Annotated in this window: 52 protein-coding genes, 1 tRNA gene and 1 pseudogene (2 of these 54 cut by a window edge); 36 read left to right on the top strand and 18 right to left on the bottom strand. The window is 48.4% G+C overall.

The window, feature by feature from the left end; genetic code table 11:
• Positions 1-1,802 carry the 5' portion of a S8 family serine peptidase gene (locus ELR70_RS21505; protein ID WP_054016012.1) on the bottom strand. 700 nt of this gene lie to the left of the window's left edge, so 1,802 of the gene's 2,502 nt are visible here — the first part of the coding sequence; its start codon is at positions 1,800-1,802; its stop codon lies beyond the left edge, outside the window.
• 709 nt (positions 1,803-2,511) lie between these two features.
• Here ELR70_RS21505 and ELR70_RS21500 point away from each other — a divergent pair.
• From ELR70_RS21500 to ELR70_RS21485, 4 genes are read left to right on the top strand one after another with little or no spacing between them, the layout of a single operon-like run.
• The gene (locus tag ELR70_RS21500; RefSeq protein WP_054016011.1) at positions 2,512-4,032 is read left to right on the top strand and encodes a curlin; all 1,521 of its coding nucleotides are present in this window, start codon (positions 2,512-2,514) and stop codon (positions 4,030-4,032) included.
• A gap of 5 nt (positions 4,033-4,037) precedes the next feature.
• Positions 4,038-4,472 (top strand): CsgE family curli-type amyloid fiber assembly protein, encoded by a 435-nt coding sequence (locus tag ELR70_RS21495; RefSeq protein WP_082353229.1) that lies wholly within the window; start codon positions 4,038-4,040, stop codon positions 4,470-4,472.
• A 2-nt stretch (positions 4,473-4,474) separates the two neighbouring features.
• Positions 4,475-4,891, top strand: a complete 417-nt coding sequence (locus tag ELR70_RS21490) for a curli assembly protein CsgF (RefSeq protein WP_054016010.1) — start codon at positions 4,475-4,477, stop codon at positions 4,889-4,891.
• Positions 4,891-5,676 carry a CsgG/HfaB family protein gene (locus ELR70_RS21485; protein ID WP_054016009.1) on the top strand — a complete coding sequence of 262 codons (786 nt, stop codon included), beginning with the start codon at positions 4,891-4,893 and terminating at the stop codon, positions 5,674-5,676. Before ELR70_RS21490 ends, ELR70_RS21485 begins: the two co-directional genes overlap by 1 nt.
• Here ELR70_RS21485 and ELR70_RS21480 read toward each other — a convergent pair.
• The 8 genes from ELR70_RS21480 to yegQ all read right to left on the bottom strand — a co-directional run bounded on the left by ELR70_RS21480 (position 5,673) and on the right by yegQ (position 14,693).
• A complete protein-coding gene (locus tag ELR70_RS21480; RefSeq protein WP_054016008.1) occupies positions 5,673-6,371 on the bottom strand; it encodes a response regulator transcription factor in 699 nt (232 codons plus the stop codon). The two genes, ELR70_RS21485 and ELR70_RS21480, sit on opposite strands and share 4 nt — an antisense overlap.
• 257 nt (positions 6,372-6,628) lie before the next feature.
• Positions 6,629-7,801, bottom strand: coding sequence for a M23 family metallopeptidase (locus tag ELR70_RS21475; protein ID WP_054016007.1), 1,173 nt, complete (start codon positions 7,799-7,801; stop codon positions 6,629-6,631).
• Between the two features lie 276 nt (positions 7,802-8,077).
• The gene (locus tag ELR70_RS21470) at positions 8,078-9,007 is read right to left on the bottom strand and encodes a GGDEF domain-containing response regulator (RefSeq protein WP_054016006.1); all 930 of its coding nucleotides are present in this window, start codon (positions 9,005-9,007) and stop codon (positions 8,078-8,080) included.
• A gap of 3 nt (positions 9,008-9,010) precedes the next feature.
• Positions 9,011-9,418, bottom strand: coding sequence for a response regulator (locus ELR70_RS21465; RefSeq protein ID WP_082353228.1), 408 nt, complete (start codon positions 9,416-9,418; stop codon positions 9,011-9,013).
• Positions 9,415-12,099, bottom strand: coding sequence for a PAS domain S-box protein (locus ELR70_RS21460; RefSeq protein WP_054016004.1), 2,685 nt, complete (start codon positions 12,097-12,099; stop codon positions 9,415-9,417). The genes ELR70_RS21465 and ELR70_RS21460 overlap by 4 nt, the downstream gene beginning before the upstream one ends.
• A 13-nt stretch (positions 12,100-12,112) precedes the next feature.
• Entirely contained in the window at positions 12,113-12,871 is a 759-nt protein-coding gene (locus ELR70_RS21455) for an EAL domain-containing protein (protein WP_054016003.1), read from the bottom strand.
• A 187-nt stretch (positions 12,872-13,058) separates the two neighbouring features.
• Positions 13,059-13,310, bottom strand: a complete 252-nt coding sequence (locus tag ELR70_RS21450) for a YfhL family 4Fe-4S dicluster ferredoxin (RefSeq protein WP_054016002.1) — start codon at positions 13,308-13,310, stop codon at positions 13,059-13,061.
• Between the two features lie 24 nt (positions 13,311-13,334).
• On the bottom strand, positions 13,335-14,693 hold the full coding sequence (gene yegQ / locus ELR70_RS21445) for a tRNA 5-hydroxyuridine modification protein YegQ (protein ID WP_054016060.1): 1,359 nt from the start codon (positions 14,691-14,693) through the stop codon (positions 13,335-13,337).
• 313 nt (positions 14,694-15,006) lie between these two features.
• On the opposite strand from yegQ, the gene ndk reads away from it, so the two are divergent.
• The 10 genes and pseudogenes from ndk (at position 15,007) to ELR70_RS21395 (ending at position 25,973) form a co-directional block, all read left to right on the top strand.
• A complete protein-coding gene (gene ndk / locus ELR70_RS21440; protein ID WP_010383936.1) occupies positions 15,007-15,438 on the top strand; it encodes a nucleoside-diphosphate kinase in 432 nt (143 codons plus the stop codon).
• Positions 15,439-15,626: 188 nt separating this feature from the next.
• Positions 15,627-16,756 (top strand): annotated as a pseudogene (locus tag ELR70_RS21435) (bifunctional tRNA (adenosine(37)-C2)-methyltransferase TrmG/ribosomal RNA large subunit methyltransferase RlmN).
• A gap of 183 nt (positions 16,757-16,939) precedes the next feature.
• Positions 16,940-18,523: a type IV pilus biogenesis/stability protein PilW gene (gene pilW / locus ELR70_RS21430; protein WP_241566344.1), complete on the top strand. Its 1,584-nt coding sequence runs from the start codon at positions 16,940-16,942 to the stop codon at positions 18,521-18,523.
• The gene (locus ELR70_RS21425; protein WP_054015999.1) at positions 18,520-19,506 is read left to right on the top strand and encodes a RodZ domain-containing protein; all 987 of its coding nucleotides are present in this window, start codon (positions 18,520-18,522) and stop codon (positions 19,504-19,506) included. The genes pilW and ELR70_RS21425 overlap by 4 nt, the downstream gene beginning before the upstream one ends.
• Before the next feature lie 5 nt (positions 19,507-19,511).
• Positions 19,512-20,630, top strand: coding sequence for a flavodoxin-dependent (E)-4-hydroxy-3-methylbut-2-enyl-diphosphate synthase (ispG, locus tag ELR70_RS21420; RefSeq protein WP_054015998.1), 1,119 nt, complete (start codon positions 19,512-19,514; stop codon positions 20,628-20,630).
• A 132-nt stretch (positions 20,631-20,762) separates the two neighbouring features.
• Positions 20,763-22,040, top strand: coding sequence for a histidine--tRNA ligase (gene hisS, locus ELR70_RS21415; RefSeq protein ID WP_054015997.1), 1,278 nt, complete (start codon positions 20,763-20,765; stop codon positions 22,038-22,040).
• A gap of 73 nt (positions 22,041-22,113) precedes the next feature.
• Positions 22,114-22,731, top strand: coding sequence for a tetratricopeptide repeat protein (locus ELR70_RS21410; protein WP_054015996.1), 618 nt, complete (start codon positions 22,114-22,116; stop codon positions 22,729-22,731).
• A gap of 9 nt (positions 22,732-22,740) precedes the next feature.
• Entirely contained in the window at positions 22,741-23,916 is a 1,176-nt protein-coding gene (gene bamB / locus ELR70_RS21405) for an outer membrane protein assembly factor BamB (RefSeq protein WP_054015995.1), read from the top strand.
• Positions 23,917-23,990: 74 nt separating this feature from the next.
• Positions 23,991-25,463: a ribosome biogenesis GTPase Der gene (gene der / locus ELR70_RS21400; RefSeq protein ID WP_054015994.1), complete on the top strand. Its 1,473-nt coding sequence runs from the start codon at positions 23,991-23,993 to the stop codon at positions 25,461-25,463.
• A gap of 126 nt (positions 25,464-25,589) precedes the next feature.
• Positions 25,590-25,973: a VOC family protein gene (locus ELR70_RS21395; RefSeq protein WP_054015993.1), complete on the top strand. Its 384-nt coding sequence runs from the start codon at positions 25,590-25,592 to the stop codon at positions 25,971-25,973.
• Positions 25,974-25,979: 6 nt separating this feature from the next.
• Here the strand turns inward: ELR70_RS21395 and ELR70_RS21390 are convergent, their stop codons facing one another.
• The 4 genes from ELR70_RS21390 to ELR70_RS21370 form a co-directional block, all read right to left on the bottom strand.
• Positions 25,980-26,330 carry a DUF2750 domain-containing protein gene (locus ELR70_RS21390; RefSeq protein ID WP_054015992.1) on the bottom strand — a complete coding sequence of 117 codons (351 nt, stop codon included), beginning with the start codon at positions 26,328-26,330 and terminating at the stop codon, positions 25,980-25,982.
• Positions 26,331-26,517: 187 nt separating this feature from the next.
• Positions 26,518-27,096 carry a glutathione S-transferase family protein gene (locus ELR70_RS21380; RefSeq protein ID WP_054015991.1) on the bottom strand — a complete coding sequence of 193 codons (579 nt, stop codon included), beginning with the start codon at positions 27,094-27,096 and terminating at the stop codon, positions 26,518-26,520.
• Between the two features lie 145 nt (positions 27,097-27,241).
• Positions 27,242-27,523, bottom strand: a complete 282-nt coding sequence (locus tag ELR70_RS21375) for a peptidylprolyl isomerase (RefSeq protein ID WP_054015990.1) — start codon at positions 27,521-27,523, stop codon at positions 27,242-27,244.
• A 65-nt stretch (positions 27,524-27,588) separates the two neighbouring features.
• The gene (locus ELR70_RS21370; RefSeq protein ID WP_054015989.1) at positions 27,589-28,155 is read right to left on the bottom strand and encodes a glutathione peroxidase; all 567 of its coding nucleotides are present in this window, start codon (positions 28,153-28,155) and stop codon (positions 27,589-27,591) included.
• 193 nt (positions 28,156-28,348) lie between these two features.
• Between ELR70_RS21370 and ELR70_RS21365 the strand changes: the two genes are divergently transcribed.
• Both ELR70_RS21365 and ELR70_RS21360 read left to right on the top strand, forming a co-directional pair.
• Entirely contained in the window at positions 28,349-30,304 is a 1,956-nt protein-coding gene (locus ELR70_RS21365; protein ID WP_054015988.1) for an ATP-binding protein, read from the top strand.
• Between the two features lie 112 nt (positions 30,305-30,416).
• Positions 30,417-31,559 (top strand): response regulator, encoded by a 1,143-nt coding sequence (locus tag ELR70_RS21360; protein ID WP_054015987.1) that lies wholly within the window; start codon positions 30,417-30,419, stop codon positions 31,557-31,559.
• 168 nt (positions 31,560-31,727) lie between these two features.
• On the opposite strand, the gene queG is transcribed toward ELR70_RS21360, so the two are convergent.
• Positions 31,728-32,876 carry a tRNA epoxyqueuosine(34) reductase QueG gene (gene queG, locus ELR70_RS21355; RefSeq protein ID WP_054015986.1) on the bottom strand — a complete coding sequence of 383 codons (1,149 nt, stop codon included), beginning with the start codon at positions 32,874-32,876 and terminating at the stop codon, positions 31,728-31,730.
• A gap of 9 nt (positions 32,877-32,885) precedes the next feature.
• On the opposite strand from queG, the gene ELR70_RS21350 reads away from it, so the two are divergent.
• The 11 genes from ELR70_RS21350 (at position 32,886) to ELR70_RS21300 (ending at position 45,194) form a co-directional block, all read left to right on the top strand.
• Positions 32,886-34,385: an NAD(P)H-hydrate dehydratase gene (locus tag ELR70_RS21350; protein WP_235577111.1), complete on the top strand. Its 1,500-nt coding sequence runs from the start codon at positions 32,886-32,888 to the stop codon at positions 34,383-34,385.
• On the top strand, positions 34,382-34,858 hold the full coding sequence (tsaE, locus tag ELR70_RS21345) for a tRNA (adenosine(37)-N6)-threonylcarbamoyltransferase complex ATPase subunit type 1 TsaE (protein ID WP_054015984.1): 477 nt from the start codon (positions 34,382-34,384) through the stop codon (positions 34,856-34,858). The genes ELR70_RS21350 and tsaE overlap by 4 nt, the downstream gene beginning before the upstream one ends.
• Complete coding sequence (locus ELR70_RS21340; RefSeq protein WP_054015983.1) at positions 34,851-36,197, top strand: N-acetylmuramoyl-L-alanine amidase; 1,347 nt, start codon at positions 34,851-34,853, stop codon at positions 36,195-36,197. Before tsaE ends, ELR70_RS21340 begins: the two co-directional genes overlap by 8 nt.
• A 3-nt stretch (positions 36,198-36,200) precedes the next feature.
• The gene (gene mutL / locus ELR70_RS21335; protein ID WP_054015982.1) at positions 36,201-38,093 is read left to right on the top strand and encodes a DNA mismatch repair endonuclease MutL; all 1,893 of its coding nucleotides are present in this window, start codon (positions 36,201-36,203) and stop codon (positions 38,091-38,093) included.
• 58 nt (positions 38,094-38,151) lie between these two features.
• Positions 38,152-39,069 (top strand): tRNA (adenosine(37)-N6)-dimethylallyltransferase MiaA, encoded by a 918-nt coding sequence (gene miaA / locus ELR70_RS21330; RefSeq protein ID WP_082353226.1) that lies wholly within the window; start codon positions 38,152-38,154, stop codon positions 39,067-39,069.
• Positions 39,070-39,147: 78 nt separating this feature from the next.
• Positions 39,148-39,411 carry an RNA chaperone Hfq gene (hfq, locus tag ELR70_RS21325; RefSeq protein ID WP_054015980.1) on the top strand — a complete coding sequence of 88 codons (264 nt, stop codon included), beginning with the start codon at positions 39,148-39,150 and terminating at the stop codon, positions 39,409-39,411.
• Between the two features lie 31 nt (positions 39,412-39,442).
• Positions 39,443-40,732 carry a ribosome rescue GTPase HflX gene (gene hflX / locus ELR70_RS21320; protein WP_054015979.1) on the top strand — a complete coding sequence of 430 codons (1,290 nt, stop codon included), beginning with the start codon at positions 39,443-39,445 and terminating at the stop codon, positions 40,730-40,732.
• Between the two features lie 91 nt (positions 40,733-40,823).
• Entirely contained in the window at positions 40,824-41,987 is a 1,164-nt protein-coding gene (hflK, locus tag ELR70_RS21315; RefSeq protein ID WP_054015978.1) for an FtsH protease activity modulator HflK, read from the top strand.
• 5 nt (positions 41,988-41,992) lie between these two features.
• Complete coding sequence (hflC, locus tag ELR70_RS21310) at positions 41,993-42,871, top strand: protease modulator HflC (RefSeq protein WP_054015977.1); 879 nt, start codon at positions 41,993-41,995, stop codon at positions 42,869-42,871.
• 249 nt (positions 42,872-43,120) lie between these two features.
• Positions 43,121-44,437: an adenylosuccinate synthase gene (locus ELR70_RS21305; protein ID WP_054015976.1), complete on the top strand. Its 1,317-nt coding sequence runs from the start codon at positions 43,121-43,123 to the stop codon at positions 44,435-44,437.
• A gap of 124 nt (positions 44,438-44,561) precedes the next feature.
• Positions 44,562-45,194 (top strand): tetratricopeptide repeat protein, encoded by a 633-nt coding sequence (locus ELR70_RS21300; RefSeq protein WP_054015975.1) that lies wholly within the window; start codon positions 44,562-44,564, stop codon positions 45,192-45,194.
• 6 nt (positions 45,195-45,200) lie between these two features.
• Here ELR70_RS21300 and ELR70_RS21295 read toward each other — a convergent pair whose 3' ends face one another.
• Complete coding sequence (locus ELR70_RS21295; protein WP_054015974.1) at positions 45,201-47,057, bottom strand: sodium:proton antiporter; 1,857 nt, start codon at positions 47,055-47,057, stop codon at positions 45,201-45,203.
• Positions 47,058-47,697: 640 nt separating this feature from the next.
• Here ELR70_RS21295 and proB point away from each other — a divergent pair.
• Positions 47,698-48,789: a glutamate 5-kinase gene (gene proB / locus ELR70_RS21290; RefSeq protein ID WP_054015973.1), complete on the top strand. Its 1,092-nt coding sequence runs from the start codon at positions 47,698-47,700 to the stop codon at positions 48,787-48,789.
• Entirely contained in the window at positions 48,786-50,033 is a 1,248-nt protein-coding gene (locus tag ELR70_RS21285; protein ID WP_054015972.1) for a glutamate-5-semialdehyde dehydrogenase, read from the top strand. The genes proB and ELR70_RS21285 overlap by 4 nt, the downstream gene beginning before the upstream one ends.
• Before the next feature lie 322 nt (positions 50,034-50,355).
• On the opposite strand, the gene ELR70_RS21280 is transcribed toward ELR70_RS21285, so the two are convergent.
• A tRNA-Ala gene (locus ELR70_RS21280) sits at positions 50,356-50,431 on the bottom strand.
• Positions 50,432-50,559: 128 nt separating this feature from the next.
• Here ELR70_RS21280 and ELR70_RS21275 point away from each other — a divergent pair.
• Positions 50,560-50,952: a hypothetical protein gene (locus ELR70_RS21275; protein WP_054016059.1), complete on the top strand. Its 393-nt coding sequence runs from the start codon at positions 50,560-50,562 to the stop codon at positions 50,950-50,952.
• Entirely contained in the window at positions 50,949-51,458 is a 510-nt protein-coding gene (locus ELR70_RS21270; RefSeq protein ID WP_054015971.1) for a prolyl-tRNA synthetase associated domain-containing protein, read from the top strand. The genes ELR70_RS21275 and ELR70_RS21270 overlap by 4 nt, the downstream gene beginning before the upstream one ends.
• 12 nt (positions 51,459-51,470) lie before the next feature.
• On the opposite strand, the gene ELR70_RS21265 is transcribed toward ELR70_RS21270, so the two are convergent.
• The gene (locus ELR70_RS21265) at positions 51,471-52,625 is read right to left on the bottom strand and encodes an MFS transporter (RefSeq protein ID WP_054015970.1); all 1,155 of its coding nucleotides are present in this window, start codon (positions 52,623-52,625) and stop codon (positions 51,471-51,473) included.
• A gap of 217 nt (positions 52,626-52,842) precedes the next feature.
• Here ELR70_RS21265 and ELR70_RS21260 point away from each other — a divergent pair, with 217 nt between their 5' ends.
• The 4 genes from ELR70_RS21260 to ELR70_RS21245 all read left to right on the top strand — a co-directional run bounded on the left by ELR70_RS21260 (position 52,843) and on the right by ELR70_RS21245 (position 55,921).
• Positions 52,843-53,385 carry a DUF2058 domain-containing protein gene (locus ELR70_RS21260; RefSeq protein WP_054015969.1) on the top strand — a complete coding sequence of 181 codons (543 nt, stop codon included), beginning with the start codon at positions 52,843-52,845 and terminating at the stop codon, positions 53,383-53,385.
• Positions 53,386-53,486: 101 nt separating this feature from the next.
• The gene (locus ELR70_RS21255) at positions 53,487-53,810 is read left to right on the top strand and encodes a c-type cytochrome (protein ID WP_054015968.1); all 324 of its coding nucleotides are present in this window, start codon (positions 53,487-53,489) and stop codon (positions 53,808-53,810) included.
• Between the two features lie 159 nt (positions 53,811-53,969).
• A complete protein-coding gene (locus ELR70_RS21250) occupies positions 53,970-54,737 on the top strand; it encodes a class II aldolase/adducin family protein (protein ID WP_054015967.1) in 768 nt (255 codons plus the stop codon).
• Positions 54,738-54,745: 8 nt separating this feature from the next.
• Entirely contained in the window at positions 54,746-55,921 is a 1,176-nt protein-coding gene (locus ELR70_RS21245) for a mandelate racemase/muconate lactonizing enzyme family protein (protein ID WP_054015966.1), read from the top strand.
• Between the two features lie 224 nt (positions 55,922-56,145).
• Here the strand turns inward: ELR70_RS21245 and suhB are convergent, their stop codons facing one another.
• Positions 56,146-56,949: an inositol-1-monophosphatase gene (gene suhB, locus ELR70_RS21240; RefSeq protein ID WP_054015965.1), complete on the bottom strand. Its 804-nt coding sequence runs from the start codon at positions 56,947-56,949 to the stop codon at positions 56,146-56,148.
• A gap of 283 nt (positions 56,950-57,232) precedes the next feature.
• On the opposite strand from suhB, the gene trmJ reads away from it, so the two are divergent.
• Positions 57,233-57,671, top strand: partial view of a tRNA (cytosine(32)/uridine(32)-2'-O)-methyltransferase TrmJ gene (trmJ, locus tag ELR70_RS21235; protein WP_054015964.1) — the 5' portion only. It continues 284 nt past the right edge of the window; 439 of the gene's 723 nt are visible here — the first part of the coding sequence; it begins with the start codon at positions 57,233-57,235; the stop codon falls past the right edge of the window.

Genomic DNA, 57,671 nt, shown 5'->3' with positions numbered 1-57,671 from the left:
AGGGTGACCAGTAGATCGCCAATATAAGTGTGAGTGATGTTTACCAGCGTGTTGCTGTCGAAAATGGTGATGTCATCAGCAACGGTGATCACTGAGCTGATCCCTGCACCATCATTGTCCGGAATATCCACCGCTGTTGTATTATCATAGCTGAAGTCGCTCAGACCTTGAGGCAGCACAGACAGGCTAACGGTTTTACTTTCTGCCAGGTCACCAGACGTAGCGTTAACAGTGAAGCTGTAGTCACCCCACTGAGTATCTGCTGTGGTGGGAACCGTCAGAGTCACTGTGTTACCCGGAGTAACGGTGCTTTGTGATAGAACAGCACCAGGCAATGCGCTGTCGAGCGTCAATGCGATGTCACCCTGCCAGTCGGCAACTGAGGTGAAGTTGAACTCATAGCTGGCCGTTTCACCTGCCGTGATTTCCTGGGTGCCAGGTGTGACACCGACTCTGAAGCCAGGAGCAGGATCGGCATCCAGAAGTGCCTGGTGTGCATTCAGACGCGTGCCAGCAACGGTTTTGCCATCCAGTGCAGCATTTGCATCACCGCTTTGCATCAACAGGTTTTTCAGCGACAAAGTATCCAGTGTCGGGTCAATCGACAATACCAGCGCCGCGGCACCAGCCACATGCGGAGTTGCCATCGAAGTACCAGAGAAGCTGCTGTAGCCACCGCCCGGCACCGTTGACAGAATCGCGCTACCCGGTGCACCCATGTCCACTGATGTCAGTCCCCATTGCGAGAAAGAAGACATAGTGTCATTGTCTGTGGTTGAGGCGATAGAAAATACGCTGTCATGCTCATAGCTTGAAGGGTAATGTGGGTTGCTGTCGTTGTCGACCGCGCCGTTACCGGCTGCCGCAACAAACAGAATATCTGCATTTTCACTGGCTGTGATTGCATCAGACAGCGCCTGGCTGAAACCGCCGCCACCCCAACTGTTATTCAGAACGCGAACGTTATGGCCAGCCTGTTTCAGAGATACCATGTAATCAATACACTCGATGGCATCTGCGGTTGAACCACTGCCTGAAGAGTCTAAGAACTTACAGCCTACAATCGATACTTCATGGTTTACGCCCACTACACCGGTGGCATCGTTACCCGTTGCGCCTATGGTGCCTGATACGTGCGTACCATGGCCCTGATCATCCATAGGATCACCTGACCCTGTGATGGTATTGACACCGTAAACATCATCAACAAAACCGTTGTTATCATTGTCGATGCCATCGCCTGCGATCTCACCCGGGTTTTGCCACATGTTTGCCACCAGGTCCGGGTGCGTGTAGTCCACACCGGTGTCGATAACCCCAACAATCACATCTCGTGAGCCGATGCTGATATCCCAGGCTTCAGGTGCATCGATGTCGGCATCGTCCACACCGCCAGTTTGTCCTGTGTTATGCAAACCCCATAGTTCGCCAAAGCGCGCATCGTCAGGAATACCCAGTGCTTTTACCTGATAGTCTGGCTCGACATATTCTACTGCTGGGTGTTTAGCCAGTTTGGCAATGGCCTCTTTGCTGCTGATCCCATCCAGTTTGAAGTTGGCAAGACGGCCTGACAGAACATGCTTATAACGATCATCTATTTCGTCGGCATTGTTATCTGAGATACGCGCCTTAACCAGACTCCGAGCCTGAGCACGCAACGCACTGGATGCCTCTTTTTTGAATACCACGATGACGCTGTTGTCATTGGTTTTTTCTGTAGCTGTGATCTGTACAGCAGCTTGAGCTGCACCGCTGAAAAGTGGCAGTAATGCCAGTGTTAAGGCAGAAAATTTTAATTTCATCATTTGTCCTAGATAGTAAGTTGGTTTGTTAACCATGACGCCATGGTGTGCTCGACTAAGTGGGCATGATGTGTGATCCGCCAAGCCCTCAGGCCGACGGTCGATAACTCGGTTTGGCAACTCAGCTCACGCTAAAACAGCCTGAATTGCGGATGCAATTTTAAAATGTAAAAAAGTCGTTAAAATACTGCTTTTTTAGCATTTGGATGGTTTTTATAGGGAATTATTCATGCTTTTTTGTGAGTTTTACGGTCCTGAACTGATTATTCTTTGACTCATACTATTTTGTGAGATTGTCCCGTACTAATATCGGTAAATTGAGTGTTTTTATTTTAACTGTATGAATTATATAAAGTTAATAGAATCCAAATTATTTCTAATTTCCCTCACTAACACAGCACTCTAGAGTGACTACATGAGTTCGAAAAAACGTGCAAACACAGCTCAGCCAGATGCTGAGTACCGGACTCAGGCTTTGATGACTAAGCGAGTATGAACGCGGCCCCGCTCCGCGACGGTATCCGGTGACGGACGGCGGTCGTGGCGAGCGAAGCTGAAGATAACCCGGGTTAAACATTGTATTGCGTCTGTCTTGCGTACGTTAGGAGCCGGCAACCTCCGTTATGACGATACGTCTTATACCAGCAGGCAAGCAATGCGAGTTGAAGGAAATTGCAAAATAACGATTAATAACTCTAAGGAGAACCAGGTGAAATTTTCAAAATCACTGACCTGCTGTGCAATTGCATTGGCATTATCTGGTGTCAGCGCAGCACAGGCTGCCGACACAGAAGCAAAAGCAGCTTCAACGTCTGAGTTGGCACAGCTGATCCAGATTGATAATACGGGAAATACGCTGACGGTGACCCAGCGTTCTAATAATGGTGCAGGCAATGTCCTCACCAGCTCGCAAGAAGGCGAGTCGAATGTCAGCGAAGTGTCGATTGCGGGTGATGGGAATACCACCACAGTTGCACAAGCCGGTACTGGCAATCTGACCAAAGTCACTGCGGCAGGCGATGGTAATACGCAAGAATACAGCCAGGACGGTGAACAAAACGGTGCACTCACTGAGCTCAATGGTAACGACAACAATCTGAATATCACTCAGCGTGGCGTTGGTTACCTGGGGATTAACAACGAAGTGACCAATAATATCACAGGTGACGGTAACCGTATTCATGTTGAACAAAGCAGTGGCGGCCATTGGTTCTATAATACCGATATGCAGGGTAACAATAACCAGGTGACGGCAGTCCAGCAAGGAACCTGGGGTGAAGTGAATATTGACCGTGTACAGGGCGACCAGAACAGCATCGAGGTTGACCAAAATGGGACCTACAACGAGCTAAACCTGGCGAGCCTGCAGGGTAATGATAATGATCTGAGCTTGTCTCAGGAAGGTAACTACAACAAGTTCACCATTGATACGTTAGCCGGCAATGACAACGAGTTGCAGGTAGAGCAAAGTGCAGGCAATGGTAACCGAGTTGAAATGGCCGAACTGCAAGGTGAGAGTAACCGGGTTGATTTGGAGCAAGAAGGTAATGACAACCGTATGACTTCGACCCTGTTTGGTGGTGATAGCAACTATGTCACAGTGGCACAGTTGGGTGATAACAACCAGACAACGTTCGATGTAGTTGGTAATGACAACGACTTTGATGCACAGCAGCGTGGTAACGATAACCAGGCATATCTGGGCGCGGCAGGCAATGACAATGAATACAGTACCTTGCAACTAGGTGACAACAACCAGCTACACATTGCGAAATTTAACAGCAATGGTAGTGAAGTAGGTGTTATCCAAAATGGTGATAACAACGAGGTTGTGCTGCAGTCATCGCATCCGGATAACACTCTGACCAGCAACAATAATATGCTGAATGTTGCGCAAACCGGTGACAGCAATGGCGTGTCAGTTACGCTGGCATCTGTGACTGAAAGCGGGTTGAATCAGCTTGATCTGGTACAAAACGGTGAACTTAATGCTATCGACTTGATGCTTGAGGGCAATGGTAACGACATTGCGATTGAGCAAACTGGCGGGGCTAACTTTGTTGCCGGTGTTGGCACGGGTGCATTTGTTGTCAATGGCAGCGATAACAACATCCAGATTAATCAGGACGGCTTTGGTAACCTGGTTGAGGGTGGCGTTAACGGCAGTGGCCAGACCATCAATATCACTCAGGTCGGTGACTATAATGTCGCGACTGTAACTCAGCAGTAACCATCATGGCCACAAAGCCGAATGGTTTTGTGGCCAAGTTTAACACCATGAAGATTTACCTATTTATTTTGGGTGTATGGCTTTTGAGCTTTACACCGTATAGCCAGGGGGCCGACGAAGAGGTCGAACTGGGTGGGCTGGTCATTGATCAGAGCATTAGCCGTTTTGGCTACCAGTTTTATTTTGACTTTTCACAGCTGTGGCGCGATGTACCAGCGACAGCAGGTGTGAATATCACCATTAAAGAAACCGTGCTACCGCGCGCTGGCACTCGGTTACAGGTATTTATGAATAGTCAGCTGGTGTATGCCACAGCCATGGGGCGTCGTGGAGGACCACTTAAGTCGCGCGTTGAGGCGGCCTTGTTTGCCATTATGGACGCCATGGCCAGTGCACAGCATCAGCAACACTCTCCAGATTTAGCAACAAGCGGGTGGTAACAATGAAAACAACAATAATATGCTGCTTTGGGGCGTTATGCAGTCTGTCACTGTATGCCACTGAATTGGTCTACAAGCCGATTAATCCGTCATTTGGCGGTAATCCTCTCAATGCCAACATGCTGTTAAACAAAGCACAGGCACAAAATAAGCATCGTGCGCCTGTGATAGAAAAGTCCTACGGCGATCGCTTTCAGGAATCGCTGGAGCGGACCTACCTGAATCGCATGGTGCGGGAAATCACATCCACCGCATTTGGCGATGAGGTCGAGGACAGTATTTTTGATAAAGATTCGACCTTTATGAGTGGTGATTACGAAATTCAGGTGATCACCAGTACGCCTGATTCTATTACGGTGCAGATCACAAATACCCTTACGGGAGACATTACGACGCTGGAAGTACCGAGGTTTGGTTAATGAAGTATCTGAGTATTACCTGTGTGATATTACTGCTGAGCGCCTGTAGCGCTCTGCCCGTACTGCCGCCGCCTATGACTAAGGCCGAGCCGCTGGCAGCCACTGAAGTGTTTAGTGAATTGAAGGCATTGCCTGCGCCGCGTGGGCCTATCCCTGTGTCTGTTTATTCGTTTCGCGACCAAACAGGGCAATATAAGCCCCAGGAAAATGTCAGCTCATTTTCAACGGCGGTGACTCAGGGGGCCAACTCGATCCTGATGCAGGCGCTGCACGAAACTGACTGGTTTATTCCCATTGAGCGTGAGGGACTGCAAAACCTGCTGACTGAGCGTAAGATCACCCGAGCCGCGATGCAGGATAAAGATAATGCCAACAGCTTGCCGCCGTTAACCCACGCTAAGCTGATCTTTGAAGGCGGGATTATTAGCTACGACGCCAACATTAAAACAGGTGGAATGGGGATGGAATACTTCGGTATTGGTGCCTCCGAATTGTATCGCGAAGACACCATCAGTATTTATCTTCGCGCGGTCGATGTTCGCACCGGGCAAGTCTTATTGTCGGTAGCCACCAGTAAGAAAGTATTGTCTAAAGAAATGCGTGCGGGGTTTTTCCGCTACGTGAGTTATAAACGGCTCGCAGAAGCCGAGGCCGGATACAGCGAAAATGAGCCTATGCACATATGTGTTACTCAGGCGATAGAAAAAGCCCTGACGTTACTGGTTCATCAGGGCCTCGAAAAAGGGGTCTGGGCGGCAAAATCTTCCTCTGAGCAGGCTGGTTAATTGGCCAGTCCGCCAAAAGGAATATGTTGCTGGGCCCAGTTAGCCAACTCAATTCGGTTACGAGAGTTGGTCTTTTTAAATGCACTGTAAATGTGGGTTTTGACGGTATGGCTGCTGATATTCAGAGAATCGGCAATATCGTCGTTTTTGGCGCCATCGGCCAGTAGTCGAATCACGGATTTTTCGCGCTTGGTGAGCGAGGCCAGTGTGATATCACGCTGCTCATCCGACAGCGCCGGCAGAGTCTGCGGCAGGCGCTGCATCAGAGCACTGAATGCCAGAGAAATCGCGCCTCTGCCGAACCATAGTTCACCACCGAGCACGCGCTGGATGCCTTTGAACTGACTTTCTGGAGAGGCCCCCTGATAGAGCACGCCTTTGACATTCGCGAGCAAGGCGGTTTGTTCGTTCAGGGTATCCGGGCAGGCATTGAATAGCAAGACGCTGTGATGTTGTGCCAACGCCCTGAGCTGTGCGCTGAGTAAATCGCGACATTCACGATGACTGACATCGACCAGAAACAGCTGGTACTGTGATCGTTGCTCAGTGACGGGCAGGCGGGTATCGACCTTGATATTGTTACCGCAAGCCTCAAGCATTTTGACAAACATGAGGAAATCCTGACTCAGCGTGTTGGTCTTTTGGTCTGTCAGGACGAACAGAGCACCACGCGTTTGGTTGTCTGAATACATCATTTTCTCGACTGTCCTTTTGTTGTTCCATTAACTTAAATATACATATTTTTTACAGGATGTTTAGTACTTATTTTCAATTTTTGGAACTGACCGCAGTTGTATCTCGTATTGGAACATTCCATCTGATCGCAGGCAAGGATGGTGACTTGATCAGGTAATGCGTAACAACTGGCGTGGCTGCATTACGCAGCGCTTGCAGGTATGGGGGAGGGCAGGTGGCCAGCTTACTGGCGTGACCACCTCAATTGCTTAAATATTTATCGGTAAAGTGCCCGCCATGCGCAGGTGCGATAGCCATTGCGTTCAAAGTAAAAGCGACTGCAGTTGTCATCGTAATTGTAGTTGCCGACATCCACCCGGTAGCCGCTGATATAAGTGTTGTGAAGAGACACGAAGCGACCGTTATAAAGCAATGAAAAATGCAGATGTGGCCCACTGGATTGGCCACCCTGACACAAGGCTGTATTGTAGTCATTGGCATAGCGACCCAGCCAGGCACCTGCATCAATAACGTCACCTGTCTGATATTGTAAGGCGTCCATATGATAGTACTGAGTGGCGTAACCGCTGGGATGCGTAACGCGGATATTACAGCGTGAGTAGCGGGTCACAGTCCCGCCATGGGCTGCCTGAACCCAGGGCGTATTCGAGCCCCAACCGCCTGAGTTGTTGTTGAAATCAAGCGATGAGTATGGATAACCAGAGCCAGTATTTGAATGTGCACCGCCACTGTACCAGGCATAACCAGAGGGCCAGGGGAAGTTAAGATAAAAATTATTGCTCACTGTCGCAGACTCTGTACTGGGGGTCTGTACGCGTACTTGTGGATTAAGCAGAGCATCGCCGAACAACTGCTGGAAGTGCCTGGCTACTTTGGCAACGTCACTTTGATCACCCAGTAATGCGTTGAGCGCAAACGTTGCCGGGCTGATTGAGCGCTCTGTACTGAGTGTCTGATGTAACGCTTCTGATTGTTGACCCTGTTGCTGCTCAAAAGCGTAATAGCGCTGCGACAAGGCTGTGGTAATTGCCTCCAGTTGCGCTGAAAACCCAGATTGCGGGACTAATGAGCCAAATGGCTGTGCTAACGATTTTGCAGAGGGCGCGGTAAGCAGCTGACTTTGTTGCTCCATTAGTGCCAACAACAGCTTAGGGTTAATACTGGCGTGACCTGCCCAGTGTAGCAGGGTTTCAAGCTGAGGTAACAGGTGAGGGGCATGACTTGCCAGTATAGCTTCCCAGTCTGTTTGCTGTAACTGGTTACTGAACAAAAAATGTTGTGGGTCTATGTTGAGTAACGGAGAAAGTGCATGCTGTGCCAGCGCCTCATCAGGTAGCTGGTAAGCCGCGGCATCATGGTGCTGGCCCTGTGCATGTAGTTGTGCGCTGCTAAGCCCTAGTGCCAGTACAGCGTAGTGTAGTGTTTTCATGTTGTATCCTCATTAGGTTGAGTTCACGAACAGGTATATCCTCTTGTTGAATAAATGTACAATTTGAGCTTTTACTCTGTTATTGGCTTTTGTTTCTTAATGTTTACATTTTTGTTTCATTTAATTCTGCAATTAGGCAGGCTGGCAACAGGTAGATAAGTAAAAGCAGGCGTTGAACCGGGTTTAGACTGGACGAGTGTCAGGCGCTCCAGAAGGGCGAGTGAGTCATATGATTGTAGGCAGGCCTGATGAGAAACTGGTTTTCAGTCCCTGAGGTTATACTGAGTTGTTAGTGGGTTGCGCCAGCAGAAAGGGTAGTGACTGAGTTTTAGCCTGATACATAGCTTTATCTGCGCAACTCAATAATTCTGTTGGCCCATCACCATGATCCGGAAACAGCACGGCACCGATGCTGAGCTCCAGTGTGACTTCGTGCATATTGCCTTGCTGATCTTGCAGGCAGTAATTGTCGGCCAGCAGGTTATGCTTGTAGCGGGTAAACAGTTCCAGTTGAGCTGGATTATCTATATTGGGGGCAATCACCACAAATTCATCACCGCCATAGCGCGCCACAAAGTCTGAGCTGCGCTTGTACATTTTGAGCTTGGAGGCAAGCAGCCTGAGCAGCTGGTCGCCCGCCTGATGGCCTAACTCATCGTTAATGGTTTTAAAGTTATCAAGGTCGATAAACAACATGGCGAACTGCTTGCCATAACGTCGGGCATCCTGCACCTGGGTGTGTAAGTGCTTATCCAGTGCTCCGCGGTTGTTGAGCATGGTAAGTCTGTCCAGACTGATCAGGTTTTCGAGGTTACGCTGCATGTCAAAGCGCTCTTTAGAAAACACTATGGTGCGTCTGAGCAAGTGAGCGCTGAGTTCGTGCTTGGGTATATAATCCTGTGCCCCAAGTTGAATGGCTTTCTCGCCAAACATTTCATCTGACATGCCCGTCAGTACTATGATGGGGATATGTGCGGCAAAGTCTTTTACACGCAGCAAGGTTTCCAGTCCCCGGCTTTGTGGCAGGTTAAGGTCCATCAAAATGGCTTCGGGATTAAGCTGGGCGACTGCATCACGCAGCGATTCTATGGTTTCAAAGGCATTGACGGCATACTGGTGTTTTCCATTGTGCTGGCTCAGTAGTTCTTTCACCAGATAGATGTCATCCTGATTGTCTTCAAGCAAATAAATTAGCCGCGCGTTCATACCTTATCCTTCGCGTTTTTGGTTGTATTGAAACCAATATTTAATGAGTGTCTGGACCAGCTCAGTCAGCTCTGTCAGGCGGTTCGGTTTGGTTAAATAGGATTTGGCACCCAGGTGATAGGCTTTTGCGATATCTTTGGGGCTGTCCGACGTGGTGTAGCAGATCACCAACAAGGAGTTTACCAAACCCAGCTGTTGCAGCTCTTCCAGTGCTTCCAGCCCGCCCTTGTGTGGCATGTTTAAGTCCAGCAGGTAAACGGGCGTTTGGTTATCGTTTTGCTGCACATGAGAGATAAACTCAATGCCGTTGTTTAACACGGTGACTTTGGGCTCCCGGGGAAGTTTTGCGCAGGCTTGCTGAAAGAAATAAATGTCATCCGGGTCGTCTTCAACCAATACAATTTCCATCATCGCTCCCCTTGTTTAAGCGTGATCACAAAGTGTGCTCCGGTTTGTTCGCCGTCGGTGCAGGTAATTTGCCCACCATGCAGGTCAACTATCTTCTTACATAAGGATAGACCAATCCCGCTGCCTTTGTGGCTGTCGCCATGTAAACGCCTGAAGGGTTCAAAAATCTGTTGCCTGAACTGCTCTGGTACGCCAATGCCGTTGTCTTGATAGTGCAACATTAGCGTCGTGCCCTCTCGCTGGGTAGTGATCCGCACGCAGGGGGCCTTGTCGTCAGCGCAGAACTTAATACTGTTGGCAATCAGGTTTTGCCAGATTTGAATAAACAAAGAAGCATCCACTTCCAGCTCGCAATCCGGGTGTCCACAGGTTACTTGTGCCTGGCTTTCCTCTATTTTAAAGCTCAGCTGATCGCAGGCTTCTGTGATCAGGCTATTGAGAGAGACCCGGGTTAGTTTTAGTTGGTGCGCATTTAGCCTGGATAGCTTGAGTAAGTCTTGGATCATGGTACGCATGCGCTGTGTGGCATCCAGTAGCCTGTCCATTTCAAAACAGGCTTTGTCGTCCTCTTTCAGGGCCGGTGCCAGCCGCTGTGACAAGCTGTCGGAAAAGGCCGAGATTTTACGCAGTGGCTCTTGTAAGTCATGAGAGGCAATAAAAGCAAAGTGCTCAAGGCTGGCATTCGATTCCTGTAATTCACGTAGCAGGTTGGTTTGTTCTGTGATGTCGACAAATGTCCCCAACATCAGCTCTGGTTTACCCTGTTCATCGCGGGTGACTATCGTATCCAGCGAATAACACCAGACCCAGTGTCCTTGCTTGTGCTTAAAACGGTACTTTAATGGGATCAAATCACCGCTCTGACTCTCAATGACTTCTTTCATATGGGCATCCAGCAAAGGGCGTTCTTGTGGATGAAACAGCGCCATGATGTTGCAGTTTTCCAGCTCCTGGAGTGTATACCCGAGCAGATGTGTGTATCTGCGGTTTATTTTTACATTGGTCTGTTGTGTCAAATCAAAAAGGTACAAGCCACAGACGGCAGAATCTATGATACGTTGCAAAAATTGCTGGCTGTCCCGTAACTCAGCCTCTGCGTATTTACGTGCCGTGATGTCAATGGCGGTACCAACCAGTTGTTTAACGTTACCCTGACTATCGAGTAATGGGTATAACGTTGTTTGATACCATAACTCCTGCTCATGGGTTGGTAACATCTCGATATATTCCAGTGGCTTTTTGAGCTCACAGCAGGTCTGGTAATTATCCTGAATGTGATTGAGAATTTGGTCGTCAAACATTTTTCCGCGTAGCTCAGATAAGCGTTTGAACTGAATGTCTTCAAGCTTAATAGAGGCACGCTGGCAGGCAGTTGGATTAAATTCCAGAAATGTAAAGTCGCCGTCTTCTTCTACCTGTAACAGCCAGATGGCCTGACTGGCACCATTATAGATTGCGTTTAAAATGTTGGTTTTTTCACTGACTTTACGCTCCAGTATTTTGCTGGAGTCGATATTACGCAGTGCGCCAGACATCAGCTGTGGTTTGCCCTGCTCATCAAACTGGCTATTTCCCACTGCCATAAACCAACTGTACTCACCGCGCTCGTTACGGCCCTGGTATTCTACCTGATACTGTTCTCTGCTTTGAAAGTGTTGCTCAATAGCCAATTCTACACGCTGGCGGTGATCCGGATGAATATGCTCAAACCAGTCGTCATAGGTTGGGTGTTCAATGCTGGCTTTACCTATCATCGCCATCAGACGAGGTGAGTAACTGACCTCGCCGGTCACCACATTCCACTCCCAAATACCATCGGCAGTAGCATTGATGGCCCGGCGCATTTTTTTGTCTGACTCTTTGAGCGCTCGCTCGGTGTTTTTAAGGGAGCTCAGGTTATTAAACAGGGCCAGCACCATGCTTTGCCCTTCGAACTGGGCCTTAACCAGTTTCATTTCCATCGGAATGGTGGACTTAGCCTGTGTCGTAACATGGCATAAGGTCGACAGTTCCGCCGATTCTGCACTGCTCAGTTTATGAGCCAGTGTGTCTATGGTGGTAAAGGGATCGCTGAATTCAATCAAATCATTGAGAGACTGGCCGTCTAGTTGGCCACTATTTGCACCCAGGGTATTCAAAAAGTGCGGGTTACACTGAGTAATTTTAAAGCTGTCATCGAGTACCACGATACTGGCAGGCAGGGTATTGAGAATAAAGTGGGTTAACTCGTGCTCGGCCAGTTTTGAATCCAGTTGATGTTTTTCCTGTGTGACCTTGTCTAGTTTGCGCGATACCCCCTGAAATTGATTCGGGGTGGGAATGGCGATGGCGCTGGGGATCAGGCGGAACATGTACACAGCTGTGGTGATAGACACCAATGCGGTGGCCATTTTGGCCAGAGCATGCATACCATAGGCACCTTGCCAGACAGTATAAATCCCAATCAAATGAGTCAGTCCACACAGCAGAATAAAGCTTGAAAACAACACAAACAGCCAGTGCCCACCGACATCGGGCCGTTTTTTGGCGAATATCATAATGGCAATGGGGATCGAGAAGTAAGCGGTGGCAATCAGTAAATCTGAGATAACATTGCCCCACAACAGATGGGGTTGCCATAAATAACAGTGCCCGTGTGGCATATAGGCATCATGAAAAAATGACTCTAAACTATTGGCTTCCATGGGTCGGTCGTCCTTACTCGCAGTGTTCGGTTGGCTCCGTGGGAAAGCTGGGGGTGGGCAAAGTTGCAATGACAGGCTTGGCAAATAGGTAGCCCTGCATTAAATAAACGCCTAAATCACATATGCACTGATAATCAGCGAATGTTTCAACGCCTTCAACCACCAGGTCGATATTTAGTCGGCGCGCCATCAGGCAAACGCCGTCTACAATAGCTTGTTTGACCGGGTCCCGTGCAATGCCGCTTACCAGTGAAATATCGAGTTTGATGATGTCGGGTTGAAAACGGTGCAGCACTTCAATGCCAGCATAGCCTGCGCCAAAATCGTCCAGCGCAACCTTAAAGCCGTTTTTGTTATACGTATTGGCGATGTCGATGAGTTTGTCCGGGTCGGTGAGATGCTCCTGCTCAGAGACTTCAAAGATAATGCGCTCCTTTGCGAGATTGAATTTATCCGCGGCTTCGAGCGTTTTGCGCAAGCAGGTTTGGGGGTCGTAAATCGCATTGGGTAAAAAGTTGATAGAAAGCTTGGCTGTGTCGCTGAGACCGGCCATCATCTCTATGGCAGTCGTGCGGCACAGCTGATCGAAATAATATTTGCTGTCTTCTGTGACCTGAGCGAGTACTTGTCCTGCCGACTGTCCCTGTGTGCCTCTGACTAAGGCTTCATAGGCATAGACTTGCCGGGTGCGCAGATCCACTATCGGTTGCATGGCCATGGTAATGTCCATCTTATAATCGGTGTGGCAACGGCAAGTTTTGCAGCCAGGCATAGAAACTCCCTGTTTAAAAGTTAGACGCCTTAACAAGTCTGGCACAGCCTATAGGTTTTGCAATCCAACTGTGCGCAGGTTTATCAGGGAATGATACGTCGGGGAGCTGAGTTTAGGTTTACTCCGCAGTGCTGATATCCGGATAATAATAAAAAGAAAAAGCGCCCGCAGGCGCTTTAAACAGAGACTAACCTTGGCCTGTGAGTTTGAGAAACTTCTCAGCCAGGGTATCCAGGCTCTCACGGTGTGCAGGGTCTGGTTTAATACAGTCAATTGGGCAGACACTGACACAGGTTGGCTGGTCATAGTGTCCGACGCATTCAGTGCATTTATCCGGGTCTATCTGGTAGATTTTTTCGCCCATATAGATGGCCTGGTTAGGGCATTCCGGGTCGCACATATCGCAGTTAATACATTTACTGTTGATCAGTAACGCCATGGTTTACGCTCCGCTTTGGCCAGTTCAGGCTTTTTTAAACGGGTTGCGGGTGTTTTCTTGTACACCCAGGTTGCGCATCAAAATGGCATGGCTCAGGTCAATGTCTTCTGGTAATGGGATTTTAACTATGTGTCCAGAGCCCTTGGCATCGCTGATCTGCTCACCTTTTTTGTTCTCCATGTGTTCAAGGTTAAAGCTGATATTGCCCTGCGGTGTCATCAGCTCCAGGCTGTGACCGGTACAGAATTTGTTTTTGACGTCAATTTCCACCAGACCGTTGTCGTGGCGCCCCAAAATCTCGCCAACAAACTGCTGCTGATCAGATACGGAGTGCCCATAGTCGTAGTTTTGGTATTCCTGGTGTGCATGGCGTTTGAGGAAGCCCTCGGTGTAGCCTCGGTGTGCCAGGTTTTCCAGTGTTCGCATCAGTGACGGGTCGAACGGCTTACCAGCGACGGCATCGTCAATGGCGCGACGATAAACCTGTGCAGTTCTGGCAACATAGTAAAAAGATTTAGTCCGGCCTTCAATTTTCAGGCTGTGTACGCCCATCTTGGCTAATTGATCAACGTACTGTACAGCCCGCAGGTCTTTGGAGTTCATTATGTAAGTGCCATGCTCATCTTCAAAGGCTGGCATATATTCACCCGGGCGGCCTTGCTCTTCAAGCATAAACACCTGATCGGTCGGCTGTCCGTCGCCTAAGGTCGGGATGACCTGCTGCGGGTCAATTTTGTGCACCACATCGCCTGTAGCGTTTTCTTCTCCTGGCTTAACGTCGTAGCTCCAGCGACAGGCATTGGTGCAGGTGCCCTGGTTCGGGTCGCGTTTATTGATGTAGCCAGAGAGCAGACAGCGCCCTGAGTAGGCCATACACAGCGCGCCATGTACAAACACTTCCAGCTCAGTATCCGGGCACGAAGTGCGGATCTCGGCAATTTCTTCCAGTGACAGCTCCCGCGACAGGATGACCCGCTCTATACCTTGCTTTGCCCAGAACTGCACTGCTGCATAGTTGACGGCGTTGGCCTGAACAGATAGGTGAATGGGCATATCAGGCCACTTTTCACGCACCAGCATGATAAGGCCCGGGTCGGACATGATCAGCGCGTCCGGTTGCATGGCAATAACAGGCTCGATATCGCGCAGGTAAGTTTTTACCTTACCGTTATGTGGTGCAATGTTAGATACCACATACAGCTTTTTATTTTGCTGGTGGGCTTCGTTAATACCAATTTCCAGGTTAGCCAGGTCGAATTCATTGTTGCGTACACGCAAGCTATAACGCGGTTGGCCGGCATACACGGCATCGGCACCGTACGCAAAAGCGTAACGCATATTCTTTAAACTACCGGCGGGTGAAAGGAGCTCAGGTACAAACATCTCAAAAACCTCATACATTGAACTGATTACGGGTCAGCTGTTGGGGTAAATCAATCGTCTGCGCGCCCTGCATTGCAGTGAACCGGACGATTGGGTTAAATCAAAAAGCGGCGCAGTATAGGGCAAGCCGCCGAGGTGTTTTTTGACTTGGATCAGGTTTTGCGAGGTCCCCGATAAATTGCGCAGCCGGTGACCACATAAGGCTTGGTTTCACACAAAACAATCACGGGACAGAAATAGTAGGTTTTTACATCTAAAACGCGTATAATTCGCGCCCGTATAAATTCATTAATTTCATTTTGGAGCAAAAAAGATGGCTTTAGAGCGTACTTTTTCAATCGTTAAGCCTGATGCGGTCGCTAAAAACCACATCGGTGCAATCTACAACCGTTTCGAGTCTGCTGGTCTGAAGATCGTTGCAGCTAAAATGATCCACCTTTCTCAAGAGAAAGCGGAAGGTTTCTACGCAGAGCACAAAGAGCGTCCTTTCTTCGGTGCTTTGGTTGAGTTCATGACTTCTGGTCCAGTAATGGTTCAGGTTCTTGAAGGCGAAGATGCAATCCGTAAAAACCGTGAAATCATGGGTGCAACTAACCCAGCTGAAGCGCTAGCGGGTACGCTACGTGCTGACTACGCTGACAGCATCGACGAGAACGCGGTACACGGTTCAGACGCTCCAGAGTCTGCTGCACGTGAAATCGCTTACTTCTTCACTGAAGAAGAGCTGTGCGCACGTACTCGTTAATTCGAGCACGGTGACATCAAAGAAGGGCCTTAGCGCCCTTTTTTCGTCCCTGATGCACTTTGCTAAGCCTGAATGCGACAGACAACAGGCTTAGCAAAGTATTCAGATTTGAAAGCGCTGATTAAATTTTGTACAATTTGGCGTTTTATTAAATTTGCACTGGCCGTCATCTGATCTGGGGTTGTTTCATGACTACGACTGAGAAAAAAATTAACTTACTTGATTTAAATCGCGAGGGGATGCGCGAGTTGTTTGCATCATACGGTGAGAAGCCGTTTCGCGCCGATCAGGTCATGAAATGGATTTACCACTTCGGCATCGATAACTTCGATGATATGAGCAACATCAATAAAAAGCTGCGCGCTAAGTTGCAGGCGGAGTGTGAGATCCGAGCACCGGAAATCTCAGTGCGTCAGCAGGCCAGCGATGGCACCATCAAGTACGCCCTTGTACTGGATGGCGGACAGGAAGTCGAGACCGTGTGGATCCCGGAAAAAGACCGCGCCACTTTGTGTGTGTCTTCTCAGGTTGGCTGTGCGCTGGAATGTACTTTTTGCTCCACGGCACAACAGGGCTTTAACCGTAACCTGAAAGTCAGTGAGATCATCGGTCAGGTGTGGCGCGTAGCCAAAGACATTGGCTTGCATGATGGTGACAGCACTAAGCGTCCGATCACCAATGTGGTGATGATGGGTATGGGTGAGCCGTTGCTTAACATCAATAACGTAGTGCCTGCGATGGAACTGATGATGGATGACTGGGCATTCGGCCTGTCTAAGCGTCGTGTTACTTTGAGTACCTCGGGCGTGGTACCGGCATTGGATATCCTGAAAGAAAAAATTGACGTCGCACTGGCGATTTCCTTGCATGCGCCAAACAACCCGCTGCGTGATGAGCTGGTGCCTATCAATAAAAAGTACCCCATTGAAGAATTCTTAGCGGCCTGTCGTCGTTATATCGATGGTTCAAAAGCCAACAAAGACGTCACTATTGAATATGTGATGTTGCAGGGTGTGAACGACAGCACCGATCATGCCATGAACTGGTTCAGGTATTGAAAGGTACGCCGTCTAAAATCAACCTGATCCCATTCAACCCGTTCCCGGGCAACGAGTATGGACGTTCGAGCAACAGTCGTATCGACCGTTTCTCTAAAGTACTTCAGGCAGCCGGGTTAACCTGTATCGTGCGCCGTACCCGAGGTGATGATATTGATGCCGCCTGTGGTCAGCTGGTAGGAGACGTGGTCGACAGAACCAAACGCCTTGCAAAGAAAAAGCAGCTGCAAGACAACGCGATAGCGGTGAAGGTTGGCTAAAAAAAGGGTGAAACTCGAACGCATTCGGGTAATATATGGGCATAGATCAACAGCGCTCTGGTGAGCTATGCCTGAGGCCTTGCGCCGAGTGTCACCTGTCAGTGCGCGCTTATAACTAAAGTGTTTAGTTTAGCTATGTTTTCATTGGTAAAAAGTTTCTCCTTTGAGGTATCAAAGCGCACTGTGGCTGCCCGAACCGGGGTGCTGCTGACATTGAGCGTGATACTTAGTGGCTGCGTGACCGAAACTCGCTATGCCAATAGTGATAAACCGGTTGTACAAAGCAAAGCAAGCCGTGAAGATGCTGCTAAAACCCGTATTTCGCTGGCATTGCAATATCTGGCAAACGGCAATAACACGCAGGCTAAGTACAACCTGGAGCGGGCACTGACTTTGGCGCCACAACTCCCCGAAGCACACTATTCTCTGGCTTACTACTATGAGCAGGTGGGCGAGAATGCCCGTGCCGAACAGGCTTATCAAAAAGCACTGGCACTGGCGCCGAAAGACCCAAATACGCTCAATAACTACGGCACCTTCTTATGTCGCATCGGCAAATATGATGAAGCGACAGAGCAATTGTTTAAAGCCATAGAAATCCCAAGTTACATTCGTGTTGCACAAAGCTATGAAAATTTAGCCTTGTGTGCACTGCGCCAGGATAACTTCGAGCTGGCACTGGAGTATCTGAGCAGCGCCGAGAAACACAATGGCCAGCGTCAGTCGACCTTGTTATTAATGGCTGGCTTATATTATGCAAAGAGTGAACTGCACAGAGCAGAAGAAGTCCTCAAGGTGTATGGTGACCGTGGCTTTGTCTCGGCGCGAGGGCTATTGCTGTCTCATTTGCTGGAGCTACGCAAAGGTCATTTGCAACAAGCTGAAGAAACAGCCACTTTGTTGTTGCAAACTTACCCAGAGTCTCCTCAGGCTGTGCTGGTGATCCAGCAGCGTTTGAAGGACAGCGAATTTGAACGCCTGAAGGAGCAATACCGTCAAGCTCAGTTAACTAAGATTACTCATAAATCGCCGACCCATTTAGTGGCAGAGCCTAAGATCAAGGTACGCCGGAAAGTGGAGGCTGCAAGCACTCGCGTTGAGGCGCCAGCGCTATCTCCTGTTGTGTCTCAACAGTCGCAGATAAAAGCGCCAACACGTTCGTTGCGTACTCAACAATTCACCCAGAATTCACCTGCACAGGATACAGTGACTGCCGCGATAATACCGCAAAAGGCGACCTCGACTGTGGTTAAGCCTGTGGCTTCAACGCAGCAAGGGAAAGTAGTGTTTTATGAGCCTGATCCTGAAGATATTTCATTTTCAGCGACTTCATCCCGTCCAAGCGCGGAGCCTGCAGACAGCTGGTTGGCGCAACTGCCGGATGAACCTGTTTCTGTAGTGACCTCGAATCGTGCTGCGGGTGGTTTATTAAACACAGATATTATGCTTCCCAGCATCCCTCAGCATACAATCAGGCTGGGAGAAAACCTGTTTAGCGTCTCAGTGAAGTACAATCTTAAGTTAGAAAAACTGATGGCATGGAATAATTTACGTGAGTCGGACAAGCTCTCGATTGGTCAGGTGGTGTATTTAAACGACCCTAAAATCGTCCACACCATTGGTGAAGGTCAGTCATTGTTCGACATTGCAATGGAATATAATTTACAGATTGACGACCTGATGCGGTGGAACAAATTGACACCGGGTATCGTCTTGAAACCGGGACGACATCTCTTAATCGTGGATCCAGATAACTATACTTTATGAACGAAGCAGAATTAGACACAGATACCGGCAGCGACGTATTGTCGCTCGGTCAAACACTGGCAAAGGCCAGGCATGACAAAGGCGTCAGCTTTGAGGAGATCACCGCACGGCTGAAGCTCAGTGAATCTCAGATCAATAAGCTGGAACAGGACGACTATCATAAACTTGGCCCTGAGACCTTTGTGAAAGGGTATATCAAAAGCTACTGTGGCTTACTGGGCCTGGATGCACAGGAAACCTTACGGTTATATCAGTCCCCAGTGGTACCCGAGCAAAAGGGCAAGATGAAGAGCTTTTCACGTCGAACTGAAAAAGAAGCGCACGATAATCGCCTGATGTGGTTTAGTTACGCCGTTTTAGCGCTGGTGATTGGTAGCTCAGCAATTTGGTTCTGGCAAACCATCAGCACGCAAAATGAGATCACGCCAGGGGATGCGCTGGATATTCCTCAGGTCAGTGCGCCAGTCACCAGTGTGCCAAATGAGGTAGCAGAAGAAACAGCACAAGAGAATACGCCAAGTGAGAATAAGATTGACAGCGGTGAGTTGAACTCCACTGCTGAGCCTGCTGTACCGTCAGATGACGAGAGTGAAGCGCTACCTCAATTAGTGCCAGCGACGTCTGAGAATGAGGCTGCACAGGTGAGCACAGAAATAACACAAAATGCTGTGGCAACTGAACTATCGTCAGCACCGGTAGCTGACCCAGAGCCTGACAATACACAAAGCGAATTGTCACAGAGCACCATAGTGATGGTGTTTAAAGAAGACAGCTGGGTTGAGATCTTTGACGCCAGTCAGGAACGGGTTGCGTTTGGTGTTAAAAAAGCAGGGTATACCATGACCGTCAGTGGTGTTGCCCCGTTTTCAGTCGTACTGGGCAAACATCGTGCTGTGAGCATCACACTTGATGGCGAAGCCGTGGATATTTCCGGGCTGCCGCGTAACCGTTTAGCCAAATTTAATTTACCGTTAGCAGAGTAATCGTCATGTTTTCAGAATCACCGATCAAACGTAGAAAATCCACGCGAATTAATGTGGGTAATGTCCCAATCGGGGATGGCGCACCGATCGCCGTACAGTCGATGACCAACACCAATACCCTGGACGTAGATGCCACTGTGGCACAGATCCGGGCGATTGCCGATGCCGGCGCAGACATTGTGCGAGTATCCGTGCCAACCATGGAAGCCGCAGAAGCGTTTAAGAGTATCAAAGAGCAGTCTGACATTCCGTTAGTAGCGGATATCCACTTTGATTACCGTATTGCCCTGAAAGTAGCGGAATATGGTGTTGATTGCTTGCGCATTAATCCAGGGAACATTGGTAATGAAGAGCGCATTCGTGCTGTCGTTGACGCCGCTAGAGATAAAAACATTCCCATTCGGATCGGCGTAAACGGTGGTTCACTGGAGCGTGATTTACAGGAAAAGTATGGTGAACCGACGCCAGAAGCCTTGCTTGAGTCGGCCATGCGCCATGTTGAAATCCTCCAGCGACTCGACTTTGACCAGTTTAAAGTCTCGGTTAAAGCCTCAGATGTATTTTTAGCTGTGGGTGCTTATCGTCTGCTGGCAAAAGAGATTGATCAGCCTCTGCATCTGGGGATCACTGAAGCAGGCGGGATGCGTGCTGGCTCGGTAAAGTCTGCGGTGGGCCTGGGGATGCTACTGGCAGAGGGGATTGGTGATACGCTGCGGGTGTCGTTGGCGGCTGATCCTGTACAGGAAGTCAAAGTGGGCTTTGATATTCTTAAGTCTTTGCGGATCCGCTCACGCGGTATCAATTTTATTGCTTGTCCAAGCTGCTCGCGTCAGGAGTTCGATGTGGTCAATACCATGAACCAGCTGGAAGAGCGCCTGGAGGATATTACCACGCCCATCTCTGTTTCTGTCATTGGCTGTGTAGTGAACGGTCCTGGCGAAGCGCTGATAAGTGATTTAGGTCTGGCCGGTGCAAACCGTCGTTCGGGCTTATACATCAATGGCGAGCGTCAGAAACTGCGTATTGATAACGAGCATATCGTCGAGCAGCTAGAAGAGCAGGTACGCAACTATGTTGAAAAACAGCAGAATGAACCCAAAATCGATGTCAAGATAGTCGAATAGCCGGTACAGTCTAGGCAAACTAAGCGTTTACGTTTTAGCCGAGCTGGGTATAATAGCGGGTTTATCAGATCTGGCTAAGTCTTCGGCTTAGTCAGTCATTTCGTGTAAAAAATTAGATTACTAGGAATTTCAGTGGCAAAACAAATTCAGGCAATTCGAGGTATGAACGATTGTCTGCCGGGTGATACGCAAGTCTGGCAGAAGGTAGAATCTATCTTACGTGACACAGTGGCATCTTTTGGTTATCAGGAGATCCGTTTTCCCATCGTGGAGTCCACCGAGCTGTTCAAGCGCTCGATTGGTGAAGTCACCGATATCGTTGAAAAAGAAATGTATACCTTCGAAGATCGCAATGGCGATCTCCTGACCTTGCGTCCTGAAGGCACCGCGGTTTGTGTGCGGGCCGGTAACCAGAACGGCTTACTGTACAATCAGGAACAGCGTTTGTGGTACATGGGACCAATGTTTCGTCACGAACGTCCGCAAAAGGGCCGCTACCGCCAGTTCCACCAGTTTGGTGTGGAAACCTTTGGCGTAGCCAGTGCAGACATAGACGCGGAAGTGATCCTGATGACTGCGCGTTTATGGCAGCAATTCGGGATCACGGATTTTGTTCGCCTGGAACTGAATTCACTGGGCTCAAACGAAGCGCGTGCGACTTATCGTGACGCGCTCATTGCATTCCTTGAGCAGCATGAGTCACAACTTGACGAAGACTCAAAACGTCGTATGTACAGCAATCCGTTGCGCGTTTTGGATAGTAAAAATCCAGACGTTCAGGCCATTTTGGTGAATGCACCAAAACTGTCTGAATATCTGGACGAAGAATCTCGTCAACATTTTGCAAATTTATGTGAACGTTTGGACGCTGCGGGCGTCGAATACCAGGTTAACGAAAAACTGGTACGCGGACTCGACTATTATAACCGCACCGTATTTGAATGGGTGACCGATAGCTTAGGTGCTCAAGGTACTGTGTGTGCCGGTGGGCGTTATGATGGCTTGGTGGAGCAAGTCGGTGGTAAAGCGACTCCTGCGGTAGGCTTTGCAATGGGTATGGAGCGTCTTGTACTGATGTTACAAGAGCTTGAACGTATCGGCACATTACGCCGTAATGCAGATGTGTTCGTTGCTGCGATGGGCGAGCAGGCAGGCATTCAGGCTCCGGTCATTGCGCAACAACTACGCAGTGACATCCCAGGTCTGCGTGTACTGGTTAACGCCGGTGGTGGCAACTTCAAGAAACAATTAAAACGTGCGGACAAAAGCGATGCCTTGGTTGCCCTGATTTTTGGCGAAGATGAATTGGCCGAAGGTAAGGTGACTGTTAAGTATCTCCGCGAACATAAAGAACAAGTTACCCTGACACTGGCAGAGGCAAAGAGCCTGTTGTCAACGTTGGTGGAATAAGCGCTGATGCGCAGTAAAGCCGGGTTACTCAAAAGTTGGGTACTGGCTTTACGCTATTAATAAAGAGGTCAGAATGGAAATTTATTCAACAGAAGAACAACAAGCCGAAGCAATAAAACGATTTTTCCGTGAAAATGGAACATCTTTGATTATCGGCGCGGTGCTGGGCCTGGGTGGTCTGTATGGTTGGAAAGCTTACAATCAGCATCAAATCGATAGCGCAGAAGCCGGTTCTGAAGCCTACAACCAGCTGGTTGATAGTGGTGACGTTCTGACCAAAAGCGATGAGTTTTTAACGAATAACGGCGAGTCTAGCTACGCAGTTCTGGCTGCTTTTGTTGCTGCTAAAGAAGCGGTGGAGCAAGGCAAGCTGGATGTTGCACAAGAGAAGCTGAGCTTCGCAGCAAGCACCGTGCAAGCGCCAGAGTTAAAAGCTACGGCCTATCTGCGTTTGGCGCGCGTTCAGGCGGCGCAACAAGACTACAGTGCGGCAATGACTACATTAGGCAATCAAATGCCTGCAAGCTTTGCAGCTCAGCTTGCTGAAGTTAAAGGTGATATTCTTTTAGCGCAAGGTAAAAAAGACGCCGCGCGTGATGAATACCAAAAGGCAGTGACAGCCGGTGGCAGCGATAATAACCCACTGTTGCAAATCAAACTGGATGACCTGGCTGGCACAACAGCACTTTAAGGAGTAGCCATGAAGAAGTTGACTATGGCCTCTCTGGCGCTGTGTATGGCGTCGTTACTGGGGTGCTCCTCAAGTGATGATGAAGAAGAGTTGGTGCTACCTGAGATTGTAAACCAGTTTGAAACTGACGTGGTTTGGCAAGAGTCTGTGGGTGATGGCGTTGAGCATTACTTCTCTCGTTTGGTCCCTGCTTTCTATCAAAATACGGTCTACGTGGCAGAGCGAAACGGTCTTGTTGCTGCGCTGGATGTCAGCAGTGGTGATACGCTATGGGAAGTCGATACCCGAGACAACCCTGCTTTTTGGCCCTGGGAAGACGATGACAGTGCAAAGTTGTCCGGTGGCATTTTGCAGGCCTATGGCAAGCTGTATATTGGCTCGGAGCATGGTGAAGTTGTTGCATTGGACCGCGAAACAGGCGAAGTGGTGTGGCGTAAATCCGTTCCAGGAGAATCTTTGTCCGTACCCGCAGCCGGAGATGGCTTGGTATATGTGAACCTGGGCTCAGGTAAGTTGCTGGCACTACACCCTGATACAGGTGAAGAGCGCTGGCAGTTTGAGCAGGAAGTACCGGCACTGACGTTGCGTGGTTTGAGTTCACCCACGTCCGCGAATGGCGGCGTACTGATCGGTGAAGAGAGTGGCAAGCTGTCGGTATTGATTGCTGAAAACGGATTCATGGCCTGGAGTACAGATATTGCTCTGGCAAAAGGTGCCTCTGAGTTTGAGCGCCTGGTTGATGTAGATACTAAGCCGATTGTGATGGGTAGTACCGTGTATACCATAGCGTATAATGGTAAACTAGCTGCATTAGATGTGCGCAATGGTAATGTGATCTGGGATCGCGAATACAGCAGCTATCGGGATCTGAGCATTGAGCTGAATACCATTTATTTGGTAGATAGCGAGGGCGTACTCTATGCTCTAGATAGAGAATCAGGTATCGAGCGCTGGAGTCAGTCCGCGTTACGTGGCTGGTACCTTACCACCCCAGCGGTAGCTGGCGATTATCTGGTGGTTGGAGATCAGGAAGGAAACCTGCATTGGTTAGACAAGCAAACCGGTGCACTGGTTTCTCGCGAAGAATTTGATAGTTCGGGCTTTTTTGTCGAGCCAATCGTGGTAGACGACAAACTGATCCTGTACACCCGTGATGGTGAAGTCAGTGCGGTAAAAATTCCGTAATCACTTTATACGGTTTAAATAGAAGTAAGGCTTCGCGGTGCGAAGCCTTTTGTTGTTTTTAAAAGAGGTAGTCTATGCTTCCTGTGATCGCTCTCGTCGGGCGACCCAATGTGGGTAAATCCACTTTATTTAACCGTCTTACCCGCACGCGTGATGCGTTGGTGGCGGACTTTCCCGGCTTAACACGTGACCGTAAATATGGCCAGGCAAACTATGATGGCTATGAATTTATCGTGGTCGATACCGGCGGTATTGATGGCAGTGAAGAAGGTATCGAAACGGAAATGGCAGAGCAATCTTTGCTGGCCATCGAAGAAGCCGATGTGGTGCTCTTTCTGGTTGATGCTCGTGCTGGCATGACCGCGGCTGACCAAGCCATAGCGCAGCACTTACGTAAACAACAAAAGAAAAGCTTTGTTGTTGCCAATAAAACAGACGGTATTGACGCTGATTCTAACTGTGCCGAGTTTTACCAGTTAGCATTGGGTGAGGTGTATCATATCGCCGCAGCGCATGGTCGTGGTGTGACGCAACTCCTGGAAGCCACGCTAGGTCCGGTGATCGCTGAACTGGCTGCTGAAGAAGATGAAATTGAGCAGGATGATGAGCTGCTGACAGAGCTTTATCTGGAAGGGGAAGAAGCCCCGGAAGAGGGTAAAACCGGCTTTGAAGACAAGCCCATTAAACTGGCGATAATTGGTCGTCCAAATGTGGGCAAATCGACACTTACTAACCGCATTCTCGGTGAAGAGCGCGTCATTGTGTACGATATGCCGGGCACCACACGGGACTCCATCTATATCCCGATGACCCGTAATGAGCGTGACTATGTACTGATCGATACGGCTGGTGTTCGTAAGCGCAAGAAAGTCAGTGATGTGGTTGAAAAGTTCTCGGTAATCAAAACACTCAAAGCAATTGAAGACGCCAACGTTATTTTATTGGTGATCGATGCCCGTGATGGTATCTCTGATCAGGATCTCAGCTTGCTAGGTTTTGCACTCAATGCTGGTCGCTCTTTGGTGATTGCAGTAAATAAGTGGGATGGTCTGGATGACTACGTGAAAGAGCGTATTAAGTCTGAACTGGACCGCCGTCTTGGTTTTATCGATTTTGCGCGCCTGCACTTTATTTCGGCACTGCACGGGACTGGGGTAGGACACTTATTTGAATCGGTTGAAGAGGCTTATGAGTCGGCAACTAAGCGTGTTAGTACCGCCATGCTCAGACGCATCATGGATATGGCTCAGGCCGATCACCAACCACCTCTGGTACGAGGTCGTCGCGTTAAGCTTAAATATGCCCATGCCGGTGGTTATAACCCGCCGCGAATCGTGATCCACGGCAACCAGGTACATGATTTGCCCGATAGCTATAAGCGTTACCTGATGAATTACTATCGCAAAGCGCTAAATATCATGGGGACGCCGATTAAGATTGAGTTCCGTGAAGGGGATAACCCGTATTCTGGTCGCACCAACAAAATGACTTTGTCGCAGAAGCGTAAACTCAGAGCGTTTACCAAAGAGCAAAAGAACAAGCAGTAACTGCTTGAAAAAGGGCGCAAATGGTGCCCTTTTTACTGCCTCCCTCATTGTTGTCTGGATCCTAAATCGGTTTACGCTGAACGAAAAATATGCTTTATTTATATTTATTTAGCCCGAATATTCGCCATGCAGTTTCTGAAAACCGTGATCTATGTTGATAGTGTCGAAGAGGTACTGGACTTTTATTATCAGGCATTTGGCCTGAGTGCCTGTGGTCTCAGCGAGGACGGGGATTATGGTGAGCTGGATACCGGAGAAGTGCTACTGGCATTTGCCACACACCCAGTTGCTCAGGCGCAGTTTAAACAAAGCTATATCCGTAGTCAGCCCAAGCAGCCTGCACTGGGGTTTGAATTGACATTAGGTTGTGAGAATGTCGCAAAAAGCTACGACAAAGCGGTTGAGGCAGGCGCAGAGCCTTTGTCGCCGCCCTGCCAAAAGGGAGAGCACACACAGGCTTATGTGCGCTCAATAGAAGGCACGCTCGTTGCCTTGGTTTGCGCAGACTAAGCGGGATTATTCAGACAATGCTCGGGCAAGGCCGACAGGCTCTATTTCTGTACAGACGTTGTCATCGTTCCAGTTAAGACCCAGCAGCGCGTTATCGTCGCGTAAATCTTCAATCCATTCGTCAAGCAGCTCGTCAAGTGCGATGGCGATAGGTTTAAAATCAGCCCACTCATCACGACATTGTGCTTTTGCATTGTCTTCGTTATCCCACAACAGTAACACGTCTGATTCTTCAAACTGGTTAGAGTCAACGACAACCAGGCCGCCATCTTCTGAGCCCAGTGCCCACACTTGCTCCTGTTCTTTCGCTGCAACGACAAAACTGACTACTTCCGATTCTATTTCGATGTCACTCATGGTGTATTTCCAAAGTTAACGAGCTTCTACCAATTTCACTTAATACTTGTTCAATTTGAAGGAGAAAATACGACGCTATCGGCGTTAAAAGTTTCTCATTTAGAGCGACTAAATAGCGAAATTTTCGCCTTGTTATCGACCCTATTTTCTCGCCTCAAAATAGCACACTTAATTAAGCAAATTGGTATTACGCTCTGGGATCTGTAAGACGTGCCTCATCAAGAGACTGCCACTGGTCATAAAACTGCTCCAGAGCACTGTACGCTGTTAAGTCGAACAGGTTTCTGAAGCGGATCCAATCCAGCAGGCAGTATAAACTGATCTGAAGATACTCGCAGTTTAAAAATACGTTTTCCTGACAACGCTGCTCTAATACTTTTAAGGTTTCAGCTATTCTGCCACGTTGAAGGTTAAAGAATAGTCTGTCTTCGTTAGTATCAAACTCAGAACGCTGGCACAGCAAAAGTTCTACCAGGGAATCGTTACAAGCATTAAGGATCGTCAAGAGGTTTTCTTGCTCCCAGTTGAGGTGGGGGAGGGAAAACTTCTGTTGTAAATAACGGGCAATGACATTTGAGTCTAATACCGCTTGATCATCAGCGAGCAGAAACGGTAACTTTCTTGCCGGGTTATATTGGTTAAGCGTCGTTCTGCCTTCATCACTGAAGATGTCCAGTTTTCGATAGTCCAGGGTAATATCATGGCGAAGGCAGTAGATGCGGATGCGCCTGACGTATGGAGACGTGTCGGAGCCGTATAAGATCATCACTCAATCCTTATGTTTTAGTTGGATGCGCAATGACTATAGCACTACTTTTATGTGGGTAGAAACAGAGCGGAGCAGACTTCAGAAATTACAAGCAGAGCTACCAGCAGCAGTAAGCTGCCAGTAGCAAATGGGCGTCGGTCGCTTAATCGACCCGGCTCGTTACTTCAAGCAGGTGATAACCGAACTGAGTTTGAACAGGCCCTTGTACTTCATTGATCGGTGCAGAAAAAACCACTTTGTCGAATTCTGGCACCATCATACCCGGTCCAAATTCTCCCAGCTCTCCTCCATCCTGACCGGACGGACAACTTGAATATTGCTTGGCAATGTCGGCAAAGTCTTCGCCTGATGCAATACGTTGCTTAAGCTCCAGGCACTGGGCTTCGTTATCGACCAAAATATGTCTTGCGCTGGCTAGTGTCATTATCTCTCCATGGGTGGTTAATTATTGCTCATACATTATTCTAATATAATTGGATTTAAAGCGCATTATTTAAGATCAAGTTCTTTTTCAATCGCAGCAATAAGCGGCTCTGACATAGGCTTAGTTCTACTATTGAACTGCTGAATTGTCTTGCGATCTGCGGAAATCAGATACTTATAAAAGTTCCACATGGGCGCCCCGCTTTGTTCACCGAGATGCTGGAAGACAGGGTTGGCATCACTGCCTCGGACCGCGCCGGTTGCCATCATGGTAAAGGTGACACCGTAGTTTATAAAGCATACTTCGGCTGTGTCTTTTTCGTCATTTTCTTCCTGGAAAAAATCATCCGAAGGAAATCCTAGTACAACCAGGCCTTTATCTGCATAGGCTTTGTGTAGTTTTTCCAGTCCGTCGAACTGACCGGTAAAGCCGCAATTACTGGCGGTATTGACCACCAACAAAGGCTTGCCTTTGAAAGCACACAAGTCAACCGTGTCTTTTGACCTCAACTTTCTGAACTCGTAGCCCGTGAAGTCATCACACGCTGCGCTCTTTGAGAAATTAGGGGCTTCACTGGCATGAATGGTGGCGCTGGTGAGCAGAGCGAAAGAGATCATTAACGGTTTTATCATTGGGGACTCCCTGAAACTGTTTTAAATTCAATGACTGAGTATACGCGGTACGACTATGTTCAGTTCACAGTTTATCCGTTGAACAGCGTGATTCAAGCGTACAAAGTATCGTGCTGGTATTTATTGGCTAAACTGAATGCAATGAATGACAAAATTGCTCCGGTAAATTGGGTTACCAAAACAGGGTTTAGTTATGGAAAACAACAAGGTATTGATTATCGATAGTAGTAGTGTGCTGGCTATGAGACTGAAGGTATTATTTGAGTTACTGGGGTGTGAAGTGGTACACCTGCACTTTCAGGTATTGCACAAAGTTCAGGATTTTTTTGCCTACCATGTTGTCGCAATTGCGCATGGGCTGCCCGATACTACGTTCGATTCATTGTCTGCACTTAGAGATCATGATCGTTTGATTTTATTGGCCCCCAAGCCTGAAAACTCGGAACATGTAGAGGCATTCAGTCGCCTAAACCGGATGCTGTGCAATGCCATTGTGATTTACCCCTTTTATGGCAACAAAGACATTACCAGCTTACTGGAGCGAGTACTTGAGACGGGCGATCAGGACCGTCTTGAGCTGCCCAAAATTTTATTGGTTGACCACAGAGAGGACCGGCTTGCACGTCTGGCAGCCAGTTTGCGTGGCGCACAGCTTTCGGTGGTCACCGCGCACTGTATTGCCGAGGCAATGCAACAAGCGAGAAGTCATCATATCGATTTGTTGATTTGTGACTTCAATCTGGAGCAGGGAAGTGGGCTGGATGTCTTTAAAATGGTGCGTCAGATCCATCGCGATACCCGTTGTTTGCTGATGACCTCGCGGCAAGATCAGGTTGATATGATGGAAGCTATCCGCCAGGGAGTCGAAGACGTACTAACCAAGCCCATCGATGAAGGTGCGCTGCTGCAATCTTTGCACAAACTGTGGCAGAGCGAGTTGCTGCGTCGACATAATCAGGAGCTGGTTGAGCGTTTACAGGATACCGTTGATGCGTTAATTGAAAGAGACAGTTTACTACGAGTGATTTATAAGCATACGCCGGATCCCATTATGCTGTTTAATCTGGAAGGTTATGTCATTGAGGCCAATGATGGTTGCAGTACTCTGCTGCGCCTGCCCAGCGATCAGCTGCAACAGCACTCGATATTTGACCTGTTTGAGCCTGCATCAGTTGCAGCATTGCAAGACGCAATAAATGATGCTGGCATCTTGCGCCATTTTAATTGTGAGCTGGTGTTGCCACAGGAGGACGGGCCGAGTATCCCCCTGATGGGCACTTTTATTGAAATTGATCATCATGGCGAAATTGCGTTGGCGGCAATTTTTAAGAATGTTGCTCAATTAAAGCGTAAACAACAGTTACTGGAAGAAGCCAAAGAAGTACTTGAGGTAGAAGTTCAGGCGCGTACGGCCCAACTTCAGGCTGCCAAAGAGGCCGCGGAGGCCGCAAATATCAGTAAATCTGAGTTTCTGGCGAATATGTCACATGAACTCAGAACGCCTATGCACTCTATCCTTAGTTTTGCCCGTTTCGGGCTCGATAAACTAAGTGGCGACGAGATACCCGTTGGCAAGCTGGAAAAATATTTGTCTCGTATCGAAACCAGTGGCGAACGTTTACTGTTGTTACTGAACAACTTACTGGACTTGTCCAAGCTGGATGCCGGGCGTTTTCCTTTTAATCCTTCAGCGCATAACTTACTAACCCTAATTCATACCGCCAAAGAAGATGTTTCAGGTCTGGCGATGGCGCGCCATATCCACATTGAACTGGATGCGCAGGATGACACCATCATACTGTTTTGTGACGCTGAGCAGCTCACTCAGGTAATGAGAAATTTATTGGGCAATGCGCTGAAATTTAGCCCTGAAGGCAGTGAAGTCAGCGTCACTGTCATGCAAAAATCAGGGTATGTACACCTGTTGGTGCGTGATAAAGGTGTTGGGATCCCAGAGGATGAACTGGAGCATATTTTTGATAAATTTGCACAGAGTAGTAAAACCAACAGCGGTGCAGGTGGAACGGGGCTTGGGCTGGCAATCTGCAAAGAGTTTGTCTTGTTACATAAAGGGTGTATTTATGCGGAGAACAACCCAGATGAGGGCGCCTGTATTCATATTGAACTGCCAATTCAGGCACAGCACTAGCGCCATCGTGAATCACTGTCTATAACTAAAGGATGAGTGTCACCGCTGGCTTTGTGGCTTTATTATGGGTTGGCGGATGACAAGAGCTTGGCAACGGAAAAGGAACTGTGTTATGGCATTGCAACGAATCCTGGCGGTGGATGATGAACCTTTCAACCTTGAAATCATTGAAGAAATACTTGAAGACCTTGATTTTGAACTGCTTACGGTAACCAGTGGGCAGCAGTGTTTGGATGTGGTTGAAGATTTTGCCCCTCAGGTTGTTTTGCTGGACGTAAGTATGCCGCAAATGAATGGCTATGAGGTCTGTAAAAAGCTTAAAGCAAATTTGCAAACTCAAGACATCATAGTGATGTTTGTGTCGGCACGGGGCTCGGTTGAAGAGCGTATGGAAGGTTATGCCGTGGGCGCCGAAGACTACATTGTTAAGCCTTTTGGCCACAATGAACTCAAGGCTAAGCTACTCAATCTGGGGCAAATGTTACTGGAGCGAGATATCCTCGAGCAGCAGGTAGAGGACGCCACCTCCACAGCATTTAACGCCATGGCAACCAGTAGTGAGATGGGTTTTATCGTTAATTATATCGAGCAGATCGGTGCAATTGATGATATTCAGGCGTTAGCAAAAGCGCTGATCCAGTGTCTCAATAATTTGGGGTTAAGTTGTAATATCGAATTTCGGGTAGACGAGCAGCGCCATCATTTCGCATCGTCTGGACTGTGCTCCCCTATCGTACTGGAATTGTTTGAAATATTACGCTCTAAAGGCCGGTTACATGAGTTTACCAGCCGGATCCTAGTCAATTACAATCTGGTTAGTGTACTTATTTTGAACATGCCATCAGAAGATGCCGACAAGCATGGCCGGCTCAGAGATCACATCTGTTTTATTGCCAGCGTCACTGAGCAGCAGTTACTGGCCATCCTGACGCGTAAACAACTGATCTGTCAGCAGGCGGAATTGAATGAAGCCATTACCATGATCCACAGTAAGTTTACCGGCCTACTGGCTTTGCTCAACAACAACCGCAGTCAGAATGAATCGATCTTCAGAAATCTACAGGAAGTATTCGAGCAGCGGATCCCGACCATGGGGCTGGATGAAGATCAGGAAGTCTTCATATACCAACATATTGATGAAGCGATCCAGGGCTCCATCGCCCGAGAAGAAGCCATTATGCAGGTGCGTGAAGCATTCACTGAAATCGAAAGTGATTTGTCCTTGCTCAGTTCGGCTGGAAAGCAATCACAGTGACAAAAATTGAGACAGATACGGCCTGTACTAAAACTTGGATAGTCTGAGCGAGCCGCTGATGGACTGTATTTTGTTTCGGATTGAAGTAGATAAAATACACAGCTCCTGGCGGTGACATAGGTGTATGTATGAAGTTAAGCTTGTATAAGGCGTTGAAAATATAGTCTTCTAAGCATCTCTTGGCAGGCCTTTCTCGATTATCCTGATCAATCTGGCGTTCTTGCGTTGTTGCTGAGTTTGTTTAGTGCGTTGTTGTTCAAGTGCCCAGACAATATGTTCCTTGACCAGCTCTGAGGCCGACTCAAGACGTGCCTCGAGTGCTTTCATAATGCCCGGATCTGGGTCGGCATTGCCCAGTCCAACGGCCAGATTACGCAGCCAGCGTTCATGACCAATACGACGAATGGGACTGCCTTCGGTATTTTTCAAAAACGTGGACTCATCCCAGTTGAATAGGGTGACCAGCTCCTGCTCTTTGAGCTGCTGGCGGGGATGGAAGTCGCTTTCGTCCGTGAGCTGGCCATAGCGGTTCCATGGGCAAACCAGTTGACAGTCGTCGCAACCATAGACTCGATTGCCCAGTAATGCGCGATACTGCTCGGGGATCGGGCCTTGTAGTTCAATAGTCAGATAAGAAATACACTTGCGAGCATCCACTACATAGGGTTCCACAATCGCACCCGTGGGGCAAAGCGTGATACAGGCATTACACTTGCCACAGCCTTCTTCTTGTGGGTGATTATCTACAGGTAAAGGCAGGTCAACAAACAGCTCACCAAGGAAAAACCAGGAACCGGCTTGCTTGTTGATCAGCAAGCTATTTTTGCCTCGCCAGCCCAGACCTGCCTTTTCAGCAAGCTGGCGTTCTAACACTGGCGCTGAATCAACGAACGGGCGAAAGCCAAACTGTCCGACTTCCTGCTCTATGCGCTGACCGAGTTTCTTTAACCGATTACGGATAACTTTATGATAGTCTCGGCCTAAAGCGTAACGGCTGATATAGGCCGTTTGCTTATTTTTAAGCGCACGGGCGAAGCTGGCGTCAGGTGGCAGGTAGTTCATTTTAACTGAGATTACTCTCTGCGTACCGGGCACCAGCTCAGCGGGGCGGGCACGTTTCATTCCATGGGCAGCCATGTAGTCCATTTCGCCATGATAGCCGTTATCGAGCCAACGCTGTAATTGCGCTTCATGTTCGCTGAGATCTATATCGGTGATACCAACTTCAGCAAAGCCAAGTTCTTTGCCCCAGAGCTTAATTTTTTCTGCAAGTTCAGTATAGTTAATATCAATAGAAGAATGAGTAGTGGTTGTCACGGCATGTCTATGTTACAAGCAAAATACCTGACTAATTTACCACAAGTTGCCTATACGGCCCAAGCGGTACAAGTCAATGAAGGCGAAGCGGCGCGCCAGGCAGGAACCACGCTAAGTGCATTAATGCAACGTGCGGCAGGCGCATTGTTTGAGTATGTCAGTAGCCTGTCACTTAGCGGCCCTGTACTGATCCTCGCAGGTAAGGGAAATAATGGGGGAGATGGCTACGTGCTGGCACACTTGTGTCACCAGGCGGGTATTGCTGTTGAAGTACTTGCGCTGTTTGACCCCGAGCAGCTTCAGGGAGATGCTCGCGCGGCTTATCGTCAATATCAGGGCGGTGGCGCTAAGGTGTCACGGCATAGTGCCGACTGGCAGGAGTCAGAGACGGTACCCGCTTTAATCGTGGATGCCGTGTTTGGCAGCGGCTTTCGTGGTCAGTTGCCAGAGCATGTCGCAGCGGTTTTCAGGCAACTCGCTCAGTATACGTCACATCGACTTGCGGTTGATATTCCCAGTGGTGTGAATGGCTCGACCAGTGAAGTTGCCGAGGATGCCTTTGTTGCGGACGTTACCATCACGTTTATTGCACTAAAGCAAGGCTTGCTCACCGGTTCCGCCAGACACCATGCTGGGACTGTCTTTCTGGCTGAGCTGGGGGTTGGGGGCGAATTTGCACAACTGGTATCTCCCTCAAGTCACTACTTTTCAGGTGAGTCTTTACTGGCAAAGCGCCCTGTACGCCCCGCTGACACCTATAAAAACCGCTGTGGCCATGTGCTGTTAATTGGTGGAGGTCCCGGTATGGCGGGAGCAATACGCCTTGCCGCCGAGGCATGTTTGCGCTCTGGTGCTGGTTTGGTCAGCGTTGCAACTCATCCTGATAATCAGACTATGGTGCTGCAGGGGCGCTATGAACTGATGGTACATGGTGTGACAGGCCCTGATGAACTGACCCCTTTACTGGACAAGGCTGATACCTTAGTGATTGGCCCTGGTTTAGGGCAATCTGCATGGGCGAGGTCACTGTTTGACAAGGTGATTCGCTGTTCTCATCAGGTAGTTGTTGACGCCGATGGGTTGAATTTGCTGGCGAGACAACCCAGGCAGTGGCAGAATGCTATTTTGACCCCACATTGGGGAGAAGCAAAGCGGCTGAGCGCAACTGTAGCGACCTTACCAAAAAGCAGCTCCAGATTCGAGATGAGCGATGTATTAGCACAGTATTATCAGGCTTGTGTGGTGTTAAAAGGGCCGGGTACATTGATTCAGCAGGCACAGCGAATAAATATCAACCGCTCAGGATGTGCCGCCATGGCTAGCGCTGGGATGGGTGATGTATTATCTGGTATAATTGCAGCTTTATTAGCGCAGGGCTTGAGTAAATTTGATGCGGCTATGTTAGCGGTGTATATTCATGGTCTTGCGGCCGAAAAAGCGGCACATGACGGCGCGCATGGGTTGCTGGCAAGTGATTTATTTGTCCATATTAGAGGTATTATCGGATGAGTGTCGATGCGACATTAGAAATTGAGCTGGCTGATGAAGCCGCAACGATTGCTTTGGGAAACCAACTTGCCAAGTTGATCGACTCTGGGGCGGTATTCTATTTGCATGGTGACTTGGGCGCTGGTAAAACAACTCTGACCCGCGGTATTGTGCAAGGTCTGGGTCATAAGGGTAATGTAAAAAGCCCGACTTATACCTTGGTTGAACCTTATGAGCTGGGGGATGCCTGTATTTATCACTTTGATTTGTATCGTTTAGGCGACCCGGAAGAACTAGAGTTTATGGGGATCCGAGATTATTTTGCCCCACATGCCGTTTGTATTGTTGAATGGCCAGAGAAGGGCGCTGGCGTGATCCCAACGGCAGATATGGACATTGACCTGGCTTATCATGACGAAGGGCGCCGTGCCGTATTGAGGCCACATACAGAACGAGGAAGGCAGCTTGCTCAAGCTATAAGTCTATATGCGTAGTGCGATAATAAAAATTAGCTTTACCCTGTTTGCGCTGAGTGTGTTGCTACTCGCCAGCGCTGCACAGGCAAAAAACAAAATCAACGGTGTGCGTGTCTGGCCTTCACCCGAAAGCACGCGCGTGGTGTTTGACCTGTCGGAAAAGCCTGAATACAGCTACTTTATGCTGAAAAACCCGCTGCGACTGGTTATCGATCTGGAAAATACCAGCAAACTCAAGCAACTTCCCACTTTGCCTAAAGAGCATAAAATCGTTGAGAAGCTCCGCTACAGTCAGGCCAAGAGTCGTAACAGTACTCGGGTAGTCATGGAGCTGAGCCGCACAGCTAAGCCGGTTATTTTTGCGCTTGCGCCGACCGGGCCATATAAAGACCGTTTGGTAGTGGATTTATACGGGCAGCAAAAAAGCCTTTACGCCAGCAAATCTAAACAAAGTAAGAAGCGTGAGCTGGTTAAAGACAGAGACATCATTGTTGCCATTGATGCAGGTCATGGTGGGGAAGACCCCGGCTCAATCGGACCTTCAGGGACTTACGAAAAAAACATCACTCTGCCGATAGCGAAACGACTTGCACGCTTAATTGATAAAGAACCTGGTATGCAGGCACGTCTGACCCGCACGGGTGATTACTATATTAAGCTCAATACCCGTACAGCACGAGCCAGAGAGCGCCAGGCTGATTTCTTTGTGTCTATCCACGCAGATGCCTTTTCTCGCCCGGAGCCCCGTGGTGCCTCAGTGTGGATCTTGTCATTACGTCGAGCCAATTCTGAAGTCGGTAAATGGCTTGAGGACAAAGAGAAGCACTCTCAGTTACTGGGCGGTGCGGCGGATGTGATAAAGGATACTGCGAACGAAAAATATCTGGCTAAGGCATTGCTGGATATGTCCATGGACCACTCAATGAAAACCGGTTTTAAGGTGGCGGAAGAAGTGGTAACCGAGCTGAAAAAAGTCACCAAGCTACATAAAAAGCGTCCTCAAGCGGCAAACTTTGGGGTACTAAAGTCACCGGATATTCCTTCCATTTTGGTTGAAACGGGTTTTATCTCTAATCCACAGGAAGAAAAACAGCTAAAAACCAGCTACCATCAGCAGCGCCTGGCGAATGCCATTTTTAAGTCGATCAAGCGGTATTATCAGCAAAACCCGCCAGATAACACTTTGTTTGCGAGCCTGAAAAACAACAAACCTCTGCGCCATAAAGTACAGCGGGGTGAATCTTTAAGTGTGTTGGCCGCCCGCTACGGCACGACGGTTTCGGCGCTAAAGAAGGCCAACCGGCTGACTAAAAATACTTTGTATATTGGTCAGGTACTGACCATTCCTAAGGCGTAGACTGTGGCTATTGAAATCTTACCAGCAAGATTAGCGAACCAGATAGCTGCTGGGGAGGTGGTTGAACGCCCGGCATCTGTCGTTAAGGAGCTGGTCGAAAATAGTATTGATGCGGGCGCGACACGCATACAAATAGACATAGAGCGTGGGGGCCATAAGCTCATCCGGATAAGGGACAATGGTGCCGGTATTGTCAAAGATGAGCTGACGCTGGCGCTGTCTCGTCATGCAACCAGCAAGCTTAAAACCTTGGACGACCTGGAATGCATTTCGTCGCTGGGCTTTCGCGGAGAGGCGCTGGCTTCGATCAGTTCTGTATCCAGGCTGACATTAAGTTCCAAGCCCGCCGATCAGGAAACGGCCTGGCAGGCGTTTGCTGAGGGGCGTGATATGACGGTTCAAATCCAGCCGACCGCTCACCCTAATGGGACCACCATTGAAGTCAAAGACCTGTTCTTTAACACCCCGGCCAGACGAAAGTTTTTACGTACTGAAAAAACCGAGTTTAGTCATATTGACGAATTGATTAAGCGTATTGCATTAAGTCGCTTTGACTTGGCCCTGACACTGACGCACAACCAAAAAGTGATCAGACAGTTTCGTGCCCGGCCGGATCCATACAGTGTGGAGCGGGTTGCTCAGGTTGCTGGTAAGGTGTTTTCACAGCAAGCCAGTTTTGTTGAGTCCGGTCACGATGGCCTGAAATTGTATGGTTGGGTGTTGCCGGTAGGAAGCAATAATCAGACCCAATATACTTATGTAAACGGGCGGATGATGCGAGATAAATTGATCCTGCATGCTATCCGACAAGCGTTTGAAGAAACAATCGGGGCCGTTGATACGCCGGGTTTCGTGATTTACCTGGAGCTAGATCCAACTCAGGTTGATGTGAATGTGCACCCTGCTAAGCATGAAGTACGGTTTCACCAGGCACGTTTGATCCATGATTTTATTGTTCAGGCTGTGAAGCAAGTCGTACTGAGTGAGCGACCAGAACTACCATTACACCAAGCGGATGCTCAAGTGGCTGCGGGCGCGGTAACTGACACAATAAGTCATAGCGAGCCAGTGGGGTCTGAGCAATTGACCTTACAGCAGACGCGTCAGCATCAGGCTTATCGTACACCGCTACAAAGTGAATATTCAGGGGTGCGCGACAACGCTTTTTCATCAGCTCGCGGGCCCTCATCCGGTACGATAAATGTAAACCCAAATCATCGCGGTGGTGCGAAAAACAACACCAGTTCAGTCTCTGCTAAGCCTCCTCAGGTTAATGTCAACGAGCTGTATCAGGGGATGCTTACCACGGCACATTCGCCGCAGGAAATTCCAAGAACTGAGGAAACTGCGGTTCATCATGAAGTAGCAGTAACCCAGTTTTTACCTCTAAATAGCGGTGCAGTCCTCTTTACTAAGGGCTCTGAACTCAGGCTGGGCCATTGTCGAGATGGTCTGATAGAAACCTGGCAGACACAGCTTGAACAGGACGGTACTTTACAGGGCAAAGCATTGTTACTACCCGTGCGCGTTAACTTAAGTGCGCAGGAGATTGCTCATATTGCGCAGCAGGAGTCCTGGCTGACTTTACTGGGGTTTGCTATCCAGGCACACGAACGCTACGTGATGGTGAAAAAGTTGCCCTTAAGTCTGTATAGTCTGGATGTGCCCCAGTGCCTGGACAGAGTATTTGATGCTTGTTCGGCAGAGGCGCAGACATTGGAAGATTGGTTAAACTGGCTGCAAACTACGACGCCTGTGAGTTACTTTGACTCCCAACACTTTGCGGCAGCCATTGAAAAAATATTAAAAAATGCCAGAAGCTGTGCTCAAATTGAAGCAAAAGCGGTTACAATAGACCAAAGCAAGCTGAAAAGCTTGTCCCAGCAAGAGCCATAAGGTCTTGTCCTGGCTGTAACCCGATGTGTTGCAGCACCAACAGCAGTAGAGAAACAGCGTGCAAGCAAAACCCGTTATTACCTTGATGGGGCCAACCGCCGCCGGTAAAACCGCGTTGGCTATTGAGCTCTGTCAGCATTTAAATAGTGAGATTATCAGTGTGGACTCTGCACTGGTCTACAAAGGCATGGATATAGGTACCGCTAAACCTGATGCTGCTGAACAGGCTATGGCACCGCACCACCTGATTGATATGTTGGATCCGGCTGAAAGTTACTCTGTTGCAGATTTTCGCCGTGATGCCATTGTCTGCATTGACCGCTTGCATGAGCAGGGCAAAGTGCCTGTGCTGGTTGGTGGCACTATGATGTATTTTAAAGGCCTGATTGAAGGCTTATCGCCTTTGCCTGAAGCCTGCCCACAAGTGCGTGAAGCACTTGAGCAAGAAGCAAAAGCGCTAGGCTGGCCGGCTTTGCATGCACAATTGGTGAAGATTGATCCACAGGCGGCGGCGAAAATCAGCGAGAATGATTCACAGCGTATCAACAGAGCGTTGGAAGTGCACCGTTTAACGGGCAAAACCATGACTGAATTGCAAAAAGCCAAACAAGCGCCTTTGCCTTATCAGTTTCACCAGTTTGCAATTGCCCCGAAGGATCGTAAGATATTGCACGAAAGGATAGAAAAAAGATTTAAAATAATGCTGGATCAGGGCTTTAAAAACGAAGTTTTGGCCTTATATCAGCGGAATGATTTGCATCCGGATTTGCCTTCCATTCGTTGTGTGGGATATCGGCAGATGTGGGAGCATTTGGCTGGCGAGTGCGATTATGAAGAAATGCTCTTCAAAGGAATTGCAGCAACCAGGCAGTTAGCGAAGCGCCAATTAACCTGGTTACGTAGTTGGCCAGATGTCACCTGGCTTGAAACGGACGGGCAAGAAAACTTGCAACGTGTATTAAGTTCGCTAAGCTAATAGAGGTTGGGGAAATTTTTTTATTCAGATTACTTCAACTATCTCAACATAATAACACCTAGAACGAAGGATAAGAACATGGCAAAAGGCCAATCGTTACAAGACCCATTTTTGAATGTCTTACGTCGTGAGCGCATTCCCGTTTCCATCTTTTTAGTTAACGGTATCAAATTACAAGGCAAGATCCAGTCCTTTGATCAGTTCGTCATCTTGCTTGAAAACACAGTAAATCAGATGGTTTACAAACACGCCATTTCGACCGTGGTGCCTGCTCGTGCTGTAAATTTCCAGAACACACAAGGCAATGACAGTGCAGAACATGGCGAAGATGGTAACTTTTAATCGTTTTTAGTCGATAGTAGGAGCGTAATGCTTGTTTGACCGTTATGAAGCCGGCGAACAGGCAGTCTTAGTACATATAGAGTTTCCGAATGAAGGAGATCGAGAAGATCTTCGCGAACTGGAGATGCTAGTGTCTTCTGCTGGTGTTAGTTGTTTGACGGTTGTGCAAGGCAGCCGTCAGGCGCCTCATCCGAAATTGTTTGTCGGAACGGGGAAAGCAGAAGAAATCGCTGAGATTGTCAGAACTCACAATGCAGATGTCATCATCTTTAATCATCAACTCAGTCCCTCTCAAGAGCGCAACTTAGAGCGTGTCTGCCGTTGCCGGGTATTAGATAGAACGACCTTAATTTTGGATATTTTTGCTCAGCGTGCACGAACCCACGAGGGTAAGTTGCAGGTTGAACTGGCGCAGTTGCGACATATTTCAACTCGCCTGATCCGTGGCTGGACCCACCTTGAAAGACAAAAAGGCGGGATCGGCTTGCGCGGGCCGGGTGAAACACAGCTCGAAACCGACCGTCGTTTACTCAGAGAGCGGATCAAGAGTATTCGTAAGCGACTGGAGAAAGTTGCGACGGTGCGTGAACAGGGGCGCCGGGCACGTAGCCGTAACGAGATCCCCACAGTGTCTTTGGTCGGCTATACCAATGCGGGCAAATCAACCTTGTTTAATCATGTCACGCATGCCGATGTATACGCCGCGGATCAGCTGTTCGCGACCTTAGACCCGACATTGCGTAAGCTTGAAATTGCGGATGTCGGACCGGTGATCTTTGCCGACACCGTTGGTTTTATTCGCCATTTACCTCATGATTTAGTGGCTGCGTTTAAAGCAACGCTTACAGAAACCCGCGAAGCGGATTTGCAGCTTCACATAGTGGATGTGGCTGATCAGAGAAGAAAAGAGAACATAGAAGAGGTACAATCGGTCCTTAAAGAAATTGAGGCTGATGAGATCCCTCAGTTGCTGGTTTACAACAAAATTGATCTGGTTGAGGAGATCAACCCTAAAATAGACAGAGACGATCAAGGCCTACCTGTGCGTGTGTGGTTGTCTGCGCATACTGGTGAAGGCAGTGAATTGCTTGAGCAGGCGATTTCGGAGCTATTAGCAAAGAAAATTTTTGCCCATAAGCTCATCGTGCCACCTGCTTTTGGCAAGTTACGTGGAGCGTTGTTTAACCTCAATGCAGTAAACGGCGAGTCTTATGATGAGACCGGAAATTGGTTGCTGGACGTTAGATTGCCACAGGCAGACTGGGAAAGACTTAAAAAAGAGCAGGGCCAGGAAATAGAGCAATTTGTGGTTGGGGATTGAAAAAGCCATATATCGCACGCATTTCTCTATTAGATCTCTGTGTTTTTTGTTAGATTTAGATTAATTCATTTTATAACAATGGAGTATAGCTATGGCCTGGAACGAACCGGGTAATAATGGCAACGATAACGACCCGTGGAAAAACCGCGGCGGTCGTGATCAGGGGCCACCTGACTTAGACGAGGTATTCCGCAAATTTAACAACAAGTTTGGCGGTATGTTTGGCGGTAAGCCAGGCAAAGGCGGTGGTATCGGCGGTGCCGGTACGGTATTTGTACTGCTGATAGCCTTTGTTGTCTGGGCACTGAGCGGTATTTACACAGTAAAAGAAGCCGAACGTGGCATCGTGCTGCAATTCGGTGAATTTAACCGTATAGCCGAGCCGGGTCTTCGCTGGAAAATGACCTTTGTTGAACGTGTTATCCCCATTGATATTGAAGCGGTTCGCTCATTGTCGGCATCCGGCTTCATGCTGACGGAAGACGAAAACGTGGTTAGTGTTGAGTTTGAAGTACAGTATCGAGTGGTTGACCCGACTTTGTATCGCTTCAGCGTAACCGATGCCGATCACAGCTTACAGCAGGCGCTTGATAGTGCATTGCGTTATGTTGTGGGTCACTCTCGCATGGACCAGGTCTTAACCACCGGTCGTGAATTAGTACGTCAGCGTACCTGGGATGAACTAACCAAAATCATCGAGCCCTATAACCTGGGTATTATCGTCACTGATGTGAACTTCAAAGATTCACGTCCGCCTGCAGAAGTAAAAGATGCATTCGATGATGCCATCGCAGCGCAAGAGGATGAAGAGCGTTTCATTCGTGAAGCCGAAGCATACGCAAGAGAAATTGAGCCGCGTGCCCGTGGTCAGGTTACTCGTATGACCCAGGAAGCAGAAGGTTATAAAGAGCGCATCACGCTAGAGGCACAGGGTGAGGTTGAGCGTTTTGAAAAGCTACTGCCAGAGTATCAGGCAGCCAAGCAAGTTACCCGTGAACGTCTGTACATCGAAACTATGGAACAAGTACTGGGTAACAGCTCTAAAGTACTGGTCGATGTAAAAGGCGGTAATAACATGATGTACCTGCCACTGGATAAAATTATGCAGCAAGGTAAGTCGGGCACCCAGGTGACTCTGCCGAGCCAGAACGACATCAATCAGCTTCGCCAGTCGCTGGGCCAGTCACGTAACAGTACGGTAAACAGCAGTGATGACCGTTTTTCACGTGACCGTTTTAACAATGGTGGGAGGTAACTGACATGAAAAACATGACTATTGTAGGATTGCTCATTGTTGCATTTCTGACTTTTTCGTCGGTGTTTGTTGTGACAGAAGGGCAGCGCGCCATTGTTTTACTATTCAGTAAAGTACAAAAAGACAGTCAGGACAATGCCGTGGTCTATGAACCAGGCCTGCACCTGAAAGTGCCTTTCTTCAGCCAGGTACGCCGTATTGATGCGCGTATTCAGACTCTGGATGGTGCACCAGATCGTTTTGTTACCAGCGAGAAGAAAGACTTGATCGTTGATTCATTCGTCAAGTGGCGTGTTAACGATTTCTCTGCGTACTATCTGCGTGCCAGAGGTGACAAGCAGTACGCTGAGACCCTGCTTAAACAGAAAGTGAACAATGGTCTGAGAACAAACTTTGGTTCCCGTACCATCAAAGAGATCGTGTCAGGTGAACGTAGTGAACTGATGGAAGAAGCACTGGTACAGGCCTCTGAAAGCGCTCAGGAGCTGGGTATTGAAGTACTGGATGTGCGGGTTAAGCAAATCAACCTGCCGAATGAAGTCAGTAACTCTATTTTCCAGCGGATGCGTGCTGAGCGTACTGCGGTGGCAAAAGAGCACCGCTCTGAAGGTCAGGAAAAGGCGGAGATCATTCGCGCTGAAGTGGACCGCCGGGTAACTGTTATGTTGGCAGACGCAGAGCGTAATGCTCGTGCTGTACGAGGTCAGGGTGATGCGCTAGCGGCAAAAATTTATGCTGATGCCTATAACAAAGATCCAGAGTTCTTTGGCTTTGTTCGCTCACTGGAAGCATACAAAAATACCTTCACCAGCAAAGGTGATGTCATGGTGTTGTCACCAGACAGTGAATTCTTCGATTATATGAAGAGCAAAAAAGGTGAATAAGTTAGCGTTCTTTTTACTGTAACAACGCGACTAAAGTCCGAACTGAAAAACCCCGCAGCAGCGGGGTTTTTTCTTTTCTAACCAGGTTCGAACACGCCAGCGGGCAATATCACCTGATCAGACGAGTTAAAGAAACTCTCTTAATTTCATTGGGATCCCAGCAAGTGCGGAAAAAATAGCCGTAATGGGGTGTTTTGATCGGGCTTTTCTGATAAAATCTGCGCCTAATTTTTTCTAAGTGATTTTGCAATGGGTAAAAACGTCGTTGTATTGGGCACCCAGTGGGGTGACGAAGGTAAAGGTAAGGTTGTAGACCTGCTGACAGATAAAGCTTCTTTGGTTGTTCGCTATCAGGGCGGACATAACGCGGGCCACACGCTGGTGATCAACGGTGAAAAAACCGTTCTGCACCTGATCCCGTCGGGCATTCTACGTGATAACGTAAAATGCATTATCGGTAACGGTGTGGTTTTGGCACCAGACGCACTAATGAAAGAAGTGCGTATGCTGGAAGAGCGTGGCGTACCAGTTCGTGAGCGCTTGCTTATCAGTGAAGCATGTCCGTTGATCCTGCCTTACCATGTTGCTTTGGACCAGGCACGTGAACTGGCTCGTGGTAATAAAGCAATCGGTACAACCGGTCGTGGTATCGGCCCAGCTTACGAAGACAAAGTAGCGCGCCGTGGCCTGCGAGTGGGCGACCTGTTCAACCCAGAGCAGTTTGCAGCTAAGCTGAAAGAGGTGCTTGAGTACCATAACTTCACCTTGGTTAATTACTACAAAGTAGACCCGGTTGATTTCCAGAAGACCTATGATGAAGCGATGGAAATTGCACAAATCCTGAAGTCTATGGTTGTTGACGTTACTGAGCTGTTGGATCAAACGCGTCTGAATGGCGATAACATCTTATTTGAAGGCGCTCAGGGTACTTTGCTTGATATCGACCACGGTACTTACCCATATGTTACCTCTTCGAATACCACTGCAGGTGGTGTAGCAACGGGTGCTGGTTTTGGCCCTCTGCACTTGGATTATGTACTGGGTATTGTGAAAGCCTACACCACGCGTGTTGGTTCAGGTCCATTCCCAACAGAGCTATATGACGGTCTGGACAAGCAAGATCCAGTTGGTAAGCACTTAGGTGAGAAAGGTCACGAGTTCGGTGCAACTACGGGTCGCCTGCGTCGTACAGGTTGGTTTGACGCAGTTGCTATGCGTCGTGCTATCCAGATTAACAGTATCTCAGGTTTCTGTCTGACTAAGCTGGATGTACTGGATGGCCTTGAAACCATCAAGATCTGTACTGGCTACCAGCTGGAAGATGGTACAGTCACTAACGTGACGCCACTGGCTGCGGAAGGTTATGAGAAAGTGACGCCTGTTTATGAAGAAATGCCAGGCTGGTCTGAAAACACTTTTGGAGCAACCACTGTTGAAGCGCTACCAGAAGCGGCTATCAACTACATCAAGCGTCTTGAAGAGCTGACAGGTGTACCAATCGATATCATCTCAACGGGCCCTGACCGCGTCGAGACTATGATTGTTCGCAACCCATTCGGCGAATAATTCTTAAAGAAAAAAGCTGCCTCGGCAGCTTTTTTTATGTCTGTAGTTTGTCTGTCACACCGACCGACGCGGTGGCACATTTATTGTATACTTAATATCACTGTGTCACAGGTACGTATTGAACATGAACAAGCATTTAAGTCCATTCTTAACTCTGGTTGTAAGTACTTGCTTACTCTTTAGTGGTAACTCTATCTCAGAAGAGGCAATTGAAGCTGTACCTCTTTACAGTCAAGCTGAGCTATTGGAACTGATTAGTCGCAATGCCCACCTCAAGCGTGTTAAAGATGATGAGTGTCAGTTGGTACAGGATATTGAAGCCCGTGCCGAAATAATGGCGCTGCCATCTTACCAGTTTCTGTATGGCGATATGCTGGCTTATGCCGTTTGTGTGGATCGTAATGTTGAACTTGGACTGTATTATATGCGTAGGGCTGCAGAGCAAGGGTTGGCACCGGCGCTGGAACAGCTTGGTCGCTATTATGATCTGGGTAAACTGGTGCAGATGGACAAGCGCATGGCGATCACCTATTTGCGCGAAGCGTCAGTATTGGGGAATTTGCAGGCTCAGTTACGGTTGGTCGATTTGTTTAATAAAGGGTATGGCAGCCCGCGTGATTACGAAGATGCCTATCGGTGGCTGTTTCATGCTGCGGTCGCAGACAAAAAACTACACAAGCGCATCGAAACGGCGTTGGCGTTACTGGCGCAGAAAATGCCGGACAGCGTGGTTAAACGTGCCCGGCTACCGATGTAAGTAATACTAATCTCCCAGTTTTTCTCCGATGGGGGCCTCTTTTTGAGCCGGATCTTTCAGGACCGATAGCTTAGGGGGTTGTAGCGCTAAAACCCGCTCACCGCTGCCTGGTGCGTCTTTTATGTCTGTTGTAAAAGGTCGCACTGGCAAGCCGTCGTCATTTTTACTGGCTTCTCCTATGATAAAAAGCGGGATAGCCTCTTTATTGACTTCCTGGTATTGCGCCCAGGTAAATTCTTCCGATAAGCGAGTTGCGCTCACCTTACCACCTTTGGCCATCATACTGCTTAGCTTGGCATAATTGCCTTCATCTCCAAACAATAGCTGACGTGACAAGAAAGTGGCACTGTCTTTGTTTGCTTTGGCATGATTCGTTGAGGACTTGAGGGAAAATACGTTTTGCTCGCCCAGTAAGTGTGAAAAGTATTGCACTCCAAGTGCGTTATGGTGGCGGTTGGGCGACAGTGCCATAACAGATTTCAGGCTGGTCAGTGGCAGGTAGCGCTCGGCATGCTCTGACTGTGGGTTACCATAGTAACAGGGCAGACCGTCCATACGTGCCATCTTACAGTTTTCCCATGCTGGATCAGACAAATAGACGTCGACACTTTGCTCTTTCAGGCCTTTGGCGATAGCACGGGATACATGGTTAGCACCAATCAGCAATAGGGTATTAGGGGCTGGTTGACGCACCTTAAGTAAACGCGCCAGAGGGGTGGCTGTGAGACTTTGTAGTATCACAGTGACAATGATCACGGTGAAAATCAGCGGTACCATCTTGTTAGCGTCAGGATAGCCCGACTGCATCATGCTTAGTGCGAATACGGAACCCACTGCTGCAGCAACGATCCCCCGCGGGGCTATCCAGGCCAGCAGCAACCGAGAGCGCAGTGGCAGATCACTGCCAAATGTCGATACTGCAATACTCAAAGGGCGCGCTACAAACAACACGATGGCCAGAAAGATGAACACCTCACTGTCGAGTAACATCAAATCTTCCAGTTGCAACCTGGCTGCCAGAAGGATGAACAAACTGGAGATCAAGATCATTGATAAGTCTTCTTTGAATTCCAGCACGGAATCAATTTCCAGATCATCCTGATTAGCCAGCCAGATACCAAAGATGGTCACCGCCAGCAGTCCAGATTCATGACTTAGGTGGTTGGCCAGAGTAAAACTGAACAAAACCAGCGCAAGAATACCAAACTTGTGTAACTCGTACGGCAGCCATTCCCGACGAATGATGGTGGTGGTCAGCCAGCCTGCAACAATCCCTACAGAGGTACCCACGCCCAGAGTTGAAAACAGCGCTAACATGGTATGGCTGAACACTGCGGCCTCTCCCACCTGATTGACTGCTTCAAACACCAGAACGGCGAATAACGCGCCGATGGGGTCGATGACGATACCTTCCCAGCGGAGGATCCGATCAATGTCTTTTTCCGGTCGCATGGCGTTGAGCATCGGCGCTATTACCGTGGGGCCGGTAACCACTAGCACTGCACCCAGTACTGCAGCTACCCGCCAGTCAAGTTCCAGCAGCCAGATAGCACTGGTAGTGAGGATAGCAAATGTCGTTAGCATACCTATTGAGCACAGGTTTCTCACGACCTTGCCGATACCTTTTAATTCATGAAAATGTAGTGTGAGTGCACCTTCAAATAAAATAATGGCAACAGACAAAGAGACAACAGGAAAAAGTAAATCACCAAGCAGCTGGTCGGGTTGTAATTGTCCGGAGACTGGACCCAGTATCAAGCCGGTGAGAAGTAAAAATAAAATAGCCGGAACCCGGCATACCCAGGCAAGCCATTGGGCTAAAACAGAAAATAACGCAATCCCGGCAATATAAATAGCTGACATAGCTGCTCCCGCAAGTTGGGGTAAATATAATTATAGTGTTTGCTTGGTTATAGCACAGACAAACCACAAATAAAGTGTTTACATTGCTTTAAGTGTGATAAGCCGAGCATCTCTGACGGTGCAGAAAAATAGTCAGCCAGATCACTTTAACCGTGTAATATTATGAAAAATATAAACTATTAATTGTATTTATGATGATTATAAATGAAAGTCACGAGGCAGGGTTGAAATGTAAGCTAGATCCGCGCTAAGGTATATAGCGTTAATTCGAGCGGGCTTTGCGCCCATCATCAATCTACTCATGTGCGCAATTATTCATTGCGATCAGGCCTTCTTTGCCGCACCAAACCATGGTGAGCCTGCAAAGAACGGCTCGACCAGCAGAGCAAGTCTCTCAGGTCACAATCAATCTTTCTTAGTTTTCGCAGCCACAGTTGCTTGTTAGTACTGAATAAATCAGTGCGTGCATGTCAGGGGTCTGTCTGTTTGCCGTTTCGAAATGTATGCTGTATTCGTGTGAGTGGGTATTTCGAAGCCGTTGTTATCTTATCTTTTTGTGGTCGCGTATGCTGACAAAGAAGCGTTGTAGTATCAACCAGAATACTGCGCGCATGAGGATATAAGGTAAAACGGAAAAAACATGTCAATCGAAACATCTCAACGCATAGTGATCAAAATCGGCAGTGCGTTAATCGCACCAGAGCAGGACGGTTGCCGCTCTCGTTACCTGCTTAACATTGCACAGTTTATCGTGCAGTGTCGTGCCAAAGGCAAAGAGGTGCTGTTGGTGTCATCTGGCGCTGTGGCGGCCGGATCGCACTTGTTCAAAAACAAAGACAAGAGCTCGGTGGCGGTAAAAAAAGCCATGGCGGCGGCAGGACAGACAGAAATGATCTCGACCTGGGAGCGTTTCTTTGACTTTCCGTCGGCCCAGTTATTGCTGACTCACGGCGATTTACGTGACCGCGATCGCTATAACAGTATTCGTGAAACATTGTTCACTTTACTGGAGCAAGGGATCCTGCCTATTATCAACGAGAATGATGCGGTGACGACGGACGAATTGAAGGTCGGTGATAACGACAATCTCTCAGCCATGGTGGCAGCTGCGGCTGATGCAGATTGCCTGATCATTTGTTCAGATGTGAACGGCCTGTACGACACAGATCCCAATAAAAATCCGGATGCCAGACTGCTGGACACTGTGGGTGAGCTGACCCCGGAAATTTATGCCATGACTGGCGGACCGACCAGTAGTGTAGGAACTGGTGGCATGAGGACTAAGTTACAGGCTGCTGAAAAGGCCACATCCCATGGCATTGTGACCTATATTGTGAACGGGTTTAACGAAGACACCTTCTCCGAGTTACTCAATGGGGCTAATCCTGGCACGTGTTTCCTCCCTTATGACACGCCGATGCAGGAAGCTGTGCACTGGATGACACATACCGCATCGGAGCAGGGGGAGCTGATCGTTGAAGCAAATGAGTTTGATGAACTGAGCTGTGATGACATAGTCGCAGTCAATGGTGACTTCTCGGCGGGCGAAACTGTACTGGTGAGAAACGAAGATGGTCAAAAGCTGGCCAAGGCAAACAGTAATTACAGCAGCTGTTTGCTTAACTTCATTGCCCAGCAGGATAAGGATATAGTGACCGAAAAAGTTCAGGACAGTATAGGCCCGGTCATCTCACAAAATGATATTGCAGTATTTGAGGAAAGAAAATCATGAGTTTAATTACAGAAATTGCACATAATGCTGCGCAGGCTGCAAAAACCCTGGCGCTGTTATCGACCACACAAAAAGATGCTGTTCTACGAGGTATGGCGGGCGCGCTCAGGGCCAGTATGGATGAAATCATTCATGCCAATCAGCAAGACCTGGAGGCGGCACGCGAAAACCAGTTGCCAGCGGCGATGGTCGACCGTCTGACGCTTACGCCAGAGCGCATTGAAGACATGGCACAGGGCATTGAAACCATTATCGAATTACCCGATCCGGTTGGCACAACCAGGGATTTGGGCGCGCGACCTAACGGCATTGAAATCAGAAAAATGCGCGTGCCATTGGGCGTGGTGTGTATGATTTATGAAGCCCGCCCGAATGTGACAGCAGATGCCGGTGCTTTGTGTTTTAAATCGGGCAATGGCGTGATCCTGCGCGGCGGTAAAGAAGCACTGCAAAGCTCACTGGCCATCGCCAAAGTACTGCACAGCGTGCTGGAAACTCACAGCCTGCCGACGGCGCTGATCAGCGTGATCCCAGACCCGGATCGCAGCCTGATGATGGAGTTGATGCAGCAAAAAGATTACATTGATTTGATCATTCCACGTGGTGGTGAAGGGCTGATCCAGTTCGTCACACAAAACAGTACAGTGCCGGTGATCCAGCACTTTAAAGGGGTGTGTCACCTGTATGTGGATAAAGACGCCGATCTCGACAAGGCGCTGCAACTGCTGATCAATGGTAAAACCCAGCGTACTGGGGTCTGTAATGCACTCGAAGGTTTGATTGTCCATCAGGACATCGCTGAGCAGTTTTTACCACAAGCTGCACAAGCCCTGCAGCAGCGTGGCGTTAAGATCAATGCTGATCAGGCGAGTGCCGGTTACTTCGATAATGCCACTGTACTGGCTGACGATGAGTTTGGTGAAGAATATCTGAGCCTGGAGATTGCAATCAAACAGGTTGCGGATTTCAGCGGCGCCATTGCACACATTGACCGCTTTGGCAGTCACCACACTGAAGTGATCTGTACTCAGGATCCGCAAACGGCAGAGCTGTTCCAGCGCAGCGTCGATGCATCAGTTGTTATGGTGAATGCGTCATCACGGTTCAGTGATGGTGGTCAACTGGGCTTGGGTGCTGAGATCGGGATTGCAACGACTAAGCTTCATGCCTACGGTCCAATGGGACTGGAATCGCTGACAACAGAGAAATACCTGGTTAATGGCGAAGGTCAGATAAGAGATTAGTATCTAATACCAATTTCACTTAATACCTGTTCAATTTGAAGGAGCAAATATGACGCTAACTGTGTTAAAAACTTCTTATTTAGAACCTTTACTTAAGGTATGAGTTCGCAAATTTTTGCCTTGCCTACATGGACGTAGGTACCTCAGCGATAGCAGGACGCGTGAGCGGTGTTATCGACGATATTTTCTCGCCTCAAAATGGAACACTTAATTAAGCAAATTGGTATTATTGGGTACAAGGATGTGCCCTGAAAATAGCTTAACAGACTGCCTTTTGCATGGTTTTTAAGTTTGGGATTAATTAGCAAGGAAAGGCGGAAAGTGGTGGAGCTAAGCAGGATCGAACTGCTGACCTCCTGCGTGCAAGGCAGGCGCTCTCCCAGCTGAGCTATAGCCCCACTTCCGGTGTCGATTTGACGGTGAGAATTTAAATCATTTTTCTACCCAGCGTCAAGCCTTCGACTCAAAAAACTTGCCAAGATGCTGCTTTGCTTTGTTACACTGGGCAAAAAACACAGAGAAATTTATGATACGTGTAAGTCTACTGCTTGGCGCAGCTCTGCTGCTTAGTGCTTGTATTAGTAAGCCTGAAGTGCCTCTTCTGGAAGTTGAAAGCCAGCAATTACATCAACGTGTGAACACCAAAGGGCAGGACGAATTTGCGTTTGTTGTCACGGTGAAAGCGACCCCACAAATGGATTTGGATACCAGCAAACCGGTTTCCCGGCGGGATTTAAAGCGCTTTGCGGATCAGCAAAGGGTCGAGGACTCGCCAGAGATGAAACTCAAACTGGAAGATGAAGCGGTTGTCAGGCTAAAAAAAGCACTCAGTGAGGCCCGTTACTGTGAGTCCGGCTACAAGATAGAGCGCGTGTTTTGGCGCGACCGCAGTGTACAGTTACGCGGTACTTGTCAATGAGCACTCTGACAGTCTCTCAATTGGCGGCATTGCTCAATAAGTTGGGCATTATTTACCAGGCCTATCAGCACCCACCATTGGCGACTTGTCGGGATGCTGATCGACTTGAGCTGGTGCGTGAAGGCACACGATTGAAAAACTTATTTTTACGCGACAATTACGGTCGGCAACACATCTTATTGATCACCACTGCGAATAAGCAAATTGATTTAAAGGCGTTATCCAAACAACAAGGCCTGTCTCGTCTGGGGTTTGCCTCAGACAGTCGACTGCAACAATATCTGGGCATTAAGCCTGGGTGCGTATCCGCGCTGGCGACGGTCAATGACCCCCGGCAGCATGTCCAGCTGTGGTTGGATGAGAATCTACGTGAGGCTGCTTTATGGCAATGCCATCCTTTCGAAAATGATAAAACCTGGGTATTGTCTTTGGCAGATCTTGAGTTAGTCTGGCAGCACACAGGTCATCAGCCACAGTGGCTGGCTTTACCTGAGCGTCAAACCTGAACGAGAGTGCGGCTATAGAGGAAGGCGGGCTCTGTTGGACCGAGCATAATAGTGATTTCTCCATACCAGTGACAACCCGGTGATACACACTATCAATAGAGACAGCAAAAAATAGGGCAGTCCCCAACGTTGATAGATCAGGCCCGGCAGGTAGGAGCCCAGCGCGCCGCCGCAATAATAAAACGACACATACGCGCCATTGGTGACCGTGGATTCGGCACGACTAAGTTGATTAGCAAGGGGGGCAGCACTGGCATGGATCATAAACATGCAGGCACAAAACAGGGTGAACAGTACCAGAAACAGCCAGAAGTTATGCCACAACATGCCCGCAATAGTCAGACAATACATGACAAATAAGCCACTGAGGATCTGCCACATACTGGCTTGTAGCTTACTCAGCCATGGCGTAGACAAAGATAAGCAAGCGCCAACCAGGTAACCTGTATAAACCCAGCCGATCAAACGGGGGTCACTTATTTTATAGTCATTACTGAGTATAAAGGGCAAATAGTTGAGCAATGCAGCAAAGCAAAAAAACATACAAAAAACAGCCCCGTAGAGACCTAACAAATCAGCCTGTTTGAGTGGCTTTAGATATGCCAAAGGATGATTAGCCGGACTGTTGACGAGCTGAGCTCGCCGGGGTTTTATCCATAAAGCCAGTATTATCAGGACAGCGGCATTGAGCAGATAAAAACTCTGCCAGTCAAGCCACACTGCAAAGTTTGCGGATAATGTGCGGCCAAGGTAGCCCCCGACAATGGTACTGCCAATGTACCAACTCATTGACCGCTTCAGCTGGCTATGTTGATAAGTTCGGCCCAGATAACCGGTCATTGCGGTGAGGGCGGCCGGGAGTAACAGGCCCTGCATAAAGCGTATCGCCATCATCCATTGGAAATCCTCGCTGAATGCGAAACCAATACAACAGAGTGCCAGCATCAGCATGCTGGCTTTGATGATCCGCAAAGGGTTACGTTTCGTAAATAATAACCCGTAGCAAATAGGCGCAATAGCCAGTGGCAGCATGGTCAGCGACATCAGCATACCTGCTTTGGCCGGAGCGACCTGATAAGACTCTGCAAATAAAGACAACAAGGGTTGAGGGGCGTACAACACACAAAAAATGGCAACAGAGCACAGCAGCAAGTGCGGCAGAGACATAATCTATCCATAATGACCAAATCGCGCTCAAATTATGCCTGCCGAATCACATAATTGCGAAGCAAATTACAGAAAACTTGCGTTAAATCATATTTTTTAGTGCCGACTCTGCTAGATTTTTGAGGTGCAAATTTTTTCTTCCGGAATGTTCGCCAGCAGTGGTCAAATTTGTCCACTGCGTTAAAATAGCGTCAGTCTAGTTTTATGGAGTGGCATTATGGGATCTCTACAAGATCAACTATTGAAAGCGGGCCTGACCACCGAGCACAAAGCCAAAGTTGCGAAGAGCGAAAAACGCAAAGCGCAAAAGAAAAAGAAGAAAAAAGGCGCGACCAGCGACGTCAGTGATCTGCAAAAACACATTGAGCAAACTAAACAGGCTCAGCAGCAAAAAGCGGAAGAGCTCAACAAAGCCAAACAGGCTGAGCTCAAAGAACGTGAGCAGGTTGCCAGAGTGAAACAAATCCTGGAACATCATAATCAGGATGAGATCCGTGGTAATGTGACCTTTAACTTTACTTATGAAAGTAAAATTAAAGAGCTGGATGTGAATGCACAAACTCAGCAGGCACTGGCAAAAGGTCGACTGGCGATATGCGTGCTGGAAGGTCAGTTTTATGTTTTACAAGACGAGCCGGCACGTAAGGTTGCTGAAGTCGATGAAAAGTACATTGTCTTTCATGTTGAAGATGATCAGAAAGATAAAGACGAGGATGATCCGTATGCGGACTTCGAAGTCCCGGATGATCTGATCTGGTAGGCACAGCAGCCGTACCTGTAAGCTCACCGTCATGAGAGTATGGATAACAGTGCGGCATAGACTACACTTGAATTGATCCGTTATATAAGAAGAGAAAAGATATGAGCAAGATGAAACAACTGATGTTGGCCAGTACGTTGGCCGTTGCTGCCCTATCTGCTGGTACTGCCAGTGCAGCCGATGGTAAAGCACTTTATACCGCAAAGATGTGCCAGACCTGTCATGGCGCAGAAGGTAAAGCTCCTATTATGCCTGTGTATCCTAAATTGGCTGGGCAAAATAAAGAGTACTTGTTCGCGCAGATGAAAGACATTAAATCGGGTGCACGCAGCAATGGTATGTCGGCTGCGATGAAAGCAATGACGGCAAATGTGTCTGACGCAGAGCTAGAAGCTATTGCTGATTACCTGTCAAAAGTTCAGTAATACTGACAGTAAATAAAAAAGCCACCGCTTGTCGGTGGTTTTTTGATCCACATCGACTAATGTACTTTCTCCCGAATTGAGTTATTGCATCCCGGGGATGAGTGTTTTAGACTTCTATACATCCAAAATATATTGGGCTTTATAACAAAAGGAAGGGCCATGTTTGAATTGCCGAAACTCAACGTAAAAGACAAAGTCAGTGAGCAAGAGTGGCGACTGCGTGTTGATCTGGCAGCGTGTTACCGCTTGGTGGAGCACTTTCGCTGGGGCGATCTCATCTATACACATATGTCTGCACGCCTGCCTGGCACCGATCATTACCTGGTTAATGCCTTTGGGCTGAGTTTTGATGAAGTCACGGCTTCTAATTTGGTCAAGGTTGACCTGCAAGGCAATATTCTTGATGACACTCCTTTTGAAATCAATCCGGCCGGCTTTACCATTCACAGCGCGATTCATGAAGTGCGCGAAGATGCACACTGTGTTATCCACCTGCACACTAAAGAGACCATTGCTGTTGCCAGTCTGGAAGGGGGACTATTACCTCTGAGCCAGCATAGTATGTTCTCTTTGCCTTCACTGTCTTATCACGAATACGAAGGTCTGGCGGTGAATGACGCCGAAAAAGCCCGATTACAAAATGACCTTGGCACAACCAACCATATGCTACTGGTAAATCACGGCGGCCTGACAGTCGGACCAACAGTCGGTGACGCTTTTATGCGCTTTTATGATCTGCAGCGCGCCTGTGAGATCCAGGTAGCCATTCAGGCAACAGGCAGAAAAGCCATTGAAGTGCCACAACCCATTCAGGACAATATTTATAATCAGGCAAAGGTGGTACACAGTGGTAGCACCGGTGGCCAATTAGCCTGGCCTGCCATGTTGAGAAAGGCATACCGCCTGGATCCTGGCTTTGCCGAATAGGAGTCAAAATGAAAGTTAATCGCGTCGAAGTGTTTGATATTCACTGTCCGGACAGACCAGCCTGGACCCCTGTATTTGTTCGTATTCACACCGATGAGGGGATTTCGGGAGTAGGTGAAGCCGGTCTGGCTTACGATCTGGGCCACAGTGCCGCTGCTGCCATGATCAAAGAAATGGCGGAAGCCTTTTTAATTGGCCACGACCCGTTTCAGACTGAGATGTTGTGGGCTCGCATGTTACGTGAGAGCTTCTGGGGGTTAGGTGGTGGACCTGTGGTATACGCGGCGATGAGTGCCATCGATACTGCGCTGTGGGACATTAAAGGTAAAGCGCTGAACTTGCCTGTGTATCAGCTACTTGGCGGTAAGGTGAACGACGAGCTACGCACCTATGCATCACAGCTTCAGTTTGACTGGGACAGTGAATTTAAGGCATTGGTACAGCCACACGAATATGCTGAGGCCGCTCACAAAGCACTGGCTGAAGGCTATGATGCGGTTAAAGTTGACCCTATCATGTACGACAAAGACGGTAATACTTATTACGACCGCACCAAACTGATTTCGCGCGGCGAAATGAAATTATACCGGGCACGCATGCAGGCGATCCGTGAAGCGGTTGGCGACGAAGTCGATATTATTTTTGAATGTCACAGTTTGCCAGGGGCGACCTCTGCAATTCAGATTGCTGAGATTGCCGAAGAATTTGACTGTATGTATTACGAAGAGCCGGTCAATTACCTCAACCATTCGTTACACGCCAAAGTGGCCAACAAAACAGCAGTGCCGATTGCCGGTGGTGAGCGCTTGTATAATCGCTGGGATGTACGTCCTTATTTTGAAGATCAAAGTATTGACGTTCTGCAGCCGGATATCGGTCTGTGTGGTGGCTTTACTGAGACCAAAAAGGTCTGTGACTATGCCGATATTTTTGATATCCGCATTCAGGCTCATGTCTGCGGTGGCCCGGTTGCGACGGCGGCTTCTTTGCACTTGGAAACGGCCATTCCTAACTTCCTGATCCACGAGCATCACACTTATGCGATTAAAAAGTGGAACCGGGAGTTGTGTCTTCAGGATCCACAGCCGGAAAAAGGTATGTTCAAGGTCTCTGAAGCACCAGGCATCGGCATTGAGCTAAATGACGAAGTGGTAATGCGCTCAGCCCGGGTCGAAATCAAGTAATACCAATTTGCTTAATTAAGTGTTCTATTTTGAGGCGAGAAAATATGTTCGATAACAAGGCAAAAATTTTGCTATTTAGTTGCTCTAAATGAAAAATTTTTAACACAGTTAGCGTCATATTTGCTCCGTCAAATTGAACAGGTATTAAGTGAAATTGGTATTTGGTTTAGCGTCAGACATAAAAAAACCCAAACAGTTGTTTGGGTTTTTTTAAACCAATTTGCTTACTTAAGCAGTGACTCAGTCAGCACTGGACGAATTTCTTTTACAATCGCCTGACACAGCTTAGGTGCGCCACATACGATGTTACCGCTGTTGTTGTAGTTGGCGCCGCCTGCGAAGTCCATCAGCATACCGCCGGCTTCTTTGATCAGCAATTCACCTGCCGCAGTGTCCCACGGCTTAAGACCAATTTCATAGAAACCATCGATACGGCCCGCAGCAACATAGGCCATATCCAGCGCCGCAGAGCCGGCACGACGGATATCTGTCGTCTGGATAAACAACGCTTTAAAGGCTTCAGTGTAAGCGTCCAGGTGATGCTTTTGTTTGAACGGGAAGCCCGTTGCCAATACAGAGCCCGCCAGCTCGTTACTCTTAGTAACGCGAATACGTTTGCTGTTCAATTGTGCGCCCTGGCCGCGAGAGGCTGTAAATAGTTCATCGCGGATTGGATCGTATACAACGGCCTGTTCTACGCGGCCTTTAACTTTTAGCGCGATAGAAATAGCGAAGTGAGGAATGCCCTTGATGAAGTTAGTGGTGCCATCAAGCGGGTCAATAACCCAAAGGTAATCGGCTTGCTTGCCATCGGTATGGCCAAGTTCTTCACCGACGATTGCATGCTCCGGGTAGGCTTTTAAAATTGTGTCACGGATAACCATTTCCGCTTCTTTGTCTACGTTTGTAACGAAATCGTTCGAGCCTTTTTGTGACGTCTCAACCTGAGACATATTTTCACAAGCACGTAGAATCACCTTACCCGCGTTACGCGCAGCGCGTACCGCAATGTTTAACATTGGATGCATAGCATTACCTTTGAATTGTAAAAGAACTAAAATTTTTGAGCCGGCGTATTCTAGCGATTTTTCCTGCAAAGTAAATAACCCGGCGTCAAAAAAGCTGTGCTTTTTTTAATCAACATGAATAAGTAACTCAAATTCAGGCAGTTCTGTTGATACGCCTTCGATGATTGCTTTTGCGCTTTACCAGTCTTTCTGTCACCGACTTGAGGTTGGCCCTGATTTTACTATCTGGCGAATTCGCGTTTGTGCTAAACTCCGCCATTATTTTTTTCCTGAGGCATAAGACATGGCATTAGAAGACATTCGCATTGTATTGGTTAATACCTCTCATTCAGGCAATATCGGCTCAGTTGCACGCGCGATGAAAACTATGGGGTTATCGAAACTCTATCTGGTAGACCCTGCGTGTGAGGTAGACAGTCATGCCAGCGCATTGGCGGCCGGTGCAACAGATGTACTGGGTAATGCGGTTCAAGTAGAGAAACTCGAAGACGCCATTGCAGACTGTGCCCTGACCATAGGCACCAGCGCGCGTTCTCGTACTTTATCCTGGCCTATGGTTGGTCCGCGTGAGTGTGCCCAAAAGCTGGTTGATGGTGCTGAACAGACGCCGGTTGCATTGGTATTTGGTCGCGAAAATAGCGGCTTAACTAATGAAGAATTGCAGCTATGTAACTACCACGTTTGTATCCCGGCAAACCCTGAGTATAGCTCCTTGAATCTGG

Source organism: Pseudoalteromonas sp. R3 (assembly GCF_004014715.1).
In the GTDB taxonomy this organism is placed as follows: Bacteria; Pseudomonadota; Gammaproteobacteria; order Enterobacterales; family Alteromonadaceae; genus Pseudoalteromonas.
Note: the sequence above shows the minus strand (reverse complement) of the source record. Positions and strands in the feature narration are given on the sequence as shown.

Excerpts from the sequence above, each read along its gene's own strand:
- ELR70_RS21265 (WP_054015970.1), bottom strand. The coding sequence starts at position 52,625 with ATGTCTCTGCCGCACTTGCTGCTGTGCTCTGTTGCCATTTTTTGTGTG.
- ELR70_RS21390 (WP_054015992.1), bottom strand. The coding sequence starts at position 26,330 with ATGAGTGACATCGAAATAGAATCGGAAGTAGTCAGTTTTGTCGTTGCA.
- ELR70_RS21275 (WP_054016059.1), top strand. The coding sequence starts at position 50,560 with ATGATACGTGTAAGTCTACTGCTTGGCGCAGCTCTGCTGCTTAGTGCT.
- ELR70_RS21300 (WP_054015975.1), top strand. The coding sequence starts at position 44,562 with ATGAACAAGCATTTAAGTCCATTCTTAACTCTGGTTGTAAGTACTTGC.
- ELR70_RS21480 (WP_054016008.1), bottom strand. The coding sequence starts at position 6,371 with ATGATGTATTCAGACAACCAAACGCGTGGTGCTCTGTTCGTCCTGACA.
- ELR70_RS21255 (WP_054015968.1), top strand. The coding sequence starts at position 53,487 with ATGAGCAAGATGAAACAACTGATGTTGGCCAGTACGTTGGCCGTTGCT.
- ELR70_RS21470 (WP_054016006.1), bottom strand. The coding sequence starts at position 9,007 with ATGAACGCGCGGCTAATTTATTTGCTTGAAGACAATCAGGATGACATC.
- tsaE (WP_054015984.1), top strand. The coding sequence starts at position 34,382 with ATGAGTGTCGATGCGACATTAGAAATTGAGCTGGCTGATGAAGCCGCA.
- ndk (WP_010383936.1), top strand. The coding sequence starts at position 15,007 with ATGGCTTTAGAGCGTACTTTTTCAATCGTTAAGCCTGATGCGGTCGCT.
- ELR70_RS21495 (WP_082353229.1), top strand. The coding sequence starts at position 4,038 with ATGGCCACAAAGCCGAATGGTTTTGTGGCCAAGTTTAACACCATGAAG.
- ispG (WP_054015998.1), top strand. The coding sequence starts at position 19,512 with ATGTTTTCAGAATCACCGATCAAACGTAGAAAATCCACGCGAATTAAT.
- proB (WP_054015973.1), top strand. The coding sequence starts at position 47,698 with ATGTCAATCGAAACATCTCAACGCATAGTGATCAAAATCGGCAGTGCG.
- ELR70_RS21450 (WP_054016002.1), bottom strand. The coding sequence starts at position 13,310 with ATGGCGTTACTGATCAACAGTAAATGTATTAACTGCGATATGTGCGAC.
- hflC (WP_054015977.1), top strand. The coding sequence starts at position 41,993 with ATGAAAAACATGACTATTGTAGGATTGCTCATTGTTGCATTTCTGACT.
- ELR70_RS21350 (WP_235577111.1), top strand. The coding sequence starts at position 32,886 with ATGTTACAAGCAAAATACCTGACTAATTTACCACAAGTTGCCTATACG.
- suhB (WP_054015965.1), bottom strand. The coding sequence starts at position 56,949 with ATGCATCCAATGTTAAACATTGCGGTACGCGCTGCGCGTAACGCGGGT.
- ELR70_RS21380 (WP_054015991.1), bottom strand. The coding sequence starts at position 27,096 with ATGATCTTATACGGCTCCGACACGTCTCCATACGTCAGGCGCATCCGC.
- hfq (WP_054015980.1), top strand. The coding sequence starts at position 39,148 with ATGGCAAAAGGCCAATCGTTACAAGACCCATTTTTGAATGTCTTACGT.
- der (WP_054015994.1), top strand. The coding sequence starts at position 23,991 with ATGCTTCCTGTGATCGCTCTCGTCGGGCGACCCAATGTGGGTAAATCC.
- ELR70_RS21455 (WP_054016003.1), bottom strand. The coding sequence starts at position 12,871 with ATGCCTGGCTGCAAAACTTGCCGTTGCCACACCGATTATAAGATGGAC.
- hflK (WP_054015978.1), top strand. The coding sequence starts at position 40,824 with ATGGCCTGGAACGAACCGGGTAATAATGGCAACGATAACGACCCGTGG.
- ELR70_RS21285 (WP_054015972.1), top strand. The coding sequence starts at position 48,786 with ATGAGTTTAATTACAGAAATTGCACATAATGCTGCGCAGGCTGCAAAA.
- ELR70_RS21485 (WP_054016009.1), top strand. The coding sequence starts at position 4,891 with ATGAAGTATCTGAGTATTACCTGTGTGATATTACTGCTGAGCGCCTGT.
- ELR70_RS21410 (WP_054015996.1), top strand. The coding sequence starts at position 22,114 with ATGGAAATTTATTCAACAGAAGAACAACAAGCCGAAGCAATAAAACGA.
- ELR70_RS21375 (WP_054015990.1), bottom strand. The coding sequence starts at position 27,523 with ATGACACTAGCCAGCGCAAGACATATTTTGGTCGATAACGAAGCCCAG.
- ELR70_RS21260 (WP_054015969.1), top strand. The coding sequence starts at position 52,843 with ATGGGATCTCTACAAGATCAACTATTGAAAGCGGGCCTGACCACCGAG.
- ELR70_RS21250 (WP_054015967.1), top strand. The coding sequence starts at position 53,970 with ATGTTTGAATTGCCGAAACTCAACGTAAAAGACAAAGTCAGTGAGCAA.
- ELR70_RS21305 (WP_054015976.1), top strand. The coding sequence starts at position 43,121 with ATGGGTAAAAACGTCGTTGTATTGGGCACCCAGTGGGGTGACGAAGGT.
- ELR70_RS21395 (WP_054015993.1), top strand. The coding sequence starts at position 25,590 with ATGCAGTTTCTGAAAACCGTGATCTATGTTGATAGTGTCGAAGAGGTA.
- ELR70_RS21270 (WP_054015971.1), top strand. The coding sequence starts at position 50,949 with ATGAGCACTCTGACAGTCTCTCAATTGGCGGCATTGCTCAATAAGTTG.
- ELR70_RS21465 (WP_082353228.1), bottom strand. The coding sequence starts at position 9,418 with ATGATGGAAATTGTATTGGTTGAAGACGACCCGGATGACATTTATTTC.
- ELR70_RS21425 (WP_054015999.1), top strand. The coding sequence starts at position 18,520 with ATGAACGAAGCAGAATTAGACACAGATACCGGCAGCGACGTATTGTCG.
- ELR70_RS21475 (WP_054016007.1), bottom strand. The coding sequence starts at position 7,801 with ATGAAAACACTACACTACGCTGTACTGGCACTAGGGCTTAGCAGCGCA.
- ELR70_RS21295 (WP_054015974.1), bottom strand. The coding sequence starts at position 47,057 with ATGTCAGCTATTTATATTGCCGGGATTGCGTTATTTTCTGTTTTAGCC.
- yegQ (WP_054016060.1), bottom strand. The coding sequence starts at position 14,693 with ATGTTTGTACCTGAGCTCCTTTCACCCGCCGGTAGTTTAAAGAATATG.
- ELR70_RS21365 (WP_054015988.1), top strand. The coding sequence starts at position 28,349 with ATGGAAAACAACAAGGTATTGATTATCGATAGTAGTAGTGTGCTGGCT.
- ELR70_RS21340 (WP_054015983.1), top strand. The coding sequence starts at position 34,851 with ATGCGTAGTGCGATAATAAAAATTAGCTTTACCCTGTTTGCGCTGAGT.
- ELR70_RS21245 (WP_054015966.1), top strand. The coding sequence starts at position 54,746 with ATGAAAGTTAATCGCGTCGAAGTGTTTGATATTCACTGTCCGGACAGA.
- ELR70_RS21370 (WP_054015989.1), bottom strand. The coding sequence starts at position 28,155 with ATGATAAAACCGTTAATGATCTCTTTCGCTCTGCTCACCAGCGCCACC.
- ELR70_RS21490 (WP_054016010.1), top strand. The coding sequence starts at position 4,475 with ATGAAAACAACAATAATATGCTGCTTTGGGGCGTTATGCAGTCTGTCA.
- bamB (WP_054015995.1), top strand. The coding sequence starts at position 22,741 with ATGAAGAAGTTGACTATGGCCTCTCTGGCGCTGTGTATGGCGTCGTTA.
- ELR70_RS21360 (WP_054015987.1), top strand. The coding sequence starts at position 30,417 with ATGGCATTGCAACGAATCCTGGCGGTGGATGATGAACCTTTCAACCTT.
- ELR70_RS21460 (WP_054016004.1), bottom strand. The coding sequence starts at position 12,099 with ATGGAAGCCAATAGTTTAGAGTCATTTTTTCATGATGCCTATATGCCA.